The sequence below is a fragment of the Aeromicrobium sp. EU05-FHT14F07 genome, assembly GCF_058790455.1.
The window spans coordinates 55,324-112,661 of sequence record NZ_JBYTCR010000013.1 but is presented as its reverse complement, the minus strand read 5'-3'; the positions used below and the strand labels follow the sequence as shown (position 1 = coordinate 112,661).

Here is a 57,338-nt window from a genome sequence, read left to right as displayed (position 1 = left end):
GACCTGCTGGTCTACAACTACGCGGTCAAGCGTCAGGAGGAGATCCAGAAGCGACTGCCGGACATGCTCGACCAGATCGTCATCTCGCTCGAGGCCGGCGTCGGCTTCGAGGCCGCGCTGTCGAAGGCGGCCGAGCGGGGGACCGGTCCGCTCGCCGAGGAGGCGTCGCGTCTGATGCAGGACATGAGCCTCGGCATGGCGAGGCGGGAGGCCTACCTGGCGCTCGCCGAGCGCACGTCCGTCGAGGAGCTCAGGACGTTCTGCAAGGCCGTCGTGCAGGCCGAGGAGTTCGGTGTCTCCGTCGCGTCCGTGGTCCGCAGCCAGGCGCAGGAGATGCGCCTCAGTCGCCGACGTCGCGCGGAGGCCAAGGCCCAGCAGGTGCCGGTGAAGATCCTCATCCCGCTGATGACCTGCATCCTGCCGGTGCTGTTCGCGATCGTCATGGGTCCCGCCATCGTCTACGCCTACGCCATCAACTGACACACCCCGCACGACCACAACCGAAGACGCCGGCTCGTCCGGCCCCCAGGCTCCCCGGACCGCGGTTTCCCTGTTGCCCCGGTCCGGGGCCCTCAGCGGGCCGTCCCCGATCTCCCAGTCGGGGGCGGCTCGCTCTGTGGTGACGTGACGCCGCTCACTTGACACTGCCTTAGGGCTTGTCAAGCGACTTGACAGTCGGTACCGTCCTGTCAAGTGATCCACGCCGCACCCCGCCGCGGCGTGACCGGCACCAGGAGGTACCCATGACGCTCTCGACCACGGTCGACGGACGCACCGTCCAGTGGACCGACAGGAAGCGCTACCTGTGGCTCATCGGGGCGATCGTCCCCCTCATCCCGCTCGTGATCTGGGGCGCCGTGGCCGCCACGGGTTGGCACGTGTGGTGGTACTTCGGACCGTTCTTCCTGTTCGTCGTGGTCCCGCTCGTCGACCTCGTGGCCGGGCTCGACCCGAACAACCCGCCGGACGAGCTCATCGAGTCGCTCGAGGAGGACCGCTACTACCGCTGGGTCACGTACGCGTTCATCCCGCTGCAGCTCGCCGGCTTCCTCTGGGGCTGCTTCCTGCTCGGCGACGGCACGATCTTCGGCTGGGACCCGTTCTCGGCCAGCGTGCTGCCCGGGATCGCCGAGCCCCTCACCTGGTACGACAAGCTCGGGCTGGCCACGGGCATGGGGATGGTCGCCGGCATCGGCATCAACACCGCCCACGAGCTCGGCCACAAGAAGGAGGAGCACGAGCGTTGGTTCGCCCGCGTCGCCCTCGCCCAGACCTTCTACGGCCACTTCTACATCGAGCACAACCGCGGCCACCACGTCCGTGTCGCCACGCCGGAGGACCCCGCCAGCAGCCGGCTCGGGGAGAACGTGTGGGAGTTCATGCCGCGCACCGTCGTCGGCAGCCTGCGCAGCGCCTGGGAGCTGGAGAAGAAGCGCTTCGGACGACTGGGGAAGAGCCCGCTCAGCCTCAAGAACGACCTCGTCAACGCCTGGATGTTCAGCGTGCTGCTCTGGGGCCTCGCCCTGGCGGCCTTCGGCTGGCAGATCCTGCCCTACCTGCTGGTCCAGGCCGTGCTCGGCATCTGGCTGCTCGAGTCGGTCAACTTCCTCGAGCACTACGGGATGAAGCGTCAGAAGCTGGAGTCGGGGCGGTACGAGCGCGTCAACCCGTCGCACAGCTGGAACAGCAACAACATCGGCACCAACGTGCTGCTGTACCACCTGCAGCGCCACAGCGACCACCACGCGAACCCGACCCGCCGCTACCAGGCCCTGCGCGACTTCAAGGAGGCCCCCGTGCTGCCCACCGGCTACGCCGGCATGATCGTCGCCACCTGGATCCCCGCCGTCTGGCGCAGGGTCATGGACGAGCGGGTGCTGGCGCACTACGACGGCGACGTCGAGCGCGCCAACCTGCACCCGCGGATGGCCGAGACCTACCGCGCCCGCTACGGCGACCGCCGCCGCGGCCAGCACGAGGCGGCGGCCTGATGGCCCGGTTCATCTGCCCGAACTGCGAGTACGTCTACGACGAGGCCGTCGGCGACCCCCGCGAGGGCTGGCCCGCGGGCACGGCGTTCTCCGCCGTCGACCCGGACTGGACCTGCCCGGACTGCGGCGTGCGCGAGCAGGTGGACTTCGTGCCGGAGGCGGAGTTCACCCACAACGACCAGGATGGCGACATCATCAGTGCCGAGACGCGGGCCGCCCGGGCCCGGCAGGCCGAGCAGGGAGCGCAGCAGTGAAGGTCTGGGAGTGCCAGCAGTGCGGGTTCATCTACGACGAGGCGCAGGGCTGGGAGGAGGAGGGATTCCCGCCCGGCACCCGCTGGGAGGACATCCCCGACGACTGGACCTGCCCGGACTGCGGTGCGTCGAAGGCGGACTTCACGATGACGCAGGTGGGCTGAGACGTGGGTCGTGACACCGACCGGCTGGTCGTCGTCGGTGCGGGCATCGCGGGCGTGAGCGTCGTCGGTGCCGCACGGCTCGCCGGCTTCGAGGGCGAGGTCGTGCTGCTGGGCGACGAGCCCGAGCTGCCCTACCGTCGTCCGCCGGTGTCGAAGGAGGTCGTGCGCGGCGAGAAGACCGCGGACGACATCCGGATCCGCAAGGCCGACTGGTACGACGCGCAGCGGGTGCGGCTGCGCACGGGCGAGCGGGTCGCCGCCGTCGACGTCGAGGCGCGCCACGTCACGCTGGCGTCGGGGGAGGAGCTCGCCTACGGCAGCCTGGTGCTGGCCACCGGCGGTCGGGCCCGGACGCTCGACGCGATCACCGCCCCGGACGCCACCGGTGTGCGGACCCTGCGCGACCTCGCCGACGTCGACGGCGTGCTCGAGGCGCTGCGTCCCGGGGGACGGCTCGTGGTCGTCGGTGCGGGGCTGATCGGGTCCGAGATCGCGGCGAGCGCGCGGGAGCTCGGAGCCGAGGTGACGCTCCTCGAGGCGGCCGCGTCGCCGTTGCAGCACCTCCTGCCGCCCGACCTCGGCGGGCTGTGCACCGAGCTGCACACGGAGCACGGCACGGACCTCCAGCTGGGCGTCGAGGTCACGGCGATCGTCGCCGGCGAGGGCGGGGAGACCGTCGTCGAGGCTGCGGACGGTCGGCGCTGGTCGGCCCCCGTGGTCGTCGTCGCGGTCGGGATGGTGCCGAACGGCGAACTCGCCGCCGCCGCGGGCCTCGCCGTCGAGCGCGGCGCGGTGGTCGTCGACGACCGCGGTCGCACGAGCGCCCCCGACGTGTACGCCGCGGGTGACGTGGTGCTGCGTCCGAGCGCACTGCGCGGCGGTCCGGAACGCGTCGAGCACTGGCAGGGCGCGCAGAACCACGGCACCGCCGTCGGGCGCAACGTCGCCGGTCAGGACGCCGCCTTCGACGAGGTGCCGTGGTGCTGGTCCGACCAGTACGGCCACACGCTGCAGGTGACCGGATGGCCGGCGGCGGCCCACGAGCTCGTCGTGCGTGGCTCGCTCGAGGAGCGCGACTTCACCGCGTTCCTGCTCGACGGCGGGGTCCTGCGCGGCGCGGTCTCCATCGGACGCCCCACCGAGGTGCGGGCGGCTCGGCAGGCCATCGCGGTGGCGGCCAGGCCCGACGTCGGAGCGCTGTCCGCGACGGACGACCTGGCCGAAACCCTGCGGGCGACATGACCGGCCTGGCGCTGGGCGCGAGGGCGTACCGTGCGGGTGTGCCCTCGACCCGCGAACGCCTGCTCGACGCCGCCCAGCACGTGGTGGAGGACGACGGGTGGAGCGCCGTCACCATGGCCCGCATCGCCCGGCTCGCCGGGGTGAGTCGCCAGACGGTGCACAACGAGCTGGGCACGAAGCACGCGCTCGCCCAGGCCCTCGCCCTGCGTGAGCTCGACCGGTTCCTCGCCGTCGTGCGCGACCGCCTGCGCGGCGCGGACGACGTGGTCGAGGCCGTCCGGTCGGCGTGCGAGGGCGCGCTCGAGCTCGGCGAGCGCAGTCTGCTCGTCCGCACCATCGTCACGTCGGTGCCGTCGGAGCAGGACGGCGACCTCCTCAGCGTCCTCACGACCGAGTCGGGCGAGATCGTCGAGGCCGCGTCGGTCGTGGTGCGCGAGGAGCTGCTCGACCGCTTCGCGCCGCTGCCGTTCGACGACGCCGAGCTCGTCGTGGCCGTCGAGGTCGTGGTGCGGCTCGTGCTCTCCTCGATCACGCGACCCTCCAAGCCCGCAGCCGTCGCAGCGCAGGAGATCGCCTGGATCCTCGGGCTGGCGCTCGAGGGACGCGCCGCGACCCGGGCCGCCGCACGCTGAACCGGACCCCTCAGATCCAGCGGCTGAACCACATCCGGTCGAGCCACGCGTCGTAGGGGATGGTCCGGTCGGTCCAGATGGGCAGGAAGTACCAGAAGCAGGCGACGACGGCGACGACGAGCAGACCCACGCCGAGGCCGACCGCGTAACGACGCTGGGCGGTGTCGGCCCACCGTCGCGCCTCGTTGACGAGCAGGCAGAGCGCCACGATCATGAACGGCACCACGAGCACGGCGTAGAAGCTGAAGATCGGCCGGTCGGTGCTGCCGAACCAGGGCAGCCAGCCCGCGGCGACGCCGACGACCGGCACCGCCCAGCGACCGTCGCGCGTGCGGATCCACGCGACCACCGCGGCCACGACCGCCAGCGCCGCCGGCCACCACACCGCCGGGTTGCCGAGCGCGGTGATCTCGCGGATGCACGTCGAGCCCTCGGGCGCCCCGCAGGCCGAGGCCGGCAGCTTGAACTGCGCGTCGAAGGCGACGGGCCGCTCGAGCACGAGCCACCCGGCGGGGTTCGACGCGTAGGGGTGGGTCTTCCCGGCGAGGTAGGAGCCCGTGTGGAAGTCGAAGACCATGACGTGGAAGTGCCACAGGGACCGGAACGCGTCGAGGACCCCGCCGAGGAAGCCCGGTGTCGGCGAGCTGACGTACGAGCCCCACGACGGGTCGCCCAGGCCGTACCGGACGGCGTACGCCTCCTGGTGCAGCAGGAACCCGGTCCAGGTGAGCAGGTACACGACCAGGGCGACGAGCACGAGGTAGCCGAACGCGGGGACGCCGGTCGCGAGCGTCGTGCGGACCCAGCCGAACCGCGGCCCGGTGGACGTGCCGGCGGCGACCTGTGCCCGCGCGTGGGTGCGCCGGGCCAGCACCTCCCACACCACCACGACGACGCCGAACGCCGCGAGGACGTAGAGGCCGCTCCACTTGGTGCCGACCGCCATGCCGAAGCAGACGCCGGCGGCCAGCTGCCACGGGCGCCAGCGCACGTAGCCGTCCAGCCGCGCGCGCACGGCGTCGCGGTCGGCCACGAGACACGCCACCCCCGCGACGACCCAGAACGTCAGGAACACGTCGAGCAGCGCCGTGCGCGACATGACGAAGTGCAGCCCGTCGAGGCAGAGCAGGAGCCCGGCGAGGCACCCCACCCACACCGACCCGGTGAGCCGCAGGACCAGGCGGGCGAGCACCAGCACCGTGAGCGCGCCCACCACCGCGGCGCTGATCCGCCAGCCGAAGGAGTTCATGCCGAAGATCGCCTCACCGAGGGCGATGAGCCACTTCCCGCCGTCGGGGTGTGCGATGTAGGCCGGCTGGCCGTTCGTCAGCCCGGTCAGGACGCCGTCGACGATCTTCTCGTTCGCGTCGGACACGAAGTCCTGCACGTAGCCGTGCTGCAGCAGCGAGTAGGCGTCCTTGGCGTAGTACGTCTCGTCGAACACGAGCAGGTTCGGCCGTCCCAGGTGCCACACCCGCAGCCCGAGCGCCAGCAGCGCCACCGCCGCCGGCCCCAGCCAGCCCACGACCCGATCCCGTGCCTCCACGGGCACATCCTGTCACCCACCCCGAGCGGTGACTCCTCCACCGAATGGTGTGTCCTCGCGACAAGCGGTGGATCGACCACCCCAAGTGGACTCAGAGCGTGGAGGAAGCACCGCCGGACGTCGGGGCAGTGACCAGGGGAGCAGCGAGCAGATGCTGCCACGTCCGCCCGAACTGCGGTGCCGGGCCGTTGTAGCCGGCGCGCACGAGTGCGCGATAGACCGCCAGCACCGTCGTCCGGGGTCGGGCGAGCATCCCGGACGTGATCTGGAGGTACGCCCACGCCTCCTCGCGCAACCGTCCGTAGCGGTGGACGTCGTGCTGGAACTGGCGGATGTCGAGCGCGTGCTGACGACCTTCGAACTCGAGGAGGAGTCGCCACACCGCGTAGACGAGGTCGCCGCGCGCGAGGAACCGCCCCGCAGCGTCGTGGAGGTCGACGTTGACGGCAGGCCGAGGCAGACCCGCGCCGACGACCAGACAGCGGAGCCGGCTCTCCTGCAGGCTCGCTGCCGCCGGGTCCATCCAGGGGAGCATGCGTCGGACGAGTGAAGCGGCGACACGCCAAGGCTGGTCGTCGAGGAGTCGACGCAAGCGGTCGAGGCGGAGGTGCCCTCGGTGCAGGAGCCAGTCGCCGACCATGACCACCTCGATCGGCGAGAGCTCGGCGGCGGCCATCACGAAGGCGCCCTCGACGTCGACGGAGCCGTCCCGGTGCGGCGGCATGGTGACCGTCCGGTGCACGAAGATCCGGTCGAAGGTGAGGTGGTGGTCGCGTGCGAGGGTGAAGCGCAGCGGCAGGAGCGGGCCGAAGTCGAGTCCCAGGGGGAGCAGCCTCGTGAGATGGCTGAGCTGAGCGTCGGGCGGCAGCGCGAGGCGCGCCGCCTCGATCAGCTCGAGTGCCGTGAGGTGCGTGTCGTGGGAGCGGTAGACGCGGGGGAACACCTGGACGAACCGTGGATGCTCCAGCATCCGAGGGCTGATCCCGACGGCGATCGCCTCGGAGCGGTGGAACGCGCGACCGGCGAGGACGGACGGCAGGGGAGTGGGACGGCGCATGGAGCCATCCGACTCGCTCGCCACAGGTCGTGGGGCCCGTCGCGTCGAGCCTGTGGACGACGTCCGCGCTGCCCGTCGACGGGGTGTGGACGCCCACTCGGCGGTGGATCGTCCACCCTTCCAGGGCTGAGAAGGTGGACGATCCACCGCGGCCACCCCTTCCCGCGCATTCGGTGGAGGATCCACCGCTCGGGGGGCGAGCGGAGCGGTGGGAGGATGGGTGGGTGCTGATCCTCGCTGCGACGCCCATCGGTCGGCCGGACGACGCGTCGCCGAGGCTGGTGGCGGCGCTCGGGGCGGCCGACGTGGTGGCCGCGGAGGACACGCGACGGCTGCGGCGGCTCGCGGGTGACCTGGGGGCGGAGGTGCGGGGACGCGTCGTGTCCTACTTCGAGGGGAACGAGCGGGAGCGGACGCCGGAGCTCGTCGAGCACCTCCTCGCCGGGCTCGACGTCCTGCTCGTCACCGACGCCGGGATGCCCAGCGTGTCCGACCCCGGCTACCGGCTCGTGGCCGCGGCGCTCGAGGCCGACGTCGATGTGCGCGCCATCCCCGGTCCGTCGGCCGTCCTCACGGCGCTGGCCGTCAGCGGCCTCCCGGTCGACCGGTTCTGCTTCGAGGGGTTCCCCGCCCGGAAGGCGGGAGAGCGGGACCGCGCCTTCGCGGCCCTCGCCACCGAGCAGCGCACGATGGTCTTCTTCGAGTCGCCCCACCGCACCCGCGCGACCCTGGCCGCGCTCGCCGACGCGCTCGGCCCCGACCGTCGCGCTGCCGTGTGCCGCGAGCTCACGAAGACGTACGAGGAGGTCGCTCGCGGCAGCCTCGCCGAGCTCGTCGCGTGGGCCGACGCGCAGGAGCACGGCGTCCGCGGCGAGGTGACCCTCGTGGTCGCCGGCCACGTCCCCGTCGTTGCCGACCTCGACGCCGACGCGCTCCGCGACCTCGTGGCCGACGCCGAGGCGACCGGACTGAGCCGCAAGGACGCGGTCGCGAAGGTCGTCGCCGACACCGGCGTGCGGAAGCGGGTCGTCTACGACGCCGCGCACGCCCGCTGAGGACGTCCCACCGGGTCACTAGGATCGTGGTGTGTCCTACTACGTCACCACGCCGATCTACTACGTCAACGACGCCCCGCACATCGGCCACGGCTACACGACGGTCATCGGCGACGTCCTGACCCGCTGGCACCGCCAGCGCGGCGAGGACGTCTGGTACCTCACGGGCACCGACGAGCACGGCCTGAAGGTGCTGCGCAAGGCGCAGCAGAACGGCGCCACGCCGCAGGAGTGGACCGACCGGCTGGTCGAGACGGAGTGGAAGCCGCTGCTAGAGCTGCTCGACATCGCCAACGACGACTTCATCCGCACGAGCGAGGAGCGTCACGAGAAGGGCGCCCAGGCGTTCTGGCAGGACCTCCACGACCGCGGCGAGGTCTACAAGGGCGAGTTCAGCGGCTGGTACTCGGTCGGCTCGGAGGAGTTCGTGGCCGAGGACGACGTCGTCGACGGCGAGGGTGACGACGAGGGGCACAAGGTCTCGGCGCTCGACGGGTCGCGCGTCGAGCACGTGACGGAGGAGAACTACTTCTTCCCGCTCAGCAAGTACGCCGACCGGCTCCTCGAGCTCTACGAGACCAACCCCGACTTCATCCAGCCCGAGTCGGCCCGCAACGAGGTGGTCTCCTTCGTGCGGCGCGGTCTCAAGGACCTGTCGATCAGCCGTTCCACGTTCGACTGGGGCATCCAGGTCCCGTGGGACCCGTCGCACGTCATGTACGTGTGGATCGAGGCGCTGCTCAACTACGTCACGGCAGCCGGCTACGGCGTCGACGACGAGCGGTTCGGCGAGCTGTGGCCCGCCGACGTGCACCTCGTCGGCAAGGACATCGCGCGCTTCCACGCCGTGATCTGGCCCGCGATGCTGATGGCCGCCGGCCGCCCGGTGCCGCACCGCGTGTTCGCGCACGGCTGGCTGCTCGTGGGCGGGCAGAAGATGAGCAAGAGCAAGGCCAACGGCATCCGCCCCGACGAGATCGTCGAGGTGTTCGGTTCCGACGCCTACCGCTACTACTTCTCGCGCGCGCTGACGTTCGGCTCCGACGGCTCCATCTCGTGGGAGGACATGCGCGCCCGCTACCACGCCGAGCTCGCCAACGGCTTCGGCAACCTGGCGTCGCGCGTGGCCGCCATGATCGGCAAGTACTTCGACGGCACGCTGCCGGCAGCCGGTGAGCACACCGCCGCCGAGGAGGCCGTCGTCGCGCTCGTCGCGGAGGCGTCGGTCGAGGCCGACCGGGCGATCGACCGGATCGCGCCGCAGGACGCGCTGGCGCAGGTCTGGCGGATCGTCGAGGCGCTGAACGGCTACCTCACCGAGCAGGCGCCGTGGCAGGTGGCGAAGCACGCGTCAGAAGCGGCACAGCGGGAGCGCCTCGCCACCATCCTCGTGACGGCCGCGGAGGGGCTGCGCGTCCTCGCGGTGCTGCTGCACCCGGTGATGCCGCGCGCCACCGCGTCGCTGTGGGAGTCCCTGGGCGCCGAGCCGGCGCTCGGCGCGCTGGCCGAGCAGCGCATCGGGACCGTCGCGCAGTGGGGACGTCTGCCCGAGGGCTCGGTCGTCACGAAGGTGCCCAGCCTGTTCCCGCGCCTCGAGGACGACGCGTGAGCGACGCCGCCTGGCCCTGGCCGGACGCCCCCGAACCGCTGCCGTCGCCCGTCGTCGACAACCACTGCCACCTCGACCACAGGATCAAGGGTGGCCTGCTGATCGACGTCGAGGACGCCCTCGACCGGGCGGCGGCGGTCAACGTCGACCGGATCGTGCAGGTGGGCTGCGACCTCGAGGGGTCGCGCTGGGCGGTCGAGACGGCGCGGCAGCACGAGGCGATCGTCGCGGCCGTCGCCCTGCACCCCAACGAGGCGCCGCTCCTGGAGCAGGCCGGGACGCTCGACGACGCGCTCGCCGAGATCGAGGCCCTCGCGCAGGATCCCGCGGTCCGTGCGGTGGGGGAGACCGGCCTCGACTACTTCCGCACCGGCGCCGACGGGCGCGCCGCCCAGCACCGCTCGTTCCGGGCGCACATCGACGTGGCCCGACGCCACGACCGGACCCTCGTCATCCACGACCGCGACGCGCACGACGACGTCCTCGCGATCCTCGACGAGCAGGGCGTGCCCGAGCGCACGGTCATGCACTGCTTCTCCGGCGACGCCGACGTGGCCCGACGCTGCCTCGACCGCGGTGCCTACCTCTCGTTCTCCGGGACGGTCACCTTCAAGAACGCCGAGCCGCTGCGGGAGGCGCTGGCCGTCACACCGACCGACCGGATCCTCGTGGAGACCGATGCGCCCTTCCTCACACCCACGCCGCACCGCGGTCGACCCAACGCGTCGTTCCTGGTGCCCCACACGGTGCGCTTCATGGCCGAGTTCCTGGGCAGATCCGTCGACGACCTGTGCCGGGCGATCGACGAGAACACCGACCGTGCCTTCGGCGGGTCGTGGCCTCGGCACACGCCGGCTGTTTGACGTCAGCGCCGTCCTCCCTCAGGGTGGACGGGCTGCCCATCTCCAGCTGACCTTGTCCCCGACCAGAGGAAAGCAGTGCACCACCCTCGACAGAAGACCTCCCAGACCACCCCTCAGGACCCCGCGGACGCCACTCGGCGCCGCCACCGCCAGACCACGAAGCGCGTCGTCATCGCCCTCAACCTGGCCGTCCTCCTCGTCCTCGGAGCCGGCGTCGCCGCCTACGGCAGCCTCTCCAAAACCGTGACCCTCGACGTCGACGGCCGCAAGGACACCGTCCGCACCTTCGGCACCTCCGTCGGGTCGCTGCTCAAGAGCCACGACGTCCGCACGAAGGACGCCGCCGTCGACGCTAAGCCGACCGCGTCGGTCTCCGACGGCGACACGATCAAGGTCCGCTACGCGAAGGACGTCACGGTCGCCGTCGACGGCACCGTGCGCCGGGAGCGGCTGCACGCCGCCACCGTCGGCGACGTCCTCGACGAGCTCGACGTCTCCCCGCGCAAGGGTGCGGAGGTGAACGCCGCGAAGGACACCCGCCTGGACGACACCGCGTCGACCGTCGTCGTCTCGAACCCCAAGAAGCTCACCGTCCGCGCCGACGGCCGCAAGCGGACCGTCACGAGCGCCGCCCCCACCGCGGGCGAGGTGCTCGAGGAGGCCGGCGTGCGCCTCGGCGCCGCCGACGAGGTGCGCGCCGGTGACGCCCTCGGCGAGGCCGCCCTGGTCAAGCCGGGCGAGCGCGTCGAGGTCGTGCGGGTCCGGATGGTCGACACCGACCGCACGCTGCGCACGGCCCCGAAGACGGAGGTCCGCGAGGACGACACCCTCGAGAAGGGCACCGAGAAGGTGCTGCGCCCCGGTGCACCGCGCGTCGTCCAGCAGAAGGTGCTCGTCACCCGGGCCAACGGCAAGGTGCGCTCGACCCTCGTGCTGACCGAGAAGGTCACCGACCGCGGCAGCCAGCGCGTCGTGCTGCGCGGCACGAAGGAGCCCGAGCCCGAGGAGACGACGCTGGCGGCCCCGGCCCCCGAGTCGGCTCCCGCGGTCGGCGACGACAGCGTCTGGGACCGCATCGCGCAGTGCGAGTCCGGTGGCAACTGGAGCATCAACACCGGCAACGGCTACTACGGTGGTCTGCAGTTCAGCGCCGCCACGTGGCACAGCGTCGGTGGCCCCGGCCTCCCGCACGAGAACAGCCGCGAGGTGCAGATCAAGTACGCGAAGATCCTGCAGCAGCGCTCCGGCTGGGGCCAGTGGTCCTGCGCCGCCAAGGTCGGTGTGCACTGAGCAGCACCCCGCCCAGCCCGGTCTCGCTGCTGGGTGCGTCCGACGTCCGACGCATCGCTGACGCGATCGGACTGCGACCCACCAAACAGCGTGGCCAGAACTTCGTGGTCGACGGCAACACCGTGCGCCGTATCGTCCGCGACTCCGGGATCGGCCCCGACGACGTCGTCGTCGAGGTCGGTCCCGGTCTCGGTTCGCTGACCCTCGCGCTGCTCGAGGTCGCCCGGCACGTCGTGGCCGTCGAGGTCGACCCGGTGCTCGCGCAGCGTCTGCCGACCACCGTGGCCGAGCAGGCACCGGGGCACGTCGAGCGGCTCGACCTCGTGCTGGCCGACGCGATGCGCGTCGAGGAGCTCCCCGGCCCCACCCCCACCGCCCTGGTCGCGAACCTGCCCTACAACGTGTCCGTCCCGGTGCTGCTGCACCTGCTGGAGCGGTTCGAGACGCTCGCGTCGGTGCTCGTCATGGTGCAGGCCGAGGTGGCCCACCGGCTCGCGGCACCACCCGGTTCCCGCACCTACGGCGTGCCGAGCGTGAAGGCGGCCTGGTACTGCGACGTCGCCCTCGCGGGCACGGTCGGACGCCAGGTGTTCTGGCCCGTGCCGAACGTCGACTCCGCGCTCGTGTCGCTGCGTCGCCGCGCCACGCCCGGCGACGACGACCTGCGCCGTGCCACCTTCCGCGTGGTCGACGCCGCCTTCGCCCAGCGTCGCAAGACGTTGAGGGCCGCGCTCTCCGGCCTCGCCGGGTCCGGCGCGGCGGCCGAGGCGGCCCTGCGCGCAGCCGACGTCGACCCGCAGGCCCGGGGCGAGCAGCTCGACGTCGTCGCGTTCGCGCGGATCGCGTCGGCTCTTGGCTGAGCGGATCGGTAGGTTGGTGCGGTGAGAACCGTCAGCGCGCGCGTGCCAGCCAAGATCAACCTGGCGCTCGGCGTCGGTGGTGTCCGCGAGGACGGCTTCCACCCGCTCGCGACGGTCTACCAGGCCCTCGACCTGTACGACGAGGTCCGCGCCACCGCGAACGAGACCGGCGACGTGACGGTCGAGACGACCAGCGACGTCCCCGGTGCCGAGACCGAGGCGTCCCTGGTCCCGCGAGGTCGCGACAACCTCGCCGTGCGCGCGGCGCTCGCGCTGCGCGAGCAGGCCGGCGTCGAGGCCGGTGTCGACCTCATGATCCGCAAGGCGATCCCGGTCGCCGGCGGCATGGCCGGAGGGTCCGCCGACGCTGCGGCCACGCTCGTCGCGTGCAACGACGTGTGGGGTCTCGGCTGGTCCCGGCACGAGCTCGAGCCGGTCGCAGCCGGTCTCGGCAGCGACGTGCCCTTCCTGCTCCACGGCGGCAACGCGATCGGCGGCGGACGAGGTGAGCTCGTCAGCCCGGTCCTGGCGCGCGGCACCTACCACTGGGTCGTCGCGGTGTCCGGCATCGGACTGTCGACGGCGTCGGTGTACGCCGAGTTCGACCGGCTGAACGCCGACCGCGAGCTGCCGACGCCGGAGGTCCCCGACGCGCTCCTCGCCGCGCTGCGCTCGGGGGACGCCGTCGCGCTCGGTGCCGCCCTCTCCAACGACCTCACGGAGGCCGCGCTCTCGCTGCGACCTGACCTGGCCCAGACCCTCGAGGTCGGAGTGGAGGCCGGCGCCCTCGGCGCCCTCGTGTCCGGCTCGGGGCCCACGTGCGTGTTCCTCGCCGCGGACGAGCAGCAGAGCCTCGACATCGCGATCGCGCTCGCCGGCACGGGCCGGTGCGCCGACGTCGTCCAGCTGGTCGGTCCCGTGCCCGGCGTGCGGGTGGTCTGACGTGGCCGCACCGGCGGGTCGCCGCACCCCGCTCATCGGCGGCGAGGGACTCCAGCTGTCGTTCCCGACGAAGGACGTGCTCGACGACGTCACGCTCGGTCTCTCCGAGGGGCAGCGGGTCGGGGTCGTCGGCCGCAACGGCGACGGCAAGTCGACGCTGATGCGGGTGCTGGCGCGCCGGCTCGAACCCGACGAGGGTCGGGTCACCTGGCGTCGCGACCTGCGCGTCGGCTACGTCGACCAGTCCGACACGCTCGACGCCGACCTCACGGTCGCGCAGACCGTGGTCGGCGACACCGCCGAGCACGTGTGGGCCGGTGACCCGCGCGTCCGCGACGTCGTCGCCGGGCTGCTCGGCGACGTCGACTGGGACGGACCCGTGGCCGGACTGAGCGGCGGGCAGCGTCGTCGGGTGTCGCTCGCGGCCGTCCTCGTGCACGAGCACGACGTGCTGTTCCTCGACGAGCCCACCAACCACCTCGACGTCGAGGGGGTGACCTGGCTGGCCGCCCACCTCAACGCGCGGTTCGCGTCGGGCCAGGGCGCCTTCGTCGTCGTCACGCACGACCGCTGGTTCCTCGACGAGGTGTGCACCGACACCTGGGAGGTCCACGACGCGGTCGTCGAGCCGTTCGAGGGCGGGTACGCCGCCTACGTGCTGCAGCGTGTGGAGCGCGACCGCCAGGCTGCTGCCGCCGAGTCGCGTCGCCAGAACCTCCTGCGCAAGGAGCTGGCGTGGCTGCGACGCGGCGCGCCGGCCCGCACCTCGAAGCCGAAGTTCCGCATCGACGCGGCCAACGAGCTGATCGAGCGCGAGCCGCCCGTGCGCGACAGCGTCGAGCTGAGACGGGTCGCGACGGCGCGGCTGGGCAAGGACGTCGTCGACCTGCTCGACGTGTCGGTCTCCTTCGGCGACCGCGAGGTGCTCTCGCACGTCGAGTGGCGGATCGCACCGGGCGAGCGGACCGGCATCCTGGGCGCGAACGGCGCCGGCAAGAGCACGCTGCTCTCGCTGGTCGCCGGTCGGCTGCAGCCCACGCGAGGCCGGGTCAAGCGCGGCACGACGGTGCGGGTGGCCACCTTGACGCAGGCGCTGACCGAGCTGGACGCGATCGCCGACGACCGGGTCCGTGACGTGGTGGCGGCGCGCCGCGCCAGCTACCAGGCCGACGGCGCGGAGGTGACGCCGTCGCAGATGCTGGAACAGCTCGGGTTCTCCAGCGCCCAGCTCTCGAACCGGGTCAAGGACCTGTCGGGCGGCCAGCGCCGTCGTCTGCAGCTGCTGCTCACCCTGCTCGACGAGCCGAACGTGCTGATCCTCGACGAGCCCACCAACGACATGGACACCGACATGCTGGCGGCGATCGAGGACCTGCTCGACACGTGGCCGGGCACGCTGCTCGTCGTCAGCCACGACCGCTACCTGCTGGAGCGCGTGACCGACCAGCAGTACTCCGTGCTGGACGGGCGTCTGCGTCACCTGCCGGGCGGCGTCGACGAGTACCTGCGGCTGCGGCGGGCCACGGAGCCGGTCGCGTCCGGCGCCGCTCCTCCCGCGTCGGCCCCGCAGCCCGCTGCCGCGGCGCCCCCGGCCGGAGGTGGCTCCGCCCAGGACCGTCAGGCACGCAAGGAGGCGGCGCGCCTGGAGCGGCAGATCGAGCGGCTCGCCGCGCAGGAGGCCGACCTCGAGCGGCGGATGGTCGAGGCGGCGACCGAGCCGGCCCGGCTCGTGCCGCTGTCGGAGGAGCACGCCCAGGTCGTCGCGGAGCGTGAGCGGCTGGAGGAGCGCTGGCTCGAGGTCGCCGACTGAGCCCAGCGAGGGTCAGACGTGGCGGGCCAGCGTGCGCAGCGACGCGGCCAGCGTCTCCGCGTCGTCGGGGTCGAGGCTGGACAGCAGCGACCGCTCCTGCTCGAGGAGCTCGTCGAGGGCGGCGTCCACGGCCGCGCGTCCGGCGGGGGTGAGGGTGACCAGCACACCCCGACGGTCGCCCGGGTCGGCCTCGCGGGCCACCAGGCCGCGCCCGGCGAGCCGGTCGACGCGGTTCGTCATCGTGCCGCTCGTGACCATGGTCTCCGTGACGAGCCGGCCGGGGGAGAGCTGGTACGGCGGTCCCGAGCGACGCAGGGCCGACAGCACGTCGAACTCCCAGGGCTCCAGCGCGTGGGCCGCGAACGCCGCCCGGCGCGCGCGGTCGAGGTGACGGGCGAGGCGGGTGACCCGGCTGAGCACCTGCATGGGGCGCGTGTCCAGGTCGGGACGCTCGCGCTGCCAGGCCGCGACGATGCCGTCGACCTCGTCGAGCTCGTCGCCACCCATGACGTCACTGTAGTTCGTCAAGATTCTTGATGTCGAGATTGTTGTCGAGCCAGCGGGGGCCTACGGTGTCGCCCATGGACGTCGACGACCTCGTGGGCCGTGGCCCGGCCACCCTCGTTCCGCTGCTGCGCGACCGCACGGTGTCGGCGCGCGAGCTGACCATCGCCACGCTGGACGCGATCGAGCGCGAGGACGCGCGGGTGAACGCCGTCGTCGAGTTGCTGGCGGACGAGGCGTTCGACGCCTCGACCGAGGCCGACGCGCGGATCGCCCGCGGAGAGACGGGGCCGTTGCTCGGCGTGCCCGTCGCCATCAAGAACGACGTCGACCTCGCCGGGCGGGTGACCGGGCTCGGGTCGCGCGCCGTCACCCGGGTCGCGCGTCAGGACGGGCCGCTCGTCGAGGCGCTGCTCGCGGCGGGTGCCGTGCCGGTCGCCACGACGACGCTCCCCGAGCTCGCGATCTACGGGTTCACCGAGTCGGCGGCACGGGGCGTGACGCGCAACCCGCACGACCTCGACCGCACGCCCGGCGGCTCGTCCGGAGGGTCCGCGGCGCTCGTCGCCGCGGGCGCGGTCGGGGTGGCGACGGCGTCCGACGGCGCCGGCTCGATCCGCATCCCCGCGGCGAGCTGCGGACTCGTCGGCTTCAAGACGACGCACGGGTTCGTGCCCGGCTCGGGCGGCTGGCACGGGCTGTCGACGCAGGGCTGCGTGACGCCGACGGTGCGCGACACGGCCGTCTACCTCGACGCGGTGGGGCGCGGTGCTCCGGGCGCCCTCGCGCACGCGGCGGACACACCGCCGCGGGTGCTCAGGATCGGCGTGACGACCAGTGCCGCCGCGGCGGGGCGGCCCGAGGCCCTGCACCGCGACGTGAGGTCGGCCGTCGACCACGTGGCGGGCCTGCTCGACGGTCTCGGTCACGAGGTCGCCGCCGTGAAGGTGCCGTACGGTCTGGACGCCAAGGCGCTGACAGTGCGCTACCTCGCCGGTATCACCGAGTCGGCGTCGCACGTCGACGACCCGTCGCAGCTCGAGCCGCGTACCCGTCAGGTCGTGCGCCTCGGCCGTCCGTTCGGCCCGTCGGCGGTCGCGTGGGCCCAGCGCGCCGGGCTGCGGTTCGGCTCGACGGTGCTCGACCGGCTCGGTATCGACGTGCTGCTGTCGCCGGTCATGAGCGGTCCGGCCCTCCCCGTCGGCCACTTCGCGGGCAAGGGCGGCCTGCGCACCGTGCTCGGCATGAACGCGTTCTACCCGTACACCGCGCAGTGGAACCACGCCGGTCTGCCCGCGGTGTCGCTGCCGGTGGGCCGGTCGCGCAAGCGGGGGCTCCCGCTCGCCGTGCAGCTCGTCGCGCGGCGCGAGCAGGACCCGCTCCTGATGTCGGTCGCGTCCCAGGTCGAGGCCGCGCTGCGAGACTCCGCATGAGGTGGGACCCGGAGCAGTACCTGCGCTTCGCCGACGACCGCGGGCGTCCGTTCGTCGACCTCGTCGCTCGGGTTCCGTCGGACGCCGACGTCGTGGTCGACCTCGGGTGCGGCGCCGGCAACCTGACGGCCGTGCTGCGCGACCGCTGGCCGGGCGCCCAGGTGCTGGGTGTCGACTCCTCACCGGAGATGGTCGCGCGGGCGACCACGACGAACGAGGACCCCGCGGCGTCGTACGTCGTCGCGGACGTCACGTCGTGGGCGCCCGACGGGCCGGTGGACGTGATCACGTCGAACGCGATGTTCCAGTGGGTCCCGGAGCAGGAGGACGTCCTGCGGCGCCTCGCGGAGCACGTGACGCCGGGCGGCGCGATCGCCGTGCAGGTGCCGAACAACGCGGACGCCCCGAGCCATGCGCTGATGCGGGAGGTGGCGGACCGGCCCGCCTACGCGGACCACACGGCGGGAGTGCTGTCGGTGCGCGGCACGGGCCCGCAGACGTACCTGGACCTGTTCGCCTCGCTGGGCTGGTCGTGCGACGCCTGGGAGACGACCTACCTGCACGTGCTCCCGGGCGACGACCCGGTGTTCGAGTGGGTCAAGGGCACCGGAGCACGTCCGATCCTGCAGTCCCTGCCCCACGACCTGCGCGAGCGATTCGTGGCGGAGTACAAGGCAGCGCTGCGCGAGGCCTACCCTCGTCGGCCGTACGGGACGGTCCTCCCGTTCCGTCGGACGTTCGCCGTGGCCGTCCGTCCGCTCGGGTAGCCTGGGACGGCCGTCGTGGCCGTGTGCCACGACGTTCCCCGGTTGGTCTGCCGGCAGGGCCCGCCTGACTTTGAATCAGGACAAGCGACGTAGGTTCGACTCCTACCCGGGGAGCCGCACGGTCAGTTCTCGTCGAGGGTGCCGACGGGGTCGAAGGTGAAGGACCCGAGGTGCTCCTGCACGCCGCGGAACGCCTCCGCGATCTCGGGGTCCTCCAGGGCCTTCTCCAGGGAGCGCAGGGCTTCCTGCGTCCGGACGTCGGTCGTCTCCTCGATGGGGTCGCTCATGCGTCCATGGTGACGCGGACCCGGGCACGCTGCTGGGTGAGCGCGCCCCCGGGTCATCGGGGTCGGTACTCGATGTGGTCCGGCCTGGTGTGGTGGATCTCGACGAGCTGGAGGGTGCGGGGCCGCTGGTTCCAGGCGCGGGTGAACGCGGTCTGTGCGGGGATGGTGCGGGTGGGTAGGTGCCAGTGGGCGTTGCCGTGCTCGTCGTGGCTGACCGATAGTGCTCCTCGGGTCTTGAGTCCGTGGTGGGGTGGACACCGGTGGTGCAAGTTCGCCGCTTCGGTGGGGCCACGTTGCTGCCCGGGTGGCGGGTCGGGGTCGTAGGGGATCTGGTGGTCCACGTCGCAGGCGACGGCGGGGCGGGTGCAGCCGGGAACGTCACACGTGCCGTCGACCAGGTTGAGCGCCCGGCGGAGGGGCTGGGTGGGGAAGCGGCCGAGCTCGGTGACGTCGAGGATCCCGCCGTTCTCGTCGGTCAACAACCGCGAGAACAGCGTCCCCTCTTGGGTGGCGAGCTCGGCGAGCAGGGCGGGGTCGAGGACGTGCTGCCCGTCGGTGGAGACGCCCGGCTCGCTGGACAGGCCGAGGAGGGTGGCGAGGGGGACGGTGATGCCGAGGTGGAAGCGGCCCCGCCCTGAGGTGGTCGCGGTGTCGTCCTTGCGCAGGAGAGTGTTCACCAGGGCGTCGGCGCGGGCCTGCGCCAACGTCCGGCCATCGTCCGGGCTCTGACTGCGGGAGGCCTTCGCCGCGAGGGTCAGATCCCGGTCGATCAGCACCGCGTCAGCGGTGGGGATCAACGCCTGGAGCAGGCTCATCCCGTCATCGAGCGCGGTGATCGTGACAGTGCGATCCGCCTCCGCACTCTTGCGGCGCTCGGTGGCGTGGTCGGGTTCGACCCGGACCAGGAACCTGCGCAACCAGCCCTTGAGCTGGCCCAGGGTGTGGCTGGTGGCGTAGGCGAGCACTTCCTCGTCCAACCTGGTGATGTTCTCCGGGTGGTGGAGCTTCCATGCGGTCGAGGCGATCTCCCGCGCCTTGGCCCGGTCGACCTCCCCCCGCAGATGCGCAGCCCACACGGTCGGCAGGTCCATCACCAGGGTCCGGGTCGCCGAGACCAGGCTCGCGACGAACCCCTGCGCGACGTTCAGTTCCACGCTGACCTCCAGGATCGCGACCTGACGGGCGTCCTCCACCTGACGAGCCGAGAGACCTTGGGTGAGGGCGTCGGTGCGGCGGGTCTCGACGAACCGCAGCACCGCCCGAGCCTGCTCCGCCTCCGCCGCCCACACCCGACGCGACGCATCGACTGCGTCGGCCAGGAGGGTGTCGGTGGGGTTCATAGTTCCAACCTAGGCACCCCCTCCGACACCACCCTCCAGCCCAGAAAACCCTGTGGAAGCGGCGGTTTCGGCGTGATTCACGCGGGACTGTTGCCGGGTGGTCTCGATACGCAGCCACGACGCTCCTTCGTCGCGCGTGGCCGCTACTCGACCAGCGGAACCCTTTGCTGGTCGAGTAGCGCGGAGCCGCGACGAAGGAGCGTGCTCCGGGCGTATCGAGACCACTCCAAGCAGTCGCTGGGGGTTGGCTCGCGCTGAGCCGCTGCTGGGTGGTCTCGATACGTCAGGACTTCGCAAGCTCGTCCTGACTACTCGACCAGCGGATCGCTCCGCTCAGTGAGGGATGGTGGAAGGGGAGGGTGGGCCGGGTGGCTCCGTACACTGGCGGGCGTGCCTGAGACCTCCTCGTCGCCCGTGACCGCGATCGTCCTCGCCGCAGGCGCGGGGACCCGCATGAAGTCGCGCACCGCCAAGGTGCTGCACGAGCTCGGCGGGCGCAGCATGCTCGTCCATGCGCTGGAGGCCGTCCGGCAGGTCGGCGCGGCGCGGGTGGTCGCCGTCGTCGGGCACGACCGTGAGCAGGTGTCCGCCGCCGTCACCGCGCACGACGCCGGCGTCGTGCAGGCGGTCCAGGAGGAGCAGCGCGGCACCGGACACGCCGTGCGCGTCGCGCTCGACGCCCTCGACGACGTGCCCGAGGGCACCGTGCTCGTCACCTACGGCGACGTCCCCCTCCTGACCGCCCAGACGCTGTCGACGCTGCTGCTCGACCACACCCACGAGGGGCGGGCCGTCACCATCCTCACGGCGGAGCAGCCCGACCCCACGGGCTACGGCCGCATCCTGCGCGACGGCGACGGCGCCGTCACGGCGATCCGCGAGCACAAGGACGCCACCGACGACGAGCGTCGCGTCCGCGAGGTCAACAGCGGCATCCTGGCCGTCGATGCCGTCTTCCTCGACCACGCGACGCGCAGGCTCGACACCGACAACGCGCAGGGCGAGCTGTACCTGACCGACATCGTCGCCACGGCCGTCCGCGAGGGCCGTCCCGTCGGGGCGCACGTGCTGGAGGACGTCTGGCAGACGAAGGGCGTCAACGACCGGGTGCAGCTGGCCGAGCTGGCCGCCGAGCTGAACCGGCGCACCACGGAGCACTGGATGCGCCAGGGCGTGACGATCGTCGACCCCGCCACGACCTGGATCGACTCCGACGTGACCCTCGGCGCCGACACGGTCCTGCACCCCGGCACCCAGCTGCTCGGGGCGACGACGGTGGGGGAGGGGGCCACGATCGGGCCCGACACCACCCTGCGCAACGTCGAGGTCGGCGACGGCGCCAGCGTCGTCCGCACCCACGGCTCCGACGCGGTCGTCGGGCCGGGCGCGAGCGTCGGCCCGTTCGCCTACCTGCGCCCCGGTGCCGAGCTGGGCGCGCGCGGCAAGATCGGCACGTTCGTCGAGGTCAAGAACGCGACCCTCGGCGAGGGCGCGAAGGTCCCGCACCTGAGCTACGTCGGCGACGCCGAGATCGGCGAGGGCACGAACATCGGCGCGGGCACGATCACGGCCAACTACGACGGTGTGCACAAGCACCGCACGGTCGTCGGCCGGCACGCCCGGACCGGCTCGGACAACGTGTTCGTCGCACCCGTGACGATCGGCGACGGAGCCTTCACCGGGGCGGGGACGATCGTCCGCGAGGACGTCCCGCCGGGGGCGCTGGCCGTGAGCTCGGGGTCACAGAGGACCATAGACGGGTGGGTGCAGCGCAAGCGGCCGGGCACCCCCTCCGCCGACGCCGCTGCCCCAGTCGACGCAAGCGCCGAGGAGACCTCCGGTGAGTGACCTGCTCAAGAAGACGCCGACCAAGAAGATCATGCTCTTCTCGGGTCGTGCTCACCCCGTGCTCGCCGAGGAGGTCGCGAACCTGCTCGAGGTGCCGCTGGTGCCCACGACGGCGTACGACTTCGCCAACGGCGAGATCTACGTCCGCTTCGACGAGTCGGTCCGCGGCAGCGACGCCTTCGTCATCCAGAGCCACTCCGCGCCGATCAACGAGGCGATCATGGAGCAGCTCATCATGATCGACGCCCTGAAGCGCGCGTCGGCCAAGCGCATCACGGTGATCCTCCCGTTCTACGGCTACGCGCGCCAGGACAAGAAGCACCTCGGTCGCGAGCCGATCTCGGCCCGCCTCATGGCCGACCTCTTCACCGCGGCCGGCGCCGACCGGCTGATGACCGTCGACCTGCACACGGCCCAGATCCAGGGCTACTTCGACGGCCCGGTCGACCACCTGCTGGCCATGCCGATCCTCACCCGGTACGTCAAGAACAACTACGGCGACCAGCCGCTCGCGGTCGTCTCGCCCGACGCCGGACGCATCAAGGTGGCGGAGTCGTGGGCCAACGCCCTCGGCGGCGCGCCGCTGGCGTTCATCCACAAGACCCGCGACCCGCGTCGCCCGAACGAGTCCAAGGCCAACCGCGTGGTCGGCGAGGTCGAGGGCCGCACCTGCATCCTCGTCGACGATCTCATCGACACCGGCGGCACCATCGTCCAGGCCGCTGAGGCGCTGAAGGCCGACGGCGCGGCCGACGTGGTCATCGCGGCGACGCACGCCGTGTTCTCCGGTCCGGCGGTCGACCGCCTCAAGAACTCGGTCGCCCGCGAGGTGGTCGTCACCAACACGCTGCCGCTGTCGGACGAGCAGCGCTTCGACTCGCTGACCGTCCTCTCGATCGCGCCGCTGCTGGCCCAGGCCACCGCTGCCGTGTTCGAGGACGGGTCGGTCACCAGCCTGTTCAGCTGAGCCACCGCACGACGAGGGGCCCCGGCATCGTGCCGGGGCCCCTCGTCGTGGTGCCGCGTCGTCGGGCTGCTTGGTCGAACGGGGTCAGCCGGCCGTCGGCGTGGGCGAGGCGGTGGGGCTCGGCGTGACCATCGGGGTGGGCGTGACCGTCGGGCTGGGCGAGGCGGTCGGGCTGGGTGACGCCGTGGGAGTGGGCGTCGGGGCGGGAGCACCGTCGCGGACGAGGCCGAACGCACCGCCAGCGGGTGCGTTGACGCTGCGGCAGGGGCCCCCGTTCACCGTCGGCTGGGCCGCCGAGACGACGGTGCCGATCTTCGACCCGAGGCCGGAGACGGTGAGCTTGTGGTACTTCTGGCCCTTGATGGGCTGCTCGACCTGCAGCACGAGGGTCAGCCAGCAGGACTTCGTGGGCAGGGTGCCGCCGAGCCGGAAGACCCCGTCGGCCTCGCTGGTCGCGGACCCGATGCGTGTGCCGTAGTCGTCGAAGAGCAGCGCCTTGACCCCGGCGAGCGGCTCGTTGGACGTGGCGTCCTTCACCTGCCCGACGATCCTGCCTCCGACGCGGGTGAGTCGAGCGGAGGTCGCCGTGGTGCTGCCGGCGCGGACGGTGCCGGCGAGGTGCACCCGAGCCCCGGCGTAGCCCTGCACGCCCGGGATGATCGCGTCGTAGCGACCGGGGGCGAGGCCCTTCGCGGTGAACGCGCCGCCACGGGCGCGCACGACCCACCACTGTCCGGTGGAGCGGTTCACGAGGGTCAGGGTGACGGCGGACCGCACACCCGTCTGGCCGGCGTACAGGTCGCCGACGAGCGTGCCGGCACGCGTGCCGAGGGCGATGCGGACGTCGCGGTTGCGGCCCTGACGCAGCCCGCTGACCCAGAGGCTCCGGCCGACCCACCTCTGGCGGGCGTCCCACACGAACACCGAGTAGCTGCCGGCCGGCAGGCCTCCGATCGCGAACCCGCCGCGGCGGTCGGCCGTGACGGTGTACGCCGTGCCGTCGCGGGTGACCGCGGTGACCCGGGCGCCGCTGGCCAGGACCCGCCCCCGGGCCGGGCCCTTGGAGATGCGGCCGGTGATGCTCGCGCCGCGCGCCATGCTGATGTTGGCGATGGTCGTGCTGCCGCCGCGCACGACGACCTTCACGTCGCGGGAGACACGGGCGTTCACGTCCCAGCGCGGGCGGCGGTCGCTCACGCGGAGGTAGTAGGTGCCGGGTGCCAGCCACGGCGTGGCGTACCCGCCGCTCGTGCGGAAGGACGTCTTCTGCCGCCACGACGCGTCGAACACGGTGACGGTGACGTCCTTGACCGGACGGCCGGTGCCGGCCTCGGTGATCGCACCACGGACGCGACCGGTCTCGTCGGCCTGGACGGGGGCGACGAGTCCGAGGAGCAGCGCGACGACGGCGAGGATCCCGAGCAGCAGCCGGGGCGCGGGCACGCGCGTGCGCACGTCGGACATGACGATCTCCCTCCGGAGCCGTGGACGGCTCCTGTGTCTCCCCCCGCGATTCTAGTGCGGCGGCCGCGTCGTGATCCCCGGTTTGACGGGGGTCGAAGGTCCTTGATCCGTCGGGACCGTCGGCCCGCGCGATGAGGCGGAGGCCAGTATCCTCAGCGCGTGACCGGGTGCCGGTCCGAGAGGGAGGGTCGAGGTGCAGTCGTCGCACACGCGTCGCTGGGAGCTGGCCGCCGGGGCGGTCGCTGCCGCCGTGGCGGTCTCGGTCGTGCTGCACCTGCTCGGGGTCTCCCTCCCGTTCTGGCCCGCGGGGGCGCAGAGCTCGAACCCCTTCGCGTCCGGGCGCGTGTACGTCGACCCGCACTCGCAGGCGCGCCAGGCGGCGGACGCGGCGTCCGGCGACGACGCCACGGTGCTGCGCCGCGTGGCCGACACGCCGACGGCGATCTGGCTGACGCCCGAGGCGTGGCCGCAGCAGCAGGTGGAGGCGCACGTCCGACGTATCGCGACCGCGGCGCGCGACGCCGACCGGGTCGCCCTGCTCGTGGTCTACGGGATCGCCGACCGCGACTGCCAGGGCGGGGAGTCGGCCGGTGGCCTGCCCCCGGCGGCGTACCGGGACTGGGTCGGTGCCGTCGCGGACGGTGCACGCGGCATCGGCACGACAGTCGCGGTCCTCGAGCCCGACGCCGTGGCTGATGCCGGCCAGTGCGCCGACGCCGACAGCCGGCTCGCGCTGCTGCACGACGCGGTCGACACCCTCGCCGACGCCCACGTCACCACCTACGTCGACGGCGGGCACTCGGACTGGGTGCAGCCGCAGGAGATGGCCTCGCGGCTCGAGCGCGCCGGCGTGGGCGACGCGCGCGGGTTCGCCACCAACGTCTCGTTCTACGCCGACGACGCGCGGGAGCAGGCCTACGCGGAGGCCGTCTCGAAGGCGCTGGGCGGCAGTCACTACGTGATCGACACGGGACGCAACGGCAACGGCGCCGACGGCGAGTGGTGCAACCCGTCGGGTCGCGCGCTGGGTCGGACGCCGGCCGCGGGGGAGGGTTCGCTCGACGCCTTCCTGTGGATCAAGCCGCCCGGGGAGAGCGACGGATCCTGCAACGGCGGGCCTCCGGCGGGGCAGTGGTGGGCCGATCGAGCACTGGACCTGGCGCGCGCGGCCGGTTGGTGACATCGCCCGCACCGGACACGGTTCGTCCTGCGGCGGACCCAGTCGTTGCTACGCTCGCCGCATGGGAGAGAGTGGCGCGCCGATCGCCGTCGTCATCGAGGATGACGCGGACGTCCGGCATCTGCTCCGGACGATCCTCGTCCGGAGCGGTTTCGAGGTCGTCCTGACGAAGGACGGTCCAGAGGGTGTCGAGGCGGTGCGGGCGTACGAACCCGTGCTCACGACGCTCGACGTGAACATGCCCGGCATGGACGGCTTCGCGGCCGCCAAGCTGATCCGCGAGTTCAGCGCCACCTACATCATCATGCTGACCGGGCTCGACGACGAGATCGACGTCGTGCAGGGTCTGGACTCCGGTGCCGACGACTACCTCGTGAAGCCGTTCCGGCCCCGCGAGCTACGAGCCCGGATCGAGTCGGTCATGCGCCGACCGCGCCACCACGTCGACGTCGAGGGCTTCGAGCCCGCGCCGAACGGTGTCGCCTCGACGCCGCCGTCGGCGACGCAGGACCTCCCGCAGCAGGTCCAGGGTCGTCCTGCGCCGACCCCGGCGGAGACGCCGCAGTACGAGCGGCCCCACCAGGACGTGGCCCGCCACCCGGCGCCGGCCTCGTACCCCGTGCAGCCCCCGGCGCCTCGGGAACCGTCGTACGCGGAACCGTCGTACCCCGAGCAGACCTACGACCGCCAGCCCCCGGCGCCGTCGTACCCCGAGGGCCGCTACGGCGACGTGCCGCAGCAGCAGGCGCCGTACACCGACCCGGGGCCGCGGTACCAGGCAGCGCCCCAGCCGATGGCCCCGCCGGCCGACCCCGGCCCCGCCTACCCGACCCACCCGTCGCCGGGCGCACACGCGGTGAGCCACGCTCCCGCCGTCCACGCCGGTGCCCCGCCGCCGGCCCAGACGGGCAACGACGCCTGGATGCGCTGCAACGGTCTCGCGGTCAACGTCGACACGCGCACGGTCACGGTCGACGGCCGCACCGTCGACCTGACCCGGACCGAGTTCGACCTCGTCGCCTCGCTGATGGCGACCGGTCGTCGGGTGCGCAGCAAGGCCGACCTCGTCCTGACCCTGCGGGGCCAGAACTACGTCACGACGTACTTCGTGAACGAGGCCGACAAGCGCGCCGTCGAGGTGCACATGGCGAACGTGCGCCGCAAGCTCGGCGACTCCAGCACCACCCCGCGGTGGATCGAGACCGTGCGCGGCGTCGGGTACCGCATGGCCGAGGACGCCTGAGCGGTCCAGCCGCTCCGACGCCCTCGTCCGACCTCAGTTGGCGTTGATCGGGATCTTCTGGGCCTCGGTGGGGGTCTTCGAGGCGAAGATCGCGATCGGCACCTCCTGCGTCACCAGCTCGGGCACGTACTCGCGGCTGCCGGCGCGGCGCTGGATCCAGACCGTCGCCTTGAAGGTCAGGGTGACGCCCTTGGTGTCCATGGCGAGCGGGCCGATCTTCTGGTTGCGCAGCTCGAAGGCGCCCTTCGGCGACGTGATCAGCATGCCGTAGCGCGAGGCGACCGGCTCCGGGTCGAAGGTGATCCGACGGGCGTCGGCGTCGAGCGTGTACGGGTTCTCGACGTCGCCCGACGACGTGGTCGTGGCCGAGGACACCTGGATCTTCCCGAGGTAGGCGCGGCGCTTCGTGCGGAACGGGTCGCGCAGCTTGCGGGACAGGTCGTACGCCTGCAGCGTGAAGGAGAAGTACTTGTCGCCCAGCGGGTACCACTCGTTGGTCCGGGGCGTCGACTTGGTCGGCCAGATCGTGTAGACGAAGTCGAGGGTGCCGACCCTGACGTGCGACTGGAAGGTGCCGTCGCGCGTGAACTGGGAGTTGAACGCCGCCGTGGGCGACGCGGTGGGCGTGGGCGTGGCGGCCGGTGCCGGCTCGCGGTCGACGAGACCGCACGCGCCGAGGACCAGCGACGCCACGAGGGCGAGGACGACGGCCGACGTCGCGCGGACGACGGGCAGGGGACGGCGGGATGCGCTGGTCACGGGTGTGCTTCCTTCGAGAGGACGAGGGGGACGGGTGGGGCGCTCAGACCGTGTAGCCACGGTAGTTACGCAGGATCTTGATGCCCATCCAGAAGGTCTGGGCGACGGTGATGACACCGAGGATGGGCCAGCCGACGGCCAGGATGGAGGACTGCAGGTCGATCGGGACCTGGAACCACACGGCGGCGGCCGCGATGAAGCCGAAGAGGGCGATTGCGAACGGGTAGAGGTAGCTGTTGCCCGAGCCGCGCTCGGCCTTCGCCTGGGCGGCCCAGTTGTCGGTCTGCTTGCGGCTCGCGAACTTCGTCCAGGCGCGCAGGAAGTGGCCGATCCGGATCCACATGTAGATCTCCGCGGGTAGCAGGAGCACGGCGAAGAGGATGTCGCGGCGGTGGCCGTAGTGCATCGACCGCGCCACCCGGTAGTTCAGCAGGATCGCCACGACCGGCGGCACGAGCCACCAGGGGCTGAAGACGAAGGCGTTGATGGAGAGCGAGGCGAGCAGGAGGCTGAAGAACATGAGGCGCGTGATGATGTTGAGCACCATCGACATGTGCTCGAACCAGCGCAGCCGCAGGTTGGGGTGGAAGGGCTGGCCCTTCGTGTCGCCGCGCTGGCCGGGCCACATGAGCTCGATGGCGCCGAAGTTCCACTTGACCTGCTGCGCGTCGAGGGAGCGCAGCGTGTTCATGCCGCCCACGTGGGCCCGGGCCGTCGCGCTGATCTTCGTGAGGTAGCCGGCGCTCTTGATCTGCAGCGACAGCAGCGAGTCCTCGACCTCGCTGTCCTTCACCCAGGGGGCGCGCTGGTGGGTCTGCGTCATGACGTCGCGCAGCGCCTGCGTCGCGAAGATGGAGAACTGGCCGCCGAGGACGGCCATGTTCCGGCCGCGCAGCAGGTTCTGCATGTTGAAGGCGGCGAACTGTGCCCGCTGGCCGGCCGTGAGGAACTTCGCCATCGGCGTCGGCAGGGCGCTGTCGTCGATGCTGTAGATCGCCGAGATGCCGCCGATCCGGTCGTCGCTGGTGATCTCGTCGACCAGGTCCTTGACGGCCGTCGGCTCGGGCGTGGTGTCGCCGTCGACGCCGATGATGTAGTCGCAGCCCTCCGCGAGGAAGAAGCCGTAGTTCAGGGCGCCGACCTTCTTGTCGGGGTTCTCGCCGATGTCGTGCACGAAGATCTCGACCAGCTGGGTGCCCTCGGGGCGCTCCATCAGGTGCTGGCCGGCGTAGTGGCCGGCGATCTCGACGGTCTCGTCGGTGGTGTTGTTCACGACGACGTGGATGACGTCGGGCAGCCGGGTCTGCACCAGCAGCGCGTCGAGCACCGACGCGATGGTCTCGGCCTCGTTGTAGGACGGCACGACGCAGGCGACGGTGGCGCGCGGCTTGATGCTGCCCGCGACCTCCTCGACGGCGGTGCCGAGGGCGCGGTGCAGCGCCTCGTCGCTGAGGTCGAAGGCGGTGGGGTGTCGGTCCATGGGACCGCGGGCGTCGTGGGACACGGGGGCTCCTGCGCAGTGGGCGTCACCCCATCCTGGTGCCCGGACCTCAGGAAACGCCGCGGTCCGGCCTCAAGGTCTGCTCAAGATCGGCTCAAGTGCGGGGGACGTAGCCGGCCTCGGCGAGCAGGGCGTCGAGGTCGGGCGCGGTCGTGAACGTGTCGGAGGTGCCGAACAGCACCGGGACGGGGACGTCCTGCTCGCCGAGCGCCTCGTTGGACCTGGTGTAGACGGCACGCTCGACGGCGGCCGCGATCTCTGCGGTCCGCTCGGGCGTCTCCGCCGGTGCGAGGACCGCGAAGCGGCCCACGCCGAGGTAGCCGAGGACGGACCAGACGGGCACGTGGCGGCGCAGCGTGTCGGCGACGGTCGCCAGCGCCAGGTCGCCCCCGCGGCGTCCGAACGCCTCGTTGAGCTCCACGAGGTCGGTGATCTCGGCGAGCACCAGCCCGGCGTGCCCGCCGCGCAGCTGGATGCGGTTGAGCCGGTCGGCGGCGGCCTCGACGAACTGGCCCCGGCTGTGCACCCCGAAGACCCGGCCGGTGCCGTGGTCCTCGGACCACCACGCGCCCTCGCGCTCCGCGCGCATGGCGACGAGCAGCTGCAGCAGGACGAGCATCGTGACCAGCAGGAACATGGCCGACAGGTGGTCCGAGCCGCGGTAGACCCGACCGAGCAGCGCGTTGAGCACGACGGCGCCGGCGAAGACGGCGAGCACGACCTGCAGCAGGGTCACGTTGACGTTCGAGCGCATGCTGCTGCGGCGCAGCTCGAGGACCCCCGCGACCGCGAACCCGGCGGCCGCGAGGTAGCCGTCGGGCAGGACGGGCGACCCGAGCGCCTCGAGGCCGCTGCGCAGGAGCACGACGACCACGGCGACGACGAGCGGGGCGACCGGCAGGGCGACGGCGCCACGGAAGCAGCGCAGGCCCGACCAGACCAGGCCGATCGCCACCACGCCGCACGCCGCGCCCGCGGTGTCGGTCTGGAAGGTCAGGACGGTGTCGCCGGTCAGCAGGCTCGCGAACGCTGCGCCGGCGGCGGCGATGAGGCCGCCGGCCCAGAGCCGGTTGGCGGGGTCGTTGTGCCGCATGGCGGTCGTGACCGAGAAGGTGACGGCCACGGCGAGGTAGGGCAGCAGCGTGCCGAGGAGCAGGAGGTCGAGGTCGGACATCAGGCCACGTCCCGCGCGACGCTCTCGTCGGCCGCCGCCGGGAGCCACACGGTGACCGTGGTGCCCTCCTCGAGCTTGCTCGTGATGTCGACGGAGCCGCCGTGGGCGCGGACGATGTCCTGGGTGATGCTCAGCCCCAGCCCCGTGCCCTGCACGCCGGAGCTGCGGGCGCGGTCGGTGCGGTAGAAGCGGGTGAACAGCGACGCCAGCTCGTCCTCGGTCATGCCGCGTCCGGTGTCGCGGACGACGATCTCCACGCCGGGGACGGCCACGGGCCCCTCGCTGGTGATCCCGTGCTCCACGGGCAGGTCGACGGCCTCGGTGGAACGGTGCGCGTCCTGGACCACGACGTCGATCGTGCCGTCGTAGCGGTTGTACTTGACCGCGTTGGTCAGCAGGTTGTCGAGCACCTGGCGCAGCCGGAGCGGGTCCGCCGGGATGGTCGACTCGGTGCGCGTGTCGAGCCGCACCGTGATGAGCCGCTCGGTCGCGAGCGGGCGCACGCCCTCGACGGCGCTGCGGGCGAGCTCGCTGGGTCGGCACGGCTCCATGAGGAGCTTCAGGGGCACGCCGGGCGTCCGGCTCCGCGCGGCCAGGAAGTCGCGCGACAGGGCCAGCATCCGCTCGGTGTTGTCGAGGGCGACCTCGACGAGCTCGCGGGCCTCGTCCCCCAGGTCGGGCTCCGCGAGCGCCAGCTCGAGGTAGCCGAGGGCGGCGGTGAGCGGCGTCTTGATCTCGTGGGACACGGCGGCGACGGCGTCGTCGCGCGCCTGGGCGTCGGCGAGCTCCTTGCTGACGTCGCGCGCCACGAACACGTAGCGGTCCGAGCGCGGGCCCGTGACGCGGCGGATGCTGACGCTCAGCGGCACCTGGGCCGGGCCCGGCGGCCCGAGCCGGACCAGCAGTCCCTCGACGTCTTGGCCCGAGCGGACGAGGGCGAGCGGCTTCTCGCCCGCCGCGAGCGGCGTGGTGCCGTCGGCGCGGTACAGCGGCGCGTGCAGCACGGCCTCGGCGGCGTCGGCGGCGCCGACGTGGCGGGCCAGCGCCTCGGCGGCGCGGTTGGCGGTGACCCCGCCGTCGGCGTCGAGGGTGACCACGGCGAAGTCGACGACGTCGAGGACCTCCGCGAGGGTGCGCTCCTGGGTGCGCGCCGAGTCGAGCGCGGAGCCGACGAGCCGGGTCTGGGACTCCAGCAGCCGCCGCTGTGAGCGGTTCCGCGCCGTCCAGCGCGATCCCGCCCACGAGGTCAGCGCGAACAGCAGGGCGAGGTTCAGCAGGGTGGTCACCGCGCTGGTCCACGGCTGGTCGCCCCTCAGGTCGCGCACGCCCGCCACGACGACGATCGCGACGAGCGCCGTGCCGAGCACGCACGCCCGGGGCAGCGCGGGGAGCTGGATCGACGCCCAGGCGACCGGCAGGACGGCGAGCACGGCGAACCCGGCACCGGGCGCGGCGTAGTAGAGCAGGCTGCACACGACCACGTCGAGCACCGCGATGAGCGTGGCCGCCACCACCGTCGACCCGGCCCGGTCGATGCCGAGGGACCCGAGCATGGCGGTCAGCAGGGCGGTCACGCCCGCGACCACGATGCCGGCGGTGAACGCCCCCTGGTGCACGGGCAGCGACGTCACGAGCGACGACACGACCGGCAGCGCGAGCCCGGTGAGGAACAGGAACTGCGCCGCGAACACCTCGCTCGGCACCACCGGGGTGCGGGTGCGGGGCACGCCGTCGCCGGAGGTCGCGGGGATCTCCCCGGGACCGCCCGGGGAAGTCGGCGTCCGCATGAGGCGACCCTAGCAATCCGGCACCGTCGGCGGTGGCCGATTTCACCGGCGGCGGAGGGCTCCTGTAGGCTGACGCAGTTGCCTCGGCGAGGGTCGGCAGGTCCGACCGTGATCGACAGGGCGCTCCCCGGAGTGTCGTGTCCGACCTGCTGGGGCGACGACCGGCCGAGTCCACGGCCGCCCCACCTCGTTCGCCCGCACCACACCTCCAGGAGTTCCCTCGTGGCCGAGATCACCATCCCCGCCGAGCCCCGCACCGAGTTCGGCAAGGGCGCTGCCCGCCGCATCCGTCGCGCCGACCAGGTTCCCGCCGTCCTCTACGGACACGGCACCGACCCCGTCCACGTGACGCTGCCGGGTCACGCGCTCATGCTCGCCCTGAAGAACAGCAACGCGCTGCTCTCGATCGAGGTCGGCTCCGAGTCGCACCTCGCCATCGCGAAGCAGGTCCAGCGCGACCCGCTGAAGGGCTTCATCGAGCACGCCGACCTCCTCATCGTCAAGCGCGGCGAGAAGGTCGTCGTCGACGTCGCCGTCCAGCTCGAGGGCGACGCGCAGCCCGACACGCTGGTCGTCCTCGAGAACGCCACGGTGTCGCTCGAGGTCGAGGCCACGCACATCCCGGAGGCCGTCGAGGTCTCGATCGAGGGTCTCGAGGTCGGCGCCCAGGTGCTCGCCTCCGACCTGTCGCTGCCCTCCGGCGCCGCGCTCGCGGTCGAGGAGGACCTGCTGGTCGTCAACGTCACCGCCGCGCCGACGGCCGCCGACGTCGAGGCCGAGCTGGAGGAGGCCGAGGCCGAGGCCGGCATCGAGCGCGACGAGCCCGAGGACGCCGAGGGTGCGAACGCCGAGGGCGAGTCCGAGGGCGACACCGAGTCGTGACCTGGCTGGTCGTGGGGCTCGGGAACCCGGGCCCCACGTACGCCGCCACCCGGCACAACGTCGGGTACATGGTCGCCGACGTGCTCGCGGAGCGCGTGGGCGGCCGTTTCAAGGCGCACGCCTCGGGCCGCGCCGAGGTGGTCGAGGGGCGGGTCGCCGGTGAGCGGGCCGTCCTCGGTCGGCCGCGCTCGTACATGAACGAGAGCGGCGGGCCCGTCTCGACGCTCATGAAGTACTTCGACGTCGACGCCGAGCACCTCGTGGTCGTCCACGACGAGCTCGACATCGACTTCGGCGCCCTGCGGCTCAAGCTCGGCGGAGGCGACAACGGCCACAACGGCCTCAAGTCCATCCGCCAGTCGATCGGCACCGGCGACTTCCACCGTGTGCGTGTCGGCATCGGCCGGCCCCCGGGACGCCAGAGCGTGCACGACTTCGTGCTGAAGCCCTACTCCTCGACCGAGCGCAAGGACCTCCCGGTGTACCTCGAGGAGGCTGCCGACGCGATCGAGAGCCTCGTCACCCGCGGACTATCCGAGACCCAGAGCGCGTTCAACCGGTAGATGGACCTCCACGCCCTCCTCTCGCCCCACCTGAACGGCCCCCTGGTCGAGGCGCTCGCCGAGCGTCCGCGCACCCTCTCCGTGCAGGGCCCCGCCTCGGTGCAGCCGTTCGTGACCCGAGCGCTGGCCGACACCTCCACGGTGCTCGCGGTCACCTCCACGGCACGTGAGGCCGACGAGCTCGCCGCCGACGTCGCCGTGCTCCTCGGGGAGGAGGCCGTCGCGGTCTACCCCGCCTGGGAGACGTTGCCCCACGAGCGGCTCTCGCCACGCTCGGACACGGTCGGCCGTCGGCTCGCCGTCCTGCGCCGTCTCGTGCACCCGGGGCCGGGCGCCCCGCCGGTCCGGGTGGTCGTCGCGCCGGTGCGATCGGTGCTGCAGCCGCAGGTCAAGGGCCTGGCCGACCTGCGGCCCGTCGAGCTGGTGGTCGGACAGCAGGCGCCGCTCGACGACGTCGTCCGCGACCTGGCCGCCGCTGCCTACGTGCGCGTCGACCTGGTGGAGCGGCGCGGCGAGTTCGCCGTGCGCGGCGGCATCGTCGACGTCTTCCCGCCGACCGACGCGCACCCGGTGCGGGTCGACTTCTGGGGCGACGAGGTCGAGGAGATCCGCTCGTTCTCGGTCGCGGACCAGCGCACGACCGATCCGGTCGAGCGGCTGTGGGCGCCCCCGTGCCGCGAGCTGCTGCTCACCGACGAGGTCCGCGAGCGAGCCCGGGTGCTCGCTGCCGCCCACCCGTCGCTCGCCGAGCTGTTCGGCAAGCTCGCCGAGGGTCACGCCGTCGAGGGCATGGAGTCGCTCTCGCCGATCCTGACGGATGAGATGGAGCTGCTGGTCGAGCTGCTCCCGGACGACGCCGTCGTCCTGGTCCACGAGCCCGAGAAGGTCAGGGCCCGCGCCGCCGACCTCAACGCGACGAACGAGGAGTTCCTGCAGGCCTCCTGGGCGGCAGCGGCGACCGGCGCCGAGGCGCCGATCGACCTCGGCTCCGCGGCATTCCGCGACCTCGACGACGTCCGCGACGTCGCACTCGCCGGCGGGTCGTCCTGGTGGAGCCTGTCGCCGTTCGGCCTCGACGACGAGGAGACCGTCGCGGCGACGGCCGAGGCGGCGCCGCTCTACCGCGGCGACACCGAGGCCGCGGTGGCCGACGTCCGCGCCTGGCTCGCCGACGGACGTCTCGTCGTGCTCGCGACGCCGGCGGCCGGGCAGGCCCAGCGCACGGTGGAGTGGCTGGCCGAGCACGACGTGCCGGCGACCCTCGTCGACGCCGCCGGAGACGCGGACGGAGACGCCGGGGGCGATGGTGGGCCGCCGGCGGTCGGCAGCGGCGTGGTCGCCGTCGTGGTGGCCGACCTGAGGCACGGCCTCGTGGCGCCCCGTGCCGTCCTCCTCACCCACGACGACCTCGTCGGCCAGCGCGCCGCCGAGCGTCCGGACCGGTCCAGCATGCCCACGCGCCGACGCAAGCAGGTCGACCCGCTCGAGCTCAAGGCCGGCGACCACGTCGTGCACGAGCAGCACGGGGTCGGGCGCTACGTCGAGCTCGTCAACCGCACCGTGCAGGGCGCGGCACGCGAGTACCTCGTCATCGAGTACGCGCCGAGCAAGCGCGGCCAGCCGGGCGACCGCCTGTTCGTCCCGATGGACCAGCTCGACCAGGTCAGCCGCTACGTGGGCGGCGAGAGCCCGAGCCTCGACAAGCTCGGCGGTGCCGACTGGACGGCGCGCAAGAACAAGGCGCGCAAGGCCGTCCGCCAGATCGCCGGCGAGCTCATCAAGCTGTACGCCGCCCGTCAGTCGACCAAGGGCCACGCCTTCGGTCCCGACACCCCGTGGCAGGCCGAGCTCGAGGACGCCTTCGCCTTCGTCGAGACGCCGGACCAGCTCGTGACGATCGACGAGGTCAAGCGCGACATGGAGCGCTCCGTGCCGATGGACCGTCTGGTCTGCGGCGACGTCGGCTACGGCAAGACCGAGATCGCCGTGCGGGCCGCCTTCAAGGCGATCCAGGACGGCAAGCAGGTCATCCTGCTCGTGCCCACGACCCTGCTCGTCCAGCAGCACTACGCGACCTTCGCCGAGCGGTTCGGGCAGTTCCCGGTGACCATCCGCCCGCTCTCGCGGTTCCAGACCGAGAAGGAGTCGCAGGAGACGCTCGCGGGTCTGGCCGACGGCAGCGTCGACCTCGTGGTCGGGACGCACCGGCTCCTGCAGCCCGGGGTCCAGATCAAGGACCTCGGTCTCGTGATCGTCGACGAGGAGCAGCGCTTCGGCGTCGAGCACAAGGAGGCGCTGAAGCACCTCCGCGCCGCGGTCGACGTGCTGGCGATGTCGGCGACGCCGATCCCGCGCACCCTCGAGATGGCGGTCACCGGCATCCGCGAGATGTCGACGATCGCCACGCCGCCGGAGGAGCGCCACCCCGTGCTGTCCTTCATCGGCGCCTACGACGACAAGCAGGTGGCGGCGGCGATCCGCCGCGAGCTGCTGCGCGAGGGGCAGGCGTTCTTCATCCACAACCGCGTCCAGTCGATCGACAAGGTGGTCAAGCGGCTGGGCGAGCTCGTCCCGGAGGCGCGTGTGGCCGCCGCGCACGGCCAGATGGGCGAGCAGGCGCTGGAGAAGGTCATGGTCGACTTCTGGGAGAAGCGCTACGACGTCCTCGTCTGCACGACGATCGTCGAGTCGGGCCTGGACGTGTCGAACGCGAACACGATGATCATCGAGCGGGCCGACACGCTCGGCCTCTCGCAGCTGCACCAGCTGCGCGGCCGGGTCGGGCGAGGTCGCGAGCGGGCCTACGCGTACTTCCTGTACCCGCCCGACAAGCCGCTCACCGAGACCGCCCACGACCGGCTTGCGACCATCGCGCAGCACTCGGAGCTGGGCGGCGGCATGCAGGTGGCGATGAAGGACCTCGAGATCCGCGGCGCGGGCAACCTGCTGGGCGGCGAGCAGTCGGGCCACATCGCCGACGTCGGCTTCGACCTGTACGTGCGGCTCGTCGGCGAGGCCGTCGCGGAGTTCCGCGGCGACGGGGGAGAGGACGGGCAGCCGGGCGGGCGCGAGGTCAAGCTCGAGCTCCCCGTGGAGGCGCACCTGCCGCACGACTACGTGCCGAGCGAGCGGCTGCGCCTGGAGATGTACAAGCGGCTCGCCGACGTCCGCTCCGACGCCGACGTGGAGGAGCTGCGCGCCGAGCTGGTCGACCGGTACGGCGAGCCGCCGGAGGTCACCGAGGTCCTGCTCGACGTCGCGCGCCTGCGCGTCGCGGTCCGCGCCGCGGGGCTGACGGAGGTGACGTCGGCCGGGTCCCAGATCCGCTTCGGCGGCGTCGACCTGCCGGAGTCGGCGCAGATGCGGCTGCGACGGGTCTACCCGAAGAGCCTGTACAAGCCGGCGACGCACGTCGCGCTGGTGCCCGCCCCCAGGACGGCGCCGGTCGGCGGGCGTCCGCTGCGCGGTCGCGAGCTGCTGCAGTGGGTGGCCACGGTCGTCGAGACGCTCACGGCCTGAGTCATGGACGACGGACGGCCCGGCACCTGGAGGTGCCGGGCCGTCCGTCGCCGTGGCGTCAGCGCGTGATGCGCAGCGCCGTGCGCGTGCCGTCCTTCGCCGGGTGGTTAGCGTCGCCGGAGTAGCGGATGAAGTACGTCCACGTGCCGGTCGAGCCCGCCGCCGGGATGCCGACGACCGCGCGGCCGTTCTTCAGCGTGACCGGTCGGCTGTAGCGCACCGTGCGGCCCTTCTTCAGGACCGCGCGCACCGTGCCGGTCGCCTGGGCGGGGCTGGCCGAGGTGACGACCACCGTCGCGCGACCGGTCTTGCGCTTCGTCGGACGCGTGGTCGACGGACGGCGCACCGTCGCCGCGTACCGGGTGACCTCGATGGTCTTCGTCGCACCCGTGGCGGCGGCGTGCGTCGTGTCGCCGGAGTAGTGGACGGTGGACGTCCAGCGCCCCAGGCGCGTCGCCTTCGGCACGGTCACCGTCGCCTTGCCGTCCTTCAGCGTCGCCCGCGGCCCGGTGAGCGTGGTGCTGCCGTTGACCAGGGTCGTGTGCACCGTCCCGGTCGGCACCGAGTCGTCGGGGCTCGCCACCGTGACGCGGGCGGAGCCCGTCGTCGTGCGGGTCGGCTTGACCTCCGACCCACGCGAGAGCGTGGGGGTGAGCGGCTCCGGCGCGGGGTCGACGAACGTGAGCGGCGTTGCGGTCTCGTACGACGCGACGGTCGCGCCGCCACCGGCGTAGGTGTAGATGCCGTAGGTGCCGGTGCGGTCCTTCAACCAGTCCTCGTTGACGGGGATGGTCGCGGTGAAGCTGCCGTCGGCGCGCAGCTCGGTGTAGTTCGGTGCGCTCGGGTCCTGCGCCGGGCTGCTGGCCGCGAAGGACGCCTGCGGGACGGCCCACTTGACCGCCGGGGCGGACGTGTCGCCGCTGTCGGCGTTGGCGCGCGACGACGACGGCGCGCCCTGCGAGGGACGCCAGACGTCGGCGTAGCGACCGAAGGCGACGTACACGCCGGACTTCTGGCCGGCGAACGGAGGACGGGTGCCCGTGGCGAGGGACGGGTCGAAGCCGCGGCCCTCGACGGTCACGGACGTCGTGGCGCCCCGGGTGACCTCGGTGTCCGAGACGGTGACCGTCGGGGTCTGCGCGAACGTCACGTCGAAGGGGAGCTGCGGCTTGTTGTCCTGCTTGCCGGCGCAGCCGGTGGAGTAGAAGTGGGCGAGGACGGACGCGCCCGCCTCGTGGGTCGCGAGGGCGTCGAGGAAGTCCGTCGGCCACGCTCCCCACCAGCCGGTGGCGCCGTCCTGCGCCGAGCACGTGCGCGTCTGGGCGGTCGCGCCGGACGGGGCGTCCCACGTGACGCCCTGGTAGTCGGGCGTCACCCGGTACCCGGTGGACGACTGGGCGCTCAGGGAGCCGGCGTCGAACGTCGCGACGGTGAGTCGGCCGAAGTCCTTCGCGGGGAAGGGCTCCCCGGTCATGGACTGCCCCGCCCCGATGGTGAACCGCATGGTCAGCGAGCCGGATCCGTCGGGCTCCACGTCGAGCTGCGGGTCGGCGTAGATCTCGTCGGGCGCGCCGTACTGCGCGGGGTAGGCGTTGACGGTGTAGCTGCCGCTCCAGCTCAGCTCCGCGGCGCCCGTGCTGCGGTCGACCGTGCCGTCGCCGCCGGTGAACTGCACGACGTTCGGGGCCTTGCCCGCCTTCGACGTCGGGAACGACGTGGTCGGGACCGGGTCGACGCGGTAGACCTGCTGCGGCGAGGTGTTCGGCACGGTGCTGACGTCACCGGCGAGGTAGCGCGCGTCGCCGGTCGGGTCCTTGAACGTCCAGGGGCCGAAGATGCCGTCCTGCGCGTAGCCGCTGAGGCCCCACGTGAAGGTGGCCTCGCTGACGGTGTCCGACGCGGCGGACGCGGTCGGCGCCGCTCCTGCCGACGGCGTGACGACCGCGAGGGTCGCCGCCGCCAGGGCGCCGGCGCCGAGGAGCGACACGAGTCGCGTCCTGCGGCGGGTGGGGGTGCTGGACATGGTGTTCCTTTCGGAGGTGGTCAGCCCCGCGTGGGGGCTGCTTCGGGGGAGGGGCGGGACGTGCGGGTGGCCACGACGCTGCCGGCGACGACGAGCGCGGCGAGACCCAGCAGCGCGGCGGTGAGCCACCACCAGAGCGCGTCCCTCGCGCTCTCGGTCGCGGCAGGGGGCAGGGGCAGCAGGGTGGAGACGGGCCGGGTCTGGACCAGCTCGCCGCTCGCCGACCTCGGGACCGCGGCGGCCGGCGGGGCGACGTCGGCGGCCGGCGCGCCGGCGGCCGACTGCCGTGCCTGCTGCCCGGGGGACGACGCCGCGGGGGAGGGCGACGGGGCCGGTGGCGGCAGGACGACCTCGTTCTCGACCGGGTCGAGCGGAGCCGGACCGGGCGCCGGTGGCGGCGTCACGTCGGCCCCGGCCCAGGAGATCGTCATCGGCGACGCCTTCTTGTAGGGGTCGGCCGAGCCGCCGCTGCTGTACCAGTAGGCGGCGGTGCCGGTCTTGCGCTGGAAGTCGACGAAGGACTGCGGGAAGGACCCGTACGGTCGCACCTGCGGCACGCCGGTGACCTGCACGCCGTCGTAGGCGGGGGTGGCGGTGAACCCGCCCGCCTCCTCCTGTGCCGACCCGAGGTCGACGGTGCCGAGGTCGGCGACGACGACGCGCTCGGGCGCGACCGGTCCCCACGCCGTGAGGTCCTCCATGGACGAGGCGAAGCCGCCCAGCTCGGCCGTGACCCGGCCGACGCCGTCCTCGACCACGAGCTCGGGGTCGCTGAGGTAGAAGAACGCCATGCCGGAGTAGTAGACGACGCTCGCGTCGCCGTCCCAGGTGATCGTCGCGTCCCCGGCGGCGGGGTCGATGGTGCCCCGTCCTCCCGAGAAGACGAGCTGGTGCCCGGAGAACCGGCCCCCGCCGATGGCCGCGCCGGTCGCGTCGGTCCGCAGGCCCGCCCACGTGGCGGGTCGGTAGGCCGACCCGTCCCACTTCTCGACGGCGACGTCACCCGTGCGTGCCGACCAGCCCGAGGCGGGCATGATCGTGCCGCCCCGGCCGGGGTCCGGCACCTTGCCGGCCGACAGGAAGTTGATCGTGCCGGGTGCGAAGGCGCGGTTGTTGGACTCGTCGTTCAGGCCCCAGCGCAGGACGGCGTCGTCGACGTCGCGCGGTCCGGTGGCCTCCTGGGCCATCGGGTCGGGGTCGCCCGTGCCGACCTGGTCGGCGAGCGCCGCCCCCGGGAGGAGCGCCAGCCCGAGGGCGAGGCACGAGCAGAGCAGGTCACGCCAGGGCCGCAGCACGACGGGCCTCCTTCCGGCGGGAGGTGACCAGCCGTCGGACGGCGAACAGCACGGCACCGAGCAGCAGGAGGAGGGCCAGGCCCGCGGCGGCCACGGGCAGCCAGGACGGCACGCCACCGCCTGAGGACTCGGTGGCGCCGGCCGCTGGGGGCGGGGCGGCGACGGGGAAGGAGACGCTCGGGGTCGCGCTGCCGCCGCTGAGCCGCAGCTCGTGGGTGCCGACGCCGACGTCGGCGGGCAGCTGCAGGGCACCGGCCAGCTGGCCGCCGGTGCCCGCGGTCAGCGGACCGACGGCGGCCACGCCGTCGTCGAGGGTGGCCGTCACCTGCTCGCCGGGGCGCAGGCCCGTGGCGCTGAAGGAGAGCACGCGGCCGGCCACGGCCGTCTCCCGGTCGACGGCGAGCACCGGCTTCGTCCGCCGCGTGGTGGCCCTGTCCGTGGCGCCCTCGGCCTCCTGGGCCTCGCCGGACGGGGTGTCGCCGCCTGTCGTCGCGGCGGCGCCACCGTCGGACGACGAGCGCGACGACGCCGCGGCCCCTCCGCGCGCCGCGGCGGTCAGGTCGGCCACCGACACCGGGGTGAAGGTCTCGTTGCGGGCGTTCTTCACGCCGTGTGCCCCGATCGTGATGATGCCGCACCGGGTCCGGCGGCAGTCGACCGTCGTGACCTTGTTGCTGCGGTCGCGCGCCTTGAACACCGCGCCCGGGACGACGATCCTGGTCGACCACGAGCCGTCGGCCGCCAGGGTCCCGCCGTTCGCGGCGGAGGCGGTGTCGCTGCCGGGGAAGGCGACGAACTTCTGGAAGCCCTGGTTGTCCTTGGTCTCGCTGTCCGGCACGTACAGGAGGTTGCGTCCGGTCTGGCCGCCCTGCGACGGCCGCCAGGTCCCGGAGACCGTGCCGAAGAAGACGTAGATGCCGCCGTGACCGTTCTTGATCGACTGGAAGCCCTGCCCGCGCAGCGTCAGGGTGGTGGCGTAGGTCGGGTCGACCACGGCCGTTCCCTGCGCGTTGCTGACGGCGACGCGGGACTCGGCCGCGGCGGGCGGGGCGGTGGTCACGGCGGCGAGCCCGGCCAGTGCGAGCGCGAGGGTGACGAGGGCGGCGGCCGCGCGCCGGGGGAGCGCGTCGGGTGCGGGGGACGGTCCGGTCAGCACAGGGCCTCCTGGGGGTGTCGGTGGGGCAGGACGAGCAGTCGACCGTCGAGGTCGACGACCTCGAGCGGGTGCTCGTACACGGTGGACAGCAGGTCGGCGGTGAGGACGGCGCGCGGCGCCCCGACGGCCCGGACGCGACCGTCGGCGAGCACGCACACCCGGTCGGCGTGCGCGGCGGCGAGGGTCAGGTCGTGCAGCACGGCCACGACCGCGTGCCCCGCGGCGGCCAGCTCGCGGGCCTGGGCCATGACCAGCTCGACGTGCCGGACGTCGAGTGCCGCGGTGGGCTCGTCGAGCAGGACGAGGGCGGTCTCCTGGGCGAGGACGCGGGCCAGGGACGTGCGGGCCCGCTCCCCACCGGACAGCGTGGGATAGACGCGCTCGGCGAGGTGCGTGACGTCGCTGCGACGCAGCGCCTCGGCGACGACGAGGTCGTCGCGGTCCTCCTCGGGTCGCCCGGCCCACGCCGCCCGGCCCATGCGGACGACGTCGACGACCCGGAAGCCGAACGCGAGCCGGTTCTCCTGCGGCAGCACGGCACGTCGGCGTGCCAGCTCGCCGGCACGCAGCGACGCGACCCGGCGGCCGTCGAGCGTCACCGTGCCGCGCTGCGGCACCTGGTCGCCGGACAGGACGCCCAGGAGCGTGGACTTGCCGGCGCCGTTCGGGCCGACGAGCACGAGGAGCTCGCCGAGGCGCACCTCGAGGTCGACGTCGTGGAGCACCGGCGCACCGCCCAGCTCCACGCCGAGCCCGGAGGCGACCAGGGGGGCGTTCACGCCCAGCCCCCGGCGGTCCGGCGCGTGCGGCGCAGCAGCCAGAAGAAGAAGGGGCCCCCGACCAGGGAGGTCAGCATGCCGATCGGCAGGTCGGCGTAGGCGACGGCGGTGCGGGCGAACAGGTCGGCCCACAGCAGCAGCAGCGCGCCTCCGAGCGCGCTGGCGGGCACGAGCACCCGGTGGCCCGGTCCGACGACCATCCGGACCAGGTGGGGCACGACCAGGCCGACGAAGGCGATGATGCCGGCGAAGGAGACGGCTGCCGCCGTGAGCAGCGCGACGAGCACGATCGCCGCCACGCGCACGCGCTCGACGTCCACGCCGACGTGGCGAGCCGCGCGGTCGCCGAGGGCCAGCACGTCGAGCCGGCGGGAGAGGGCCAGCGCGCCGGCCAGACCGATGCCCACGCAGGGGGCCACCACGGCGACGTGGGCCCAGCGGGTGCCGTTGAGGCTGCCGAGCTGCCAGAACACGATCTCCTCGCGCGCCGCCGTGTCGCCGAGGAAGAGCATGAGGGCCAGGCCGGCGCTGCACACCGCGTTCACGGCGATGCCCGTGAGCACGAGGGTGACCACCTCGGTGCGTCCGTCGGCCCGCGACAGGGCGTAGACCGCGAGGGTGGTGACGAGACCGCCCGCGAACGCGAACGCCGGCACGGTCCACGCGCCGAGCAGGGTCACCTGGAAGACGATCACGAAGGCGGCGGCGAGGGCGGCGCCCACCGACACCCCGACCACCCCGGGCTCCGCGAGCGGGTTGCCGAACACGCCCTGCATCAGGGCCCCCGCGGTCGCCAGCGCCGCTCCGACGAGCACCGCGAGCGCGACCCGCGGGAAGCGGACCTGCCAGAGGGTGTTGTCGCCCTGCGGATGCGTCGGCAGCGGGAGGACGTCGACGCCCAGCCGGTGCAGCACCGACCCGAGCACCTGGTCCGCCGGCACGTCGAGCTGGCCCTGCCCGGCCGAGACCAGCGTCGACACCACCACGCCCACGCCGAGCGCGGCGAGCAGCAGCCCGGCACGACCCCGGCGCACCGGAGGCAGGGCCGGCGGGGGGACGTCACCGGTCGGCACCGCCTCCGGGAGACGGTGCCGACCGGCGACGGCCGTCATCGACGCTCCCCGGCGGAGGGGGCGGCGGAGCCCGGCGCGTAGACGGCGACGGCGAGCGCCTCCAGCACGGCGGCGGTCCGGGGGCCGTAGCCGAGGATCTGCGCGTCGGACATGTCGACGATCCGGCGCTTCTGGCCGGCGGGCGTCTGCGCCAGCGCCGGCAGTCGCTCCAGCAGGCCGTCGACGCCATCGACCGACTCCAGGCCCTTGGTCATCATGAGGACGATGTCGGGCTGGGCGTCGATGATGCCCTCGTCGGTCACGGGTTTCATGCCGTTCCACCCGATCTCGCCGGCCACGTCGTACCCGCCCAGCGCCGTGATCAGGGTGTCGGCGCCGGAGCCCTCACCGAACATGTAGTAGACGCCGGCCTGGCCGCGGACGTACAGGAAGACCATGCGGGGCTTGTCCTGGACCCGCCGAGGGGCCACGGCGGCGATCTCGGCCAGGGTCGAGCGGGTCTGCTTCTCCAGGCGGTCCGCGAGCCGGCGCCCCTCGTCGGGGACGCCGAGCGCCCGGGCCACCTCCTGCGTGAGGCTGCCGACGTTGTCGACGCTGCGGGTGCTGTCGACCACGACCACGGGGATGCCCGCGTCGCGCATCTGCAGCACGACGTCCCACGGGCCGAGCGAGGTGTCGGTGATGATCAGCGTGGGGTCGAGCTCCAGGATCGCCTCGGCGTTGAGGTCGTGGCCGTTGCTGGTGACGAGCGGCAGGCCCTTGGCCTCGTCGAACTGGGTCGAGATGTCGCGTCCGACGAGCGAGTCACCGAGTCCGAGCTCGTAGACCGTGCGCGAGAGCGTGCCGTAGATGTCGAGGGCGAGCACGCGGCTCGTGTCGGTGACCGTCACGCGGGTGCCCTGGGAGTCGGTCAGCGTGACCGGCAGGGTCTGGGTGGGGGAGTCGGCCACGGGGTCGACGGGCTCGTCGGGCAGCCCCGCGTGCACCGCGCCCTCCCACGAGCGCGGGTCGTCGAGCACCTTCGCCTCGCTGAGCGGCGGCGTCGCGACGTCGCCGCCCGCCTCCGTGTGCCCGCCCGGTCGGAGCCCGCACGAGGACAGCAGCAGCGCGGCGACGGCGAGCAGGACGAGGCGACCCCGCGCCCTGCGCAGCGGGGACGTCAGCGGGGTCGCGGCCGACTCCGCGATCGGTGGGGGCAGGGGCACCGGGGGCACACCTCTCGATCGCGCCCACCTCGCGACGACGCAGAAGGGAAGGCTTGGCTTACTCAGGGTTGCCTCAGCATAGTAAGGCTCACCTCAGTTACGCCAGGGGGGTCGGGCACCTCCCTGGCGAGCCGCGCCCGGCTGCCGTGCGGAGCCTCCGCGGTGAGAGGATGGCGAGGTGACGCACGTGGTGATCATCGGTGGCGGACCTGGCGGCTACGAGGCGGCTCTCGTCGCCGCGCGACTCGGGGCGCAGGTCACCGTGGTGGAGCGTGACGGCCTCGGCGGCTCGACCGTCCTCACCGACTGCGTCCCCAGCAAGACCCTCATCGCGACGTCCGACCTCCTCACCGAGGTCGAGTCGTCCGCGGAGCTCGGCGTGGAGGTGCCTCGCGACGTCCGGGCCGACCTCGCCGCGGTGAACGACCGGGTGCTGCGGCTCGCGCTGGCCCAGTCGGCGGACATCGCCGGACGGCTCGACCGCGAGGGCATCGAGGTCGTCCGCGGCACGGCCCGCCTGCGCTCGGCCCGTGAGGTCGAGGTCGTCGAGGCGGGTGCCTCGGACCAGGACACGACGGGCCCCAGCCGGGTCGTCGAGGCCGACGCGGTCATCCTCGCGACGGGCGCCCACCCGCGGGTCAGCCCCGACGCGCGGCCCGACGGCGAGCGCATCCTCACCTGGGAGCAGGTCTACGCCCTCCGCGAGATCCCCGAGCACATGATCGTCGTCGGCTCCGGCGTCACGGGCGCCGAGTTCGCGAGCGCCTACAACGGCCTCGACGCGCACGTCACGCTCGTGTCCAGCCGCGACCGCGTCCTCCCGGGCGAGGACGAGGACGCCGCCGAGCTCATCGAGGACGTCTTCCGCGAGCGCGGCATGACGGTCATGGGCCAGTCGCGCATGGCCTCGGTGCGTCGCGAGGGCGACCAGGTGGTCGTCACGCTGACCGACGGCCGCGAGGTCGTCGGGTCGCACTGCCTGCTCGCGCTCGGCTCCATCCCGAACACCGCCGACCTCGGCCTGGAGGACGTCGGCGTCGCGCTCGACGACGCCGGCTTCGTGCGCGTCGACCGCGTCTCGCGCACCAGCGTCCCGGGTGTCTACGCCGCCGGCGACTGCACCGGCGTGCTCATGCTGGCCTCGGTCGCGGCCCAGCAGGGCCGGATCGCCGTGGCCCACCTGCTCGGCGACGCCGTGCACCCGCTCGACCTGCAGAAGGTCTCGAGCAACATCTTCACCTCGCCGGAGATCGCCACGGTGGGCCTCTCGCAGCGGGCGATCGACGAGGCCGGGCTGCACGTCGACGTCGTCATGCTCCCGCTCGCGACGAACGCCCGCGCCAAGATGCAGGGCGTCAAGCACGGCTTCGTGAAGCTGTTCTCGCGTCGGGGGATGGGTGTGGTCGTGGGCGGCGTCGTCGTCGGGCCGAGGGCGAGCGAGCTCATCCACGCCGTCTCCCTCGCCGTGTCCGCCTCGTTGACCGTCGACCAGGTCGCCGACGCGTTCACGGTCTACCCGTCGATGTCGGGGTCCGTGGCCGAGGCCGCACGGAGCCTGCACCCCCGCTGACCTGCGGAAATGACATTCGTGTAGTTCGTCGACTCCGGTGGATATCGCGCCGGATGTGTGATGCAGTAGCCCAGCACCATCGTCACATCCGCCCCATGAGTCACAGGATCGGACTTCCCCACATGCGCTTCTGGACCCTGGTCCGGCGAGCCTTCCCGTTCGCCGTCGTCACCGCCGTCGCGGTGGCCGCCCTCGTCGCCACGCCCGACACCGCCCCGACCCAGACGTCGCAGGCGGCGGCTCCGCGACCGGCCACGCTGCACGAGCTCGACGTCCCGGCGACGCCGGCCCCCGACGTCCCCGCGGCCTCCGCAGCCCCCGCGGCGACGCCGTCGCCCAGCCCCTCCGCGCAGGAGCGCAGCGAGGTCCGCCAGCAGGCCGTCCCGCCGGCGACGACCGCACCCGAGAAGACTGCGCCCGAGAAGACTGCGCCCGAGAAGACCGGGACCGACGAGGTCGCCACCCTGCCGCGCACGACCGTGCGCCCGTTCTCGATGGTCGGCGTCACCTGGGCGCGCGGCGGCGAGGACTTCGACGTCAAGGTCGCGCTGCGCAAGGACGGGCGGTGGAGCACGTTCCAGACGCTCGACACCGACCGCGACGCCGAGGCCGACGCCGGCCCCGAGGTGGGCCGCGCCGGGACGGACCCGCTGTGGGTCGGCTCCGCCGACGGCGTCGCCGTGCGCGTCACGTCGCCCAGCGGCCAGCGTCCGGCGGACCTGAAGGTCGCCACCATCGACCCGGGCCGCGGCAGCGACGTCGCCCCGGCCGCCGCGACCGTCGGGCAGCCGAAGATCATCTCGCGCTCCTCGTGGGGCGCGAAGGGCCCGACGAAGGGCAACGAGTGCTCCGCGCCGGTGTACGGCGCGTCGACGCTGGGTGCGGTCATCCACCACACCGCAGGCTCGAACGACTACACGAAGGCCCAGTCGGCCGGCATCGTCCGGGCGACGCAGGCGTACCACACGGGCGCTCGCGGCTGGTGCGACATCGGCTACAACTTCCTGGTCGACAAGTACGGCCAGATCTTCGAGGGACGTCGCGGCGGCATCGCCAAGCAGGTCCGCGCGGCCCACTCCGGCAACGGTCCGGTCAACGAGCGCACCGTGGGCATCTCGATGATGGGCACCTACTCCAAGGTCGCGCCGACGGCCGCCACCAAGAAGGCCGTCGCCGACCTCGTCGCGTGGCGCTTCTCGCTGGCCAAGCTGAAGGCCACGGGCACCTACTCGCTGGGCGGCCTGCGGCTGAACCGCATCGTCGGCCACCGCGACGTCCTGTCCACCGAGTGCCCCGGCGCCGTCGCCTACGCGTGGGTGACGTCGTCCGGCTCCAGCGGTCTGCGCCAGGAGGTGGCCCGACGTCTCGCCGGGTCGTCGACGCCGACCACGCCGACGCCGCCGACCAGCACGCCGACCTCGGGCAAGGACATCAAGTCCCTCGCCGCCGCGATCGGCAGCGAGAAGCTCGGCAAGCTCGTCAAGAAGGAGTGGGGCAACTCCGTCCAGCGTCGGGCGATCTACCAGAACATGGACCTGCTCTGGACGAAGGCCGCCGGGGCGTTCTCGGTGACCAGCGTCGTGCGCCGCGAGTGGCACCGCACGGGCGAGCAGGGCGGCCGCCTCGGCTTCCCGGTCAGCAGCCGCAGCAGCACCGGTGACGCGAACGTCAAGTACCAGCGGTTCCAGAAGGGCAGCGTCTACATCGTCGGCACCGGCTCGGCGACGAAGGCCTACGCCATCTACGGTCCGATGTTCGAGTCCTACAAGTCCGTGAAGGGCGCCTCGGGCCCGCTCGGCGCGCCGACCTCGACCGTGCGTCGCGACCGCACCGGCTACCAGCGGGTGACGTTCGCGAAGGGCTACATGGAGTACTCGGAGGGCTCGCGCACCGTCAGCACCTGGTACAAGAACGGCTCGAGCCCGGACCAGCTGACCGTGCCGAAGGACCGCTCGGTCGTCATCAACGGTCGCGGCTTCGGCCACGGGATCGGCATGAGCCAGTACGGCGCGCAGGGCGCGGCGCGCAGCGGCAAGACGTTCAAGCAGATCCTCGCGTCCTACTACCCGGGCACCTCGCTCGCGCAGCGCAGCGGCTCGATCCGCGTGCTGATGGGTGACGCCACGTCGTCGACGGTGACGGTCCGGGCGCGGTCGGGCCTGGTCTTCCGCACGCTGGCCTCCAGCAGCGGCACCACGCTGCCGACGTCGTCGTCGGGCACGCCGATCACCAACTGGCGCATCCGCGTCAGCACGGCCGACGCGACGAAGTCGGTGCTGGAGTACCGGGCAGGGTCGCGCTGGCGAGTCTTCCGCGACCGGATCTGGCGCGGCTCCGCCCAGTTCCAGGCGCCGTCGCTCGGGCTCGTCCTGCCGAACGGCTCGGTGCGCGAGTACCGCACGGCGATCCGGTCGGCGCTGCCCGCGTCGGGTGCGAAGGACCGCAAGACGGTCAACGTGCTGTCGCTGGACGACTACACGCGCGGCGTCGTCGCCTCGGAGATGCCGTCGAGCTGGCAGCAGGAGGCGCTCAAGGCGCAGGCCGTGGCGGCGCGGACGTACGCGGTGCGCACGTTGATGCCGTCGCGCTACTACGACGTGTGCGACACGACCTCGTGCCAGGTGTTCAAGGGCCTGAGCGGGGAGACCGCGAACACCGACAAGGCCGTCGCTGCGACGCGCGGCTCGATCCTCACCTACCAGGGCAAGCCGGCCCTGACGCAGTACTCGTCGTCCTCGGGCGGGGCGTCGGCACCCGGCAGCGCGCCGTACCTCAAGGCGCACCTCGACCCGTGGGACGGCTGGTCGGGCAACGCCAACCGGTCGTGGCGCGTCGTGGTGAAGGCCGCGAGCATCGAGCGGGCGTTCCCGAAGGTCGGCACGCTGCGCAGCCTGACCGTCACGCAGCGTGACGGCACGGGCGACTGGAAGGGTCGGGTCGTCTCGATCCGCCTGACGGGCTCGAAGGGCACGCAGACGGTCTCCGGACCCGACCTGCGCTTCGCGCTCGGCCTGAAGTCGCACTACTTCCGCCTCGGCTGAGCCCGGCGCTCCTGCCGTCGTCGCCTGCGGGCGGCGACGGCGGGGCACCGGTTCCGGGACGTCCGAGGGAGTCGGCGATACTGCTCGACATGCTGTCGATCCTCCGGTCCCTCGGCTTCGCGGCCCTGGCGAACGTCGCGTCCCTCGGGCTCGCCGCCGCCGTCCTCGACGGGTTCTCCGTCCGGCTCGGCGGGCTGCTCGTGGCGGTCCTCGTCTTCACGGTCCTGGCCGTGGCGCTGCGTCGCGCGACCGCCACGCTCGCGCCGCGGCTCGCGCGTCCGTCGGCCGTGCTCGGCGGCCTCGTGCTCACGGCGGTGGCCCTGGTCCTCACCGACGCCCTGGTGCCCGGTGACGGCTTCGACCTGCACGGTCCGGTGGCCTGGGTCGTGACGGTGCTGCTCGTGTGGGCCGCCGGCGTGGCGTACGGCGAGGTGGACACCCAGGCGCCCGCCGAGGTGCCGCCCGTCGCCCCCTGACCGTCGAACCAGCACAGCACAGCACGACGCCGGTGGCCCGCCCCGAGGGGTGGACCACCGGCGTCGGTGGTGGTGCAGGACTGCTCGGCGGCGGTGCTACTCGGCCGCGGGGGCGTCGGCGATGGTCGCGACGACCTCGCCGGCGCCGATGGTGGCGCCGATCTCGGCGGAGAGCCCGGTGACGGTGCCCGCCTTGTGCGCGGTGATGGGCTGCTCCATCTTCATGGCCTCGATGACGAGGACGGTGTCGCCCGCGGCGACCTCCTGGCCCTCCTCGACGGAGACCTTGACGACGGTGCCCTGCATGGGCGAGGTGAGCGAGTCGCCGGAGGCAGCGGCGCCGGCGGCCTTGCCGCCCTTGCGCTTCGGCTTCTTGGCGCCGCCCGCGGCACCGGAGGCGGCGACGGCGCCCAGGCCGCCGGGCAGGACGACCTCGACCCGCTTGCCGGCGACCTCGACGACGACGCGCTCGCGCTCGCCGGGCTCGTCGGTCTCCGTCGGGCCGCTGTAGGGCTCGAGCTGGTTGTCGTAGTCGGTCTCGATCCACGTCGTGTAGACGTCGAACGAGCCCTCGCCGTCCGCGGTCGGGAAGGCGTTGTAGGCGGGGTTGTCGAGCACGTCACGGTGGAACGGGATGACGGTCGGCATGCCCTCGACGACGAACTCGTCGAGCGCGCGGCGCGAGCGCTCGATGGCCTGCTCGCGGGTGCGGCCGGTGACGATCAGCTTGGCGACGAGGGAGTCGAAGGCTCCGGGGACGGTCTGGCCCTCCTCGTAGCCGCCGTCGAGGCGGACGCCGGGGCCCGACGGGGGCGCCCACGTCGTGAGCGTGCCGGGGGCGGGCAGGAAGCCGCGGCCGCCGTCCTCGGCGTTGATGCGGAACTCGATGGAGTGGCCGATGATCTCGGGGTCGCCGTAGCCGAGCTCCTCGCCGGCGGCGATGCGGAACATCTCGCGCACGAGGTCGATGCCGGTGACCTCCTCGGAGACGCAGTGCTCGACCTGGAGGCGGGTGTTGACCTCGAGGAAGCTGATGGTTCCGTCGCGGGCGACGAGGAACTCGCAGGTGCCGGCGCCGTAGTAGCCGGCCTCCTTGAGGATGGCCTTGGAGGAGTCGTACAGACGCTTGAGCTGGTCGTCGGTCAGGAACGGCGCGGGCGCCTCCTCGACGAGCTTCTGGTGGCGGCGCTGGAGCGAGCAGTCGCGCGTGGAGACGACGACGACGTTGCCGTGCTGGTCGGCGATGCACTGGGTCTCGACGTGGCGGGGCTTGTCGAGGAACTTCTCGACGAGACACTCGCCGCGGCCGAAGGCGGCGACCGCCTCGCGCGTGGCCGACTCGAAGAGCTCGGGGATCTCCTCGATCGTGCGGGCGACCTTCAGGCCGCGTCCGCCGCCGCCGAAGACGGCCTTGATCGCGACGGGCAGGCCGTGCTCCTCGGCGAAGGCGACGATCTCGTCGGCGTCCTTCGCGGGCTCCTTGGTGCCGGGCGCGAGCGGCGCGTTGGCGCGCTCGGCGATCTGCTTGGCCTTGGCCTTGTCGCCGAGGGCGTCGATGGCCGAGGGCGGCGGGCCGATCCAGACGAGGTCGGCGTCGATGACCGCCTGGGCGAAGTCGGCGTTCTCGGCGAGGAAGCCGTAGCCGGGGTGCACGCTGTCGGCGCCTGAGCGCTTCGCGACGGCGATGATCTTCTCGATGGAGAGGTAGGAGTCGCCCGGGGTCGCGCCGTCGAGCGAGTAGGCCTCGTCGGCCATGCGCACGAAGATCGCGTCGCGGTCGGGCTCGGCGTAGACGGCGACGCTGCCGATGCCGGCGTCCTTGCAGGCTCGGATGACGCGGACCGCGATCTCGCCACGGTTGGCGATCAGGACCTTCTGCAGGGGCTTGCTCACGAACACTCTCCTCGGGATGGACAGGCTGGGCGGGGGGCCGCACCGCGTGCTGAGTCTAGGGGGAGCGCGCGGTCGCGGCCGGATGAGGTACGTCACGCCGGGGGCGTGGTGTCCCCTCCGCACAGGTTAACGACCGTTAACCGACGGTGCTAGGCTCGCGCCATGGTCGCCGCATCGATGACAGGTCTCTCCCGCGAGCACGAGGACTTCCGACGCACCGTGCGGGAGTTCGCGGAGGCCGAGATCGCACCGCACGTGGCGCAGTGGGACCGCGACCACCACTTCCCGGTCGACGTCGTGCGCGCGATGGGCGACATCGGGCTGTTCGGCCTCACGGCGCCGGAGGCCGTCGGCGGCGCCGACGGCGACTTCACGAGCCTGTGCGTCGCGATCGAGGAGCTGGGCCGAGTCGACCAGTCCATGGGCATCACGCTGCAGGCGGGGGTCGGTCTCGGCATCAACCCGATCGTCGCCTACGGCACGCCGGAGCAGCAGGAGCGCTGGCTGCCCGACCTGGTGGCCGGGCGCACGCTCGCCGGCTTCGGGCTCACCGAGCCCGGCGCGGGGTCCGACGCCGGCGCCACCCGAACGCGGGCCGTGCTCGACGGCGACACCTGGGTGGTCGACGGCGCGAAGCAGTTCATCACGAACTCCGGCAACGAGCTGACGTCGGTCGTCACGGTGACCGCACGCACGGGCGAGCGCGCCGACGGGCGCCCCGAGATCTCGGCGATCATGCTCCCGGCCGGGACGCCGGGATTCGTCGCCGAGCCGGCCTACGACAAGCTCGGCTGGCACATCTCCGACACCCACCCGCTGACGTTCACGGGGGCGCGGGTGCCCGCCGACCACCTGCTGGGGGAGCGCGGACGGGGCTACGCGCAGTTCCTGGCGACCCTCGATGACGGACGCATCGCGATCTCCGCGCTGTCGGTGGGCTGCCTGCAGGCCTGCCTGGATCTCTGCGTGCAGTACGCGGGCGAGCGGCAGACCTTCGGCGTCCCGATCGGGGCGAAGCAGGGCGTCGCGTTCCAGGTGGCGGACCTCGCCGTGCTGCTGGAGGGTGCGCGCGCCCTCACCTACCGGGCGGCCGGGCTGAAGGACGCCGGCGCGCCGTACGCCGTCGTCAAGCAGGCCGCGTCGGTGGCGAAGCTGTACTCGACGGAGGCGGCGGTCACCGGCACCCGGATCGCCACCCAGGTCTTCGGCGGGTACGGCTTCATGGAGGAGTACCCGGTGGCGCGCTTCTACCGCGACGCGAAGATCCTCGAGATCGGCGAGGGCACGAGCGAGGTGCAGCGCATGCTGATCGCCCGCGGCCTGGGCCTGCCCGTCGAGTGACGGCCGTGGCGCGGCAGCGTCAGAGGGTGACCAGGGCGCGGCAGGGCAGCGGCACGTGCCGCACCTGGTCGCCGAAGTCGACCTGGGCCGAGCGGGTGCCCTGGAGGCTGACGATGCGTCCGAGGCCCCAGGTGTCGTGGCTGACGCGCGCGTCGACCTCGTAGACCTCGTCCGGCACCTCGGCCGGACGCTGGAACGGGCTGGACGCGTGGTGGCGGCGCGAGGTGGGCATCACCCATGGTCCCACGTGCCGGGCCCGTCGAGGACCGGATCGCGTGACCTGGTCAGTCGAGGGGTCGGTTCCAGAGGTCGGTCCAGACGACGTCGAGGTCGGCGACGAGGTCGCGCAGCAGCGGCAGGCTGATCCCGACCACGCAGTGGTGGTCGCCCTCGATGCCGCGCACGAAGGCGCCGCCGAGGCCGTCGATCGTGAAGGCGCCCGCCACGTGCAGCGGCTCGCCGGTGGCCACGTAGGCGTCGATCTCGATGTCGCTGACGTCGGCGAAGTGCACGACGGTCGACGCGCTGTCGACGACCTCGCGCCCGCCCCGGCGCACGCAGTGGCCGGTGTGCAGCACCCCGGACCGTCCGCGCAGGCGCCGCCAGCGGGCGCGCGCGGTGTCGGCGTCGCCCGGCTTGCCCAGGATCTCGCCCTCGAACGCGAGCACGGAGTCGCAGCCCACGACGAGCGCGTCGGGGTCGTCGACGCCGGACGCGACGGCGCGGCACTTCAGCTGCGCGAGGGCGGCCGCCAGGTTGGCGGCGTCGTGGGTCGTCACCTGCGACTCGTCGACCCCGGAGACCACCACCTCCGGCTCGATGCCCGCCGCCCGCAGCGTCGCGAGCCGGGCGGGGGACTGGGAGGCCAGGACCATGCGCACCATGCGCCCATCGTGGCAGGCCCGACGCCCGCCCCCCATCGGTGGATGTGCAACATCAGCGCCGGTACGGGGCGGCATCGGTGGCTGGAGAACGTCTGCGGCCGTCCTGCGGTTGCTGGTCCACCGATGGTGGGGGTGGGAGTGGGGATGGGGCGCGGGTCAGACGGGGGGAGGGGAGCCGTGCGTCACGCGCTCGGCGCGCAGGTCCGGGTGGGCGAGCACGGCGTCGACGAGGCTGCGCGGACCCCCCACCGTGAACCAGTCGGGGTCGACGTCGGAGGCGATGCACCACGCATGGTCCTCCGGCCAGGTGAACGACGCCTGCGGCAGGTCGGCGGGCCACCCCGGACGCGGCGGGCGGGCGCCCCAGTCGCCGACGTCGGCGACCGCGCCGGTGAACAGCAGGTAGGAGCGCTCGCCGGCCAGGTCGGCACGCGGCGCGTCGAGCACGTCGCGGTCGAAGGCCGGCGCGACCTCCAGGGGAGGCGGCTGGCGGAACAACCGCCCGAACAGGCGGTGCGGGTCCATCTCGGCGTAGACCCGTCCGCCGCCCTCCAGCTCGCCCCAGCCCTCCCAGAGGGCGAACCAGCACCGCTCCGGCGTGGACGTGTGGGCCGCGGCCAGCCGCGTCACGAGCGCCACGACGTCCGGGTCGGGCCGGTAGGGGTCGGCGTCCTCGCCGTCGAAGCGGACCGTGGCGTACGCGTCGAGGCCCGGCGGACCCTGTGTGACCAGCACCGGCCAGGACGCGTCGGCACGCACGACCCAGTCCGCCACGGACACGTCGGGCTCGTGGCGCAGGGGCATGCGTCGGCCGTCAGGCCCAGGCGGAGCGACGCCAGGCGTCGGGGCCGACGCGCAGCGGCGTGCGGGCCGCGCGGGAGGGGTGGCCCCACTCGCTGCGCGGCTTCGGGCCCGCGGCGTTCGCCGCCGCGTGCGCCGCGGCGGCGTTGCGCGCCGCCACGACCGCCACCAGGGCGGCGAGCTCCTCGGGCGTCAGGTCGCCGCGGACCACCCGCAGCACCGGCTTCACCGGTGCCGCGGTGGTCTCGGTCCCCTCGTCCTGGGGGGTCGTCTCGCCGGCCATCACAGCGGGATGTTCCCGTGCTTCTTCGGCGGCAGCGTCTCGCGCTTGGTGCGCAGCAGGCGCAGGGCCTTCACGACCTCCGCGCGGGTCTGCGACGGCTCGATGACGCCGTCGATGTAGCCGCGCTCGGCCGCCACGTACGGGTTGCAGAGCGTGTCCTCGTACTCGGTCATCAGCTCGGCGCGCTTGGCCTCGGGGTCGTCGGCCGCCGCCACCTCGCGGCGGTAGAGGATGTTGACCGCGCCCGACGCGCCGACCACGGCGATCTGGCCCGTGGGCCACGACAGGTTGACGTCGGCGCCGAGGTGCTTGGAGCCCATGACGTCGTACGCGCCGCCGTAGGCCTTGCGCGTGATGATCGTGACGAGCGGGACGGTGGCCTCGGCGTACGCGTAGATCAGCTTGGCGCCGCGGCGGATGATGCCGTTCCACTCCTGCTCCGTGCCGGGCAGGAAGCCGGGCACGTCGACGAACGTCAGCACGGGGATGTTGAAGGCGTCGCAGGTGCGCACGAAGCGCGCGGCCTTCTCGGAGGCGTCGATGTCGAGGCAGCCGGCAAGCTGCATGGGCTGGTTGCCCACGACGCCGACCGCGCGGCCCTCGACCCGGCCGTAGCCGATGACGAGGTTCGGCGCGAACAGCGGCTGGACCTCGAGGAAGTCGCCGTCGTCGAGGACGGCCTCCATCACCGTGCGGATGTCGTACGGCTGGTTGGCCGAGTCGGGGATGAGCGTGTCGAGCGCGAGGTCGGTCTCCGTCGGCTCGAGGTCCGCGACCTCGTCGTAGACGGGCGCCTCCTCCATGTTGTTCTGCGGGAGGAAGGAGATCAGCGCCTTCACGTACTCGATCGCGTCCTCCTCGTCGGAGGCGAGGTAGTGGGCGTTGCCGCTGCGCGTGTTGTGCGTGCGGGCGCCGCCGAGCTCCTCCATCGTGACGTCCTCGCCGGTGACCGTCTTGATGATGTCCGGACCGGTGATGAACATGTTCGACTTCTCGTCGACCATGATCGTGAAGTCGGTGACGGCGGGGGAGTACACGTGGCCGCCGGCGCACGTGCCCATGATCATCGAGATCTGGGGGATGACGCCCGACGCGTGCACGTTGCGCGTGAAGATCTCGCCGTAGAGGCCGAGCGAGACGACGCCCTCCTGGATACGGGCGCCGGCACCCTCGTTGATGCCGATGATCGGGCAGCCCGTCTTGATCGCCAGGTCCATGACCTTGGTGATCTTCTCGCCGTACACCTCGCCGAGGCTGCCGCCGAAGACCGAGAAGTCCTGGCTGAAGACGCACACCTGGCGGCCGTCGATCGTGCCGTAGCCGGTGATGACGCCGTCACCGAGCGGACGGTTCTTCTCCAGGCCGAACTTGGTGGAGCGGTGGCGGGCGAGGGCGTCGAGCTCGACGAACGAGCCCTCGTCGAAGAGCTGCTCGATCCGCTCGCGGGCGCTCTGCCGGCCCTTGGCGTGCTGCTTCTCCGCGGCACGCTCGGCGACCTCGACGGTGGCCTCGTGACGGCGTCGCCGGAAGTCCTCCAGCTTGCCCGCGGTCGTGTGCAGCTCCGGACGCTCTTCGATCTCTGCTTCGCTCACGAGGGTCAGAGTAGCGAGGGACGGCCTTCTGCGTTGTGTGAGGCTTGCCGCATGGAAGCACCGACCCCGGCCCCGACACCTGCCGCGCCGACCCCCGACCGGCCCCTCCTCGACGTCGAGGAGCTGCGGCGTGCGCTGCTCGTCGACGGGGGGCTGTGGACCGCGGTCGAGGTGTCGACCAGCACCGCGAGCACCAACGCCGACGTCGTCGCGGCGGTCGCCCAGGGCGCGCCCGAGGGCCTGGTCGTCTCCACGGAGCACCAGACGGCAGGGCGAGGGCGGCTGGACCGACGCTGGGAGGCGCCGCCGCGGTCGGGTCTGGTGGTCTCCGTCCTGCTGCGCCCCGACGCCGTGGCGCTGCCGCAGTGGACGTGGCTGCCGCTGCTGGCCGGCATCGCCGTCGACCTCACGGCCCGCGACTGCGGCGTCGTGTCGGGGCTGAAGTGGCCGAACGACGTGCTCGTCGACGGCCGCAAGCTCTCCGGGATCCTCGTCGAGCGGGCGGAGGGGTCCGCCGGCGCGGCCGCCGTGCTCGGCATCGGCATCAACCTGACCCTCACGCAGGAGGAGCTGCCCGTGCCCACGGCGACGTCCTTCGCGCTCGCGGACGCGGCCACCACCGACCGCGGCGTGGTGCTGCAGATCCTGCTCGGCCACCTCGAACGTCTCTACCGTCGCTGGGTCGCCGGTGCCGGCGACCCGACCCTGCTGCGTGCCGACTACCTCGAGCGTTGCGTCACGCTCGGCTCGACCGTCCAGGTGGACCTGCCCGACGGGTCGGTGCTGCACGGCCGAGCCGACGACGTCGACCCCCTGGGCCGCCTGGTGGTCGCCGGACGCGCGATCAGCGCCGGCGACGTCACGCACGTGCGGCCCGCCCGCTGAGACGACGGCACCGCCGACCTGGCGGCGCCCCGCCGTCACGATCCCTCCCGGTCCCCGGGCGCGCCGTGGGAGGATTCCCGCATGGCGCTCTCCCGCAAGTTCATGATGGACGGCGAACAGGTCGTCGCCACGACGCGCACCCACGTCAAGGTCCTGTTCGTCCCGCTGGTCATCCTGCTCGCCGTCGCGTTCGCGGGCAGCTTCCTCGCCGCCAGGGCGGGCGGCTCCGGCGACGGCTACGTCCGGTGGGCGGTCGTCGCGGTCGCGGTCGTCGTCGTCCTGTGGGGCAGCGTCGTGCCGTTCCTGCGCTGGCTGTCCTGGACGTACAGCCTCACCACGCAGCGGCTCGTCGAGCAGAAGGGCATCCTGACCCGCGAGGGTCGGGTCATCCCCCTCAGCCGGATCAACGACGTGTCCTACGAGAAGAACCTCAACGACCGGATCCTCGGCTGCGGCACGCTCATCATCCACAACGCCAGCGAGGAGGCCGGGCTCGAGCTGCGCGACA

At 72.8% G+C, this 57,338-nt stretch carries 50 protein-coding genes and 1 tRNA gene (2 of these 51 only partly in view); 29 read left to right on the top strand and 22 right to left on the bottom strand.

Annotated features, from left to right (window positions below):
• The 6 genes from AC3WRM_RS12600 to AC3WRM_RS12575 form a co-directional block, all read left to right on the top strand.
• On the top strand, positions 1-480 hold the 3' portion of the coding sequence (locus AC3WRM_RS12600; RefSeq protein ID WP_492247064.1) for a type II secretion system F family protein. 399 nt of this gene lie to the left of the window's left edge; the window shows 480 of its 879 coding nt (coding positions 400-879); the start codon falls outside the window, past its left edge; it ends in the stop codon at positions 478-480.
• A 263-nt stretch (positions 481-743) separates the two neighbouring features.
• A complete protein-coding gene (locus AC3WRM_RS12595; RefSeq protein ID WP_492247063.1) occupies positions 744-1,991 on the top strand; it encodes an alkane 1-monooxygenase in 1,248 nt (415 codons plus the stop codon).
• Positions 1,991-2,245 (top strand): rubredoxin, encoded by a 255-nt coding sequence (locus AC3WRM_RS12590; protein WP_492247062.1) that lies wholly within the window; start codon positions 1,991-1,993, stop codon positions 2,243-2,245. The genes AC3WRM_RS12595 and AC3WRM_RS12590 overlap by 1 nt, the downstream gene beginning before the upstream one ends.
• Positions 2,242-2,409, top strand: coding sequence for a rubredoxin (locus tag AC3WRM_RS12585; RefSeq protein ID WP_492247061.1), 168 nt, complete (start codon positions 2,242-2,244; stop codon positions 2,407-2,409). Before AC3WRM_RS12590 ends, AC3WRM_RS12585 begins: the two co-directional genes overlap by 4 nt.
• A gap of 3 nt (positions 2,410-2,412) precedes the next feature.
• A complete protein-coding gene (locus tag AC3WRM_RS12580; RefSeq protein ID WP_492247060.1) occupies positions 2,413-3,651 on the top strand; it encodes an NAD(P)/FAD-dependent oxidoreductase in 1,239 nt (412 codons plus the stop codon).
• Positions 3,652-3,689: 38 nt separating this feature from the next.
• Positions 3,690-4,283, top strand: coding sequence for a TetR/AcrR family transcriptional regulator (locus AC3WRM_RS12575; RefSeq protein WP_492247059.1), 594 nt, complete (start codon positions 3,690-3,692; stop codon positions 4,281-4,283).
• A gap of 10 nt (positions 4,284-4,293) precedes the next feature.
• Here AC3WRM_RS12575 and AC3WRM_RS12570 read toward each other — a convergent pair whose 3' ends face one another.
• Positions 4,294-5,829 (bottom strand): dolichyl-phosphate-mannose--protein mannosyltransferase, encoded by a 1,536-nt coding sequence (locus AC3WRM_RS12570; protein WP_492247058.1) that lies wholly within the window; start codon positions 5,827-5,829, stop codon positions 4,294-4,296.
• A gap of 91 nt (positions 5,830-5,920) precedes the next feature.
• The gene (locus AC3WRM_RS12565) at positions 5,921-6,886 is read right to left on the bottom strand and encodes a hypothetical protein (RefSeq protein ID WP_492247057.1); all 966 of its coding nucleotides are present in this window, start codon (positions 6,884-6,886) and stop codon (positions 5,921-5,923) included.
• 224 nt (positions 6,887-7,110) lie between these two features.
• On the opposite strand from AC3WRM_RS12565, the gene rsmI reads away from it, so the two are divergent.
• From rsmI to AC3WRM_RS12530, 7 genes are all read left to right on the top strand, one after another.
• Positions 7,111-7,941: a 16S rRNA (cytidine(1402)-2'-O)-methyltransferase gene (gene rsmI, locus AC3WRM_RS12560; protein WP_492247056.1), complete on the top strand. Its 831-nt coding sequence runs from the start codon at positions 7,111-7,113 to the stop codon at positions 7,939-7,941.
• Positions 7,942-7,972: 31 nt separating this feature from the next.
• Entirely contained in the window at positions 7,973-9,550 is a 1,578-nt protein-coding gene (metG, locus tag AC3WRM_RS12555) for a methionine--tRNA ligase (RefSeq protein WP_492247055.1), read from the top strand.
• Positions 9,547-10,413 (top strand): TatD family hydrolase, encoded by an 867-nt coding sequence (locus tag AC3WRM_RS12550; protein ID WP_492247054.1) that lies wholly within the window; start codon positions 9,547-9,549, stop codon positions 10,411-10,413. Before metG ends, AC3WRM_RS12550 begins: the two co-directional genes overlap by 4 nt.
• A 75-nt stretch (positions 10,414-10,488) precedes the next feature.
• Positions 10,489-11,703 carry a transglycosylase family protein gene (locus tag AC3WRM_RS12545; RefSeq protein WP_492247053.1) on the top strand — a complete coding sequence of 405 codons (1,215 nt, stop codon included), beginning with the start codon at positions 10,489-10,491 and terminating at the stop codon, positions 11,701-11,703.
• Entirely contained in the window at positions 11,700-12,563 is an 864-nt protein-coding gene (rsmA, locus tag AC3WRM_RS12540; RefSeq protein ID WP_492247085.1) for a 16S rRNA (adenine(1518)-N(6)/adenine(1519)-N(6))-dimethyltransferase RsmA, read from the top strand. Before AC3WRM_RS12545 ends, rsmA begins: the two co-directional genes overlap by 4 nt.
• Positions 12,564-12,584: 21 nt before the next feature.
• Positions 12,585-13,505 (top strand): 4-(cytidine 5'-diphospho)-2-C-methyl-D-erythritol kinase, encoded by a 921-nt coding sequence (locus AC3WRM_RS12535; RefSeq protein ID WP_492247052.1) that lies wholly within the window; start codon positions 12,585-12,587, stop codon positions 13,503-13,505.
• Between the two features lies 1 nt (position 13,506).
• Complete coding sequence (locus tag AC3WRM_RS12530; protein ID WP_492247051.1) at positions 13,507-15,315, top strand: ABC-F family ATP-binding cassette domain-containing protein; 1,809 nt, start codon at positions 13,507-13,509, stop codon at positions 15,313-15,315.
• Between the two features lie 12 nt (positions 15,316-15,327).
• Here AC3WRM_RS12530 and AC3WRM_RS12525 read toward each other — a convergent pair whose 3' ends face one another.
• On the bottom strand, positions 15,328-15,822 hold the full coding sequence (locus AC3WRM_RS12525; RefSeq protein ID WP_492247050.1) for a MarR family winged helix-turn-helix transcriptional regulator: 495 nt from the start codon (positions 15,820-15,822) through the stop codon (positions 15,328-15,330).
• Positions 15,823-15,896: 74 nt separating this feature from the next.
• On the opposite strand from AC3WRM_RS12525, the gene AC3WRM_RS12520 reads away from it, so the two are divergent.
• The 3 genes from AC3WRM_RS12520 (at position 15,897) to AC3WRM_RS12510 (ending at position 18,133) form a co-directional block, all read left to right on the top strand.
• Positions 15,897-17,252: an amidase gene (locus tag AC3WRM_RS12520; protein WP_492247049.1), complete on the top strand. Its 1,356-nt coding sequence runs from the start codon at positions 15,897-15,899 to the stop codon at positions 17,250-17,252.
• Positions 17,249-18,019, top strand: a complete 771-nt coding sequence (locus tag AC3WRM_RS12515) for a methyltransferase domain-containing protein (RefSeq protein ID WP_492247048.1) — start codon at positions 17,249-17,251, stop codon at positions 18,017-18,019. Before AC3WRM_RS12520 ends, AC3WRM_RS12515 begins: the two co-directional genes overlap by 4 nt.
• 35 nt (positions 18,020-18,054) lie before the next feature.
• Positions 18,055-18,133 (top strand) — tRNA-Gln (locus AC3WRM_RS12510).
• Between the two features lie 8 nt (positions 18,134-18,141).
• Here AC3WRM_RS12510 and AC3WRM_RS12505 read toward each other — a convergent pair.
• Entirely contained in the window at positions 18,142-18,306 is a 165-nt protein-coding gene (locus tag AC3WRM_RS12505) for a hypothetical protein (RefSeq protein ID WP_492247047.1), read from the bottom strand.
• Between the two features lie 53 nt (positions 18,307-18,359).
• Positions 18,360-19,646, bottom strand: a complete 1,287-nt coding sequence (locus tag AC3WRM_RS12500; protein ID WP_492247046.1) for an HNH endonuclease signature motif containing protein — start codon at positions 19,644-19,646, stop codon at positions 18,360-18,362.
• Positions 19,647-20,036: 390 nt separating this feature from the next.
• Between AC3WRM_RS12500 and glmU the strand changes: the two genes are divergently transcribed.
• Together glmU and AC3WRM_RS12490 are read left to right on the top strand one after the other, a co-directional pair.
• A complete protein-coding gene (glmU, locus tag AC3WRM_RS12495; protein ID WP_492247045.1) occupies positions 20,037-21,494 on the top strand; it encodes a bifunctional UDP-N-acetylglucosamine diphosphorylase/glucosamine-1-phosphate N-acetyltransferase GlmU in 1,458 nt (485 codons plus the stop codon).
• 31 nt (positions 21,495-21,525) lie between these two features.
• On the top strand, positions 21,526-22,461 hold the full coding sequence (locus AC3WRM_RS12490) for a ribose-phosphate diphosphokinase (RefSeq protein ID WP_253023999.1): 936 nt from the start codon (positions 21,526-21,528) through the stop codon (positions 22,459-22,461).
• Between the two features lie 84 nt (positions 22,462-22,545).
• Here AC3WRM_RS12490 and AC3WRM_RS12485 read toward each other — a convergent pair whose 3' ends face one another.
• A complete protein-coding gene (locus tag AC3WRM_RS12485; protein WP_492247044.1) occupies positions 22,546-23,925 on the bottom strand; it encodes an MSCRAMM family protein in 1,380 nt (459 codons plus the stop codon).
• A 193-nt stretch (positions 23,926-24,118) separates the two neighbouring features.
• Between AC3WRM_RS12485 and AC3WRM_RS12480 the strand changes: the two genes are divergently transcribed.
• Positions 24,119-25,105, top strand: coding sequence for a glycoside hydrolase family 6 protein (locus tag AC3WRM_RS12480; protein ID WP_492247043.1), 987 nt, complete (start codon positions 24,119-24,121; stop codon positions 25,103-25,105).
• A 61-nt stretch (positions 25,106-25,166) separates the two neighbouring features.
• Entirely contained in the window at positions 25,167-26,348 is a 1,182-nt protein-coding gene (locus AC3WRM_RS12475; RefSeq protein ID WP_492247042.1) for a response regulator transcription factor, read from the top strand.
• 33 nt (positions 26,349-26,381) lie between these two features.
• On the opposite strand, the gene AC3WRM_RS12470 is transcribed toward AC3WRM_RS12475, so the two are convergent.
• The 4 genes from AC3WRM_RS12470 to AC3WRM_RS12455 form a co-directional block, all read right to left on the bottom strand.
• The gene (locus tag AC3WRM_RS12470) at positions 26,382-27,107 is read right to left on the bottom strand and encodes a hypothetical protein (protein ID WP_492247041.1); all 726 of its coding nucleotides are present in this window, start codon (positions 27,105-27,107) and stop codon (positions 26,382-26,384) included.
• Between the two features lie 43 nt (positions 27,108-27,150).
• Positions 27,151-28,611 (bottom strand): glycosyltransferase family 2 protein, encoded by a 1,461-nt coding sequence (locus AC3WRM_RS12465; protein WP_492247040.1) that lies wholly within the window; start codon positions 28,609-28,611, stop codon positions 27,151-27,153.
• Between the two features lie 91 nt (positions 28,612-28,702).
• The gene (locus AC3WRM_RS12460) at positions 28,703-29,782 is read right to left on the bottom strand and encodes a GGDEF domain-containing protein (RefSeq protein WP_492247039.1); all 1,080 of its coding nucleotides are present in this window, start codon (positions 29,780-29,782) and stop codon (positions 28,703-28,705) included.
• Entirely contained in the window at positions 29,782-31,569 is a 1,788-nt protein-coding gene (locus tag AC3WRM_RS12455; protein WP_492247038.1) for a sensor histidine kinase, read from the bottom strand. The genes AC3WRM_RS12460 and AC3WRM_RS12455 overlap by 1 nt, the downstream gene beginning before the upstream one ends.
• A gap of 222 nt (positions 31,570-31,791) precedes the next feature.
• Here AC3WRM_RS12455 and AC3WRM_RS12450 point away from each other — a divergent pair, with 222 nt between their 5' ends.
• The 3 genes from AC3WRM_RS12450 to mfd are packed head-to-tail and all read left to right on the top strand — an operon-like array spanning position 31,792 to position 36,533.
• A complete protein-coding gene (locus AC3WRM_RS12450) occupies positions 31,792-32,451 on the top strand; it encodes a 50S ribosomal protein L25/general stress protein Ctc (protein ID WP_492247037.1) in 660 nt (219 codons plus the stop codon).
• Positions 32,448-33,014: an aminoacyl-tRNA hydrolase gene (gene pth, locus AC3WRM_RS12445; RefSeq protein WP_492247036.1), complete on the top strand. Its 567-nt coding sequence runs from the start codon at positions 32,448-32,450 to the stop codon at positions 33,012-33,014. The genes AC3WRM_RS12450 and pth overlap by 4 nt, the downstream gene beginning before the upstream one ends.
• Entirely contained in the window at positions 33,015-36,533 is a 3,519-nt protein-coding gene (gene mfd / locus AC3WRM_RS12440) for a transcription-repair coupling factor (protein WP_492247035.1), read from the top strand. It abuts the gene before it with no gap.
• Between the two features lie 58 nt (positions 36,534-36,591).
• Here mfd and AC3WRM_RS12435 read toward each other — a convergent pair whose 3' ends face one another.
• From AC3WRM_RS12435 to AC3WRM_RS12410, 6 genes are read right to left on the bottom strand one after another with little or no spacing between them, the layout of a single operon-like run.
• Complete coding sequence (locus tag AC3WRM_RS12435) at positions 36,592-38,556, bottom strand: hypothetical protein (protein ID WP_492247034.1); 1,965 nt, start codon at positions 38,554-38,556, stop codon at positions 36,592-36,594.
• Positions 38,557-38,576: 20 nt separating this feature from the next.
• Positions 38,577-39,851 carry a hypothetical protein gene (locus AC3WRM_RS12430; protein ID WP_492247033.1) on the bottom strand — a complete coding sequence of 425 codons (1,275 nt, stop codon included), beginning with the start codon at positions 39,849-39,851 and terminating at the stop codon, positions 38,577-38,579.
• Complete coding sequence (locus tag AC3WRM_RS12425; protein WP_492247032.1) at positions 39,832-41,007, bottom strand: hypothetical protein; 1,176 nt, start codon at positions 41,005-41,007, stop codon at positions 39,832-39,834. Before AC3WRM_RS12425 ends, AC3WRM_RS12430 begins: the two co-directional genes overlap by 20 nt.
• A complete protein-coding gene (locus tag AC3WRM_RS12420) occupies positions 41,001-41,786 on the bottom strand; it encodes a heme ABC transporter ATP-binding protein (protein WP_492247031.1) in 786 nt (261 codons plus the stop codon). The genes AC3WRM_RS12425 and AC3WRM_RS12420 overlap by 7 nt, the downstream gene beginning before the upstream one ends.
• Positions 41,783-42,898 carry a FecCD family ABC transporter permease gene (locus tag AC3WRM_RS12415; RefSeq protein WP_492247030.1) on the bottom strand — a complete coding sequence of 372 codons (1,116 nt, stop codon included), beginning with the start codon at positions 42,896-42,898 and terminating at the stop codon, positions 41,783-41,785. Before AC3WRM_RS12415 ends, AC3WRM_RS12420 begins: the two co-directional genes overlap by 4 nt.
• Positions 42,895-44,064: a heme/hemin ABC transporter substrate-binding protein gene (locus AC3WRM_RS12410; RefSeq protein WP_492247029.1), complete on the bottom strand. Its 1,170-nt coding sequence runs from the start codon at positions 44,062-44,064 to the stop codon at positions 42,895-42,897. The genes AC3WRM_RS12415 and AC3WRM_RS12410 overlap by 4 nt, the downstream gene beginning before the upstream one ends.
• Positions 44,065-44,242: 178 nt before the next feature.
• On the opposite strand from AC3WRM_RS12410, the gene AC3WRM_RS12405 reads away from it, so the two are divergent.
• The 3 genes from AC3WRM_RS12405 to AC3WRM_RS12395 all read left to right on the top strand — a co-directional run bounded on the left by AC3WRM_RS12405 (position 44,243) and on the right by AC3WRM_RS12395 (position 49,151).
• A complete protein-coding gene (locus AC3WRM_RS12405) occupies positions 44,243-45,634 on the top strand; it encodes an NAD(P)H-quinone dehydrogenase (protein WP_492247028.1) in 1,392 nt (463 codons plus the stop codon).
• A 95-nt stretch (positions 45,635-45,729) separates the two neighbouring features.
• Complete coding sequence (locus AC3WRM_RS12400; protein WP_492247027.1) at positions 45,730-48,675, top strand: SpoIID/LytB domain-containing protein; 2,946 nt, start codon at positions 45,730-45,732, stop codon at positions 48,673-48,675.
• Between the two features lie 89 nt (positions 48,676-48,764).
• On the top strand, positions 48,765-49,151 hold the full coding sequence (locus AC3WRM_RS12395; protein WP_492247026.1) for a hypothetical protein: 387 nt from the start codon (positions 48,765-48,767) through the stop codon (positions 49,149-49,151).
• Between the two features lie 96 nt (positions 49,152-49,247).
• Here the strand turns inward: AC3WRM_RS12395 and AC3WRM_RS12390 are convergent, their stop codons facing one another.
• Positions 49,248-51,050: an acetyl/propionyl/methylcrotonyl-CoA carboxylase subunit alpha gene (locus AC3WRM_RS12390; RefSeq protein ID WP_492247025.1), complete on the bottom strand. Its 1,803-nt coding sequence runs from the start codon at positions 51,048-51,050 to the stop codon at positions 49,248-49,250.
• 156 nt (positions 51,051-51,206) lie between these two features.
• Here AC3WRM_RS12390 and AC3WRM_RS12385 point away from each other — a divergent pair, with 156 nt between their 5' ends.
• Complete coding sequence (locus AC3WRM_RS12385; RefSeq protein ID WP_492247024.1) at positions 51,207-52,385, top strand: acyl-CoA dehydrogenase family protein; 1,179 nt, start codon at positions 51,207-51,209, stop codon at positions 52,383-52,385.
• A 19-nt stretch (positions 52,386-52,404) separates the two neighbouring features.
• Here the strand turns inward: AC3WRM_RS12385 and AC3WRM_RS12380 are convergent, their stop codons facing one another.
• The 5 genes from AC3WRM_RS12380 to AC3WRM_RS12360 all read right to left on the bottom strand — a co-directional run bounded on the left by AC3WRM_RS12380 (position 52,405) and on the right by AC3WRM_RS12360 (position 55,945).
• The gene (locus AC3WRM_RS12380; protein ID WP_492247023.1) at positions 52,405-52,617 is read right to left on the bottom strand and encodes a hypothetical protein; all 213 of its coding nucleotides are present in this window, start codon (positions 52,615-52,617) and stop codon (positions 52,405-52,407) included.
• A 52-nt stretch (positions 52,618-52,669) separates the two neighbouring features.
• Positions 52,670-53,269: a Maf family protein gene (locus tag AC3WRM_RS12375; protein ID WP_492247022.1), complete on the bottom strand. Its 600-nt coding sequence runs from the start codon at positions 53,267-53,269 to the stop codon at positions 52,670-52,672.
• A 156-nt stretch (positions 53,270-53,425) separates the two neighbouring features.
• Entirely contained in the window at positions 53,426-54,073 is a 648-nt protein-coding gene (locus AC3WRM_RS12370; protein ID WP_492247021.1) for a hypothetical protein, read from the bottom strand.
• A 10-nt stretch (positions 54,074-54,083) separates the two neighbouring features.
• Positions 54,084-54,353, bottom strand: coding sequence for an acyl-CoA carboxylase epsilon subunit (locus tag AC3WRM_RS12365; protein WP_492247020.1), 270 nt, complete (start codon positions 54,351-54,353; stop codon positions 54,084-54,086).
• Positions 54,353-55,945 (bottom strand): acyl-CoA carboxylase subunit beta, encoded by a 1,593-nt coding sequence (locus AC3WRM_RS12360; protein ID WP_492247019.1) that lies wholly within the window; start codon positions 55,943-55,945, stop codon positions 54,353-54,355. Before AC3WRM_RS12360 ends, AC3WRM_RS12365 begins: the two co-directional genes overlap by 1 nt.
• Positions 55,946-55,996: 51 nt before the next feature.
• Between AC3WRM_RS12360 and AC3WRM_RS12355 the strand changes: the two genes are divergently transcribed.
• Both AC3WRM_RS12355 and AC3WRM_RS12350 read left to right on the top strand, forming a co-directional pair.
• Positions 55,997-56,830 (top strand): biotin--[acetyl-CoA-carboxylase] ligase, encoded by an 834-nt coding sequence (locus tag AC3WRM_RS12355; protein ID WP_492247018.1) that lies wholly within the window; start codon positions 55,997-55,999, stop codon positions 56,828-56,830.
• An 81-nt stretch (positions 56,831-56,911) separates the two neighbouring features.
• Positions 56,912-57,338, top strand: the 5' portion of a protein-coding gene (locus AC3WRM_RS12350; RefSeq protein ID WP_492247017.1) for a PH domain-containing protein. The gene runs 80 nt beyond the window's last position; 427 of the gene's 507 nt are visible here — the first part of the coding sequence; its start codon is at positions 56,912-56,914; its stop codon lies off the right edge, out of view.

Bases quoted from the DNA above. Each gene is read 5' to 3' on its own strand.
- AC3WRM_RS12595 (WP_492247063.1), top strand. From the start codon at position 744: ATGACGCTCTCGACCACGGTCGACGGACGCACCGTCCAGTGGACCGAC.
- AC3WRM_RS12590 (WP_492247062.1), top strand. From the start codon at position 1,991: ATGGCCCGGTTCATCTGCCCGAACTGCGAGTACGTCTACGACGAGGCC.
- AC3WRM_RS12565 (WP_492247057.1), bottom strand. From the start codon at position 6,886: ATGCGCCGTCCCACTCCCCTGCCGTCCGTCCTCGCCGGTCGCGCGTTC.
- AC3WRM_RS12525 (WP_492247050.1), bottom strand. From the start codon at position 15,822: ATGGGTGGCGACGAGCTCGACGAGGTCGACGGCATCGTCGCGGCCTGG.
- AC3WRM_RS12520 (WP_492247049.1), top strand. From the start codon at position 15,897: ATGGACGTCGACGACCTCGTGGGCCGTGGCCCGGCCACCCTCGTTCCG.
- AC3WRM_RS12515 (WP_492247048.1), top strand. From the start codon at position 17,249: ATGAGGTGGGACCCGGAGCAGTACCTGCGCTTCGCCGACGACCGCGGG.
- AC3WRM_RS12505 (WP_492247047.1), bottom strand. From the start codon at position 18,306: ATGAGCGACCCCATCGAGGAGACGACCGACGTCCGGACGCAGGAAGCC.
- AC3WRM_RS12500 (WP_492247046.1), bottom strand. From the start codon at position 19,646: ATGAACCCCACCGACACCCTCCTGGCCGACGCAGTCGATGCGTCGCGT.
- AC3WRM_RS12490 (WP_253023999.1), top strand. From the start codon at position 21,526: ATGCTCTTCTCGGGTCGTGCTCACCCCGTGCTCGCCGAGGAGGTCGCG.
- AC3WRM_RS12485 (WP_492247044.1), bottom strand. From the start codon at position 23,925: ATGTCCGACGTGCGCACGCGCGTGCCCGCGCCCCGGCTGCTGCTCGGG.
- AC3WRM_RS12475 (WP_492247042.1), top strand. From the start codon at position 25,167: ATGGGAGAGAGTGGCGCGCCGATCGCCGTCGTCATCGAGGATGACGCG.
- AC3WRM_RS12460 (WP_492247039.1), bottom strand. From the start codon at position 29,782: ATGTCCGACCTCGACCTCCTGCTCCTCGGCACGCTGCTGCCCTACCTC.
- AC3WRM_RS12455 (WP_492247038.1), bottom strand. From the start codon at position 31,569: ATGCGGACGCCGACTTCCCCGGGCGGTCCCGGGGAGATCCCCGCGACC.
- mfd (WP_492247035.1), top strand. From the start codon at position 33,015: ATGGACCTCCACGCCCTCCTCTCGCCCCACCTGAACGGCCCCCTGGTC.
- AC3WRM_RS12435 (WP_492247034.1), bottom strand. From the start codon at position 38,556: ATGTCCAGCACCCCCACCCGCCGCAGGACGCGACTCGTGTCGCTCCTC.
- AC3WRM_RS12415 (WP_492247030.1), bottom strand. From the start codon at position 42,898: ATGACGGCCGTCGCCGGTCGGCACCGTCTCCCGGAGGCGGTGCCGACC.
- AC3WRM_RS12400 (WP_492247027.1), top strand. From the start codon at position 45,730: ATGAGTCACAGGATCGGACTTCCCCACATGCGCTTCTGGACCCTGGTC.
- AC3WRM_RS12395 (WP_492247026.1), top strand. From the start codon at position 48,765: ATGCTGTCGATCCTCCGGTCCCTCGGCTTCGCGGCCCTGGCGAACGTC.
- AC3WRM_RS12385 (WP_492247024.1), top strand. From the start codon at position 51,207: ATGGTCGCCGCATCGATGACAGGTCTCTCCCGCGAGCACGAGGACTTC.
- AC3WRM_RS12380 (WP_492247023.1), bottom strand. From the start codon at position 52,617: ATGCCCACCTCGCGCCGCCACCACGCGTCCAGCCCGTTCCAGCGTCCG.
- AC3WRM_RS12375 (WP_492247022.1), bottom strand. From the start codon at position 53,269: ATGGTGCGCATGGTCCTGGCCTCCCAGTCCCCCGCCCGGCTCGCGACG.
- AC3WRM_RS12370 (WP_492247021.1), bottom strand. From the start codon at position 54,073: ATGCCCCTGCGCCACGAGCCCGACGTGTCCGTGGCGGACTGGGTCGTG.
- AC3WRM_RS12365 (WP_492247020.1), bottom strand. From the start codon at position 54,353: ATGGCCGGCGAGACGACCCCCCAGGACGAGGGGACCGAGACCACCGCG.
- AC3WRM_RS12355 (WP_492247018.1), top strand. From the start codon at position 55,997: ATGGAAGCACCGACCCCGGCCCCGACACCTGCCGCGCCGACCCCCGAC.